Source organism: Massilia sp. CCM 8734 (genome assembly GCF_011682155.1).
In the GTDB taxonomy this organism is placed as follows: Bacteria; Pseudomonadota; Gammaproteobacteria; order Burkholderiales; family Burkholderiaceae_D; genus Telluria_A; species Telluria_A rubra.
Genome location: NZ_WHJI01000004.1, coordinates 111,641 through 168,187, shown reverse-complemented (window position 1 = coordinate 168,187; position 56,547 = coordinate 111,641). Strand labels below are relative to the sequence as shown.

At 64.0% G+C, this 56,547-nt stretch carries 52 protein-coding genes and 2 tRNA genes (2 of these 54 only partly in view); 26 read left to right on the top strand and 28 right to left on the bottom strand.

Annotated features, from left to right (window positions below; translation table 11 throughout):
* Window positions 1-377 carry the 5' end (the start) of a c-type cytochrome gene (locus tag F2P46_RS05875; protein WP_166886124.1) on the bottom strand. It extends 898 nt beyond the left edge of the window, so only the first 377 of its 1,275 coding nucleotides appear in the window; it begins with the start codon at window positions 375-377; its stop codon lies off the left edge, out of view.
* Between the two features lie 15 nt (window positions 378-392).
* The gene (locus tag F2P46_RS05870) at window positions 393-1,106 is read right to left on the bottom strand and encodes a c-type cytochrome (RefSeq protein ID WP_166886122.1); all 714 of its coding nucleotides are present in this window, start codon (window positions 1,104-1,106) and stop codon (window positions 393-395) included.
* Window positions 1,107-1,251: 145 nt separating this feature from the next.
* On the opposite strand from F2P46_RS05870, the gene F2P46_RS05865 reads away from it, so the two are divergent.
* Together F2P46_RS05865 and F2P46_RS05860 are read left to right on the top strand one after the other, a co-directional pair.
* A complete protein-coding gene (locus F2P46_RS05865; RefSeq protein WP_166886120.1) occupies window positions 1,252-2,139 on the top strand; it encodes a LysR family transcriptional regulator in 888 nt (295 codons plus the stop codon).
* 100 nt (window positions 2,140-2,239) lie between these two features.
* Window positions 2,240-2,644, top strand: a complete 405-nt coding sequence (locus F2P46_RS05860; protein WP_166886118.1) for a RidA family protein — start codon at window positions 2,240-2,242, stop codon at window positions 2,642-2,644.
* Between the two features lie 280 nt (window positions 2,645-2,924).
* On the opposite strand, the gene F2P46_RS05855 is transcribed toward F2P46_RS05860, so the two are convergent.
* Window positions 2,925-3,533: a 3'-5' exonuclease gene (locus tag F2P46_RS05855; protein WP_166886116.1), complete on the bottom strand. Its 609-nt coding sequence runs from the start codon at window positions 3,531-3,533 to the stop codon at window positions 2,925-2,927.
* Window positions 3,534-3,544: 11 nt separating this feature from the next.
* On the bottom strand, window positions 3,545-4,027 hold the full coding sequence (locus F2P46_RS05850) for a ProQ/FinO family protein (RefSeq protein WP_166886114.1): 483 nt from the start codon (window positions 4,025-4,027) through the stop codon (window positions 3,545-3,547).
* A 542-nt stretch (window positions 4,028-4,569) separates the two neighbouring features.
* Between F2P46_RS05850 and rpoD the strand changes: the two genes are divergently transcribed.
* Both rpoD and F2P46_RS05840 read left to right on the top strand, forming a co-directional pair.
* Complete coding sequence (rpoD, locus tag F2P46_RS05845; protein WP_166886112.1) at window positions 4,570-7,137, top strand: RNA polymerase sigma factor RpoD; 2,568 nt, start codon at window positions 4,570-4,572, stop codon at window positions 7,135-7,137.
* 205 nt (window positions 7,138-7,342) lie between these two features.
* On the top strand, window positions 7,343-7,792 hold the full coding sequence (locus tag F2P46_RS05840; RefSeq protein WP_166886110.1) for a hypothetical protein: 450 nt from the start codon (window positions 7,343-7,345) through the stop codon (window positions 7,790-7,792).
* 186 nt (window positions 7,793-7,978) lie between these two features.
* Here the strand turns inward: F2P46_RS05840 and F2P46_RS05835 are convergent, their stop codons facing one another.
* Window positions 7,979-9,349 carry a PAS domain S-box protein gene (locus tag F2P46_RS05835; RefSeq protein ID WP_166886108.1) on the bottom strand — a complete coding sequence of 457 codons (1,371 nt, stop codon included), beginning with the start codon at window positions 9,347-9,349 and terminating at the stop codon, window positions 7,979-7,981.
* 240 nt (window positions 9,350-9,589) lie between these two features.
* Window positions 9,590-12,400, bottom strand: coding sequence for a phosphoenolpyruvate carboxylase (gene ppc, locus F2P46_RS05830; RefSeq protein WP_166886106.1), 2,811 nt, complete (start codon window positions 12,398-12,400; stop codon window positions 9,590-9,592).
* A 157-nt stretch (window positions 12,401-12,557) separates the two neighbouring features.
* On the opposite strand from ppc, the gene hemC reads away from it, so the two are divergent.
* The 5 genes from hemC (at window position 12,558) to ppa (ending at window position 17,517) form a co-directional block, all read left to right on the top strand.
* Window positions 12,558-13,592, top strand: a complete 1,035-nt coding sequence (gene hemC / locus F2P46_RS05825) for a hydroxymethylbilane synthase (RefSeq protein ID WP_267875827.1) — start codon at window positions 12,558-12,560, stop codon at window positions 13,590-13,592.
* Window positions 13,585-14,355 carry a uroporphyrinogen-III synthase gene (locus F2P46_RS05820; RefSeq protein ID WP_166886105.1) on the top strand — a complete coding sequence of 257 codons (771 nt, stop codon included), beginning with the start codon at window positions 13,585-13,587 and terminating at the stop codon, window positions 14,353-14,355. The genes hemC and F2P46_RS05820 overlap by 8 nt, the downstream gene beginning before the upstream one ends.
* On the top strand, window positions 14,352-15,533 hold the full coding sequence (locus F2P46_RS05815) for a uroporphyrinogen-III C-methyltransferase (RefSeq protein WP_166886103.1): 1,182 nt from the start codon (window positions 14,352-14,354) through the stop codon (window positions 15,531-15,533). The genes F2P46_RS05820 and F2P46_RS05815 overlap by 4 nt, the downstream gene beginning before the upstream one ends.
* Window position 15,534: 1 nt before the next feature.
* Window positions 15,535-16,731 carry a heme biosynthesis protein HemY gene (locus F2P46_RS05810; protein ID WP_166886101.1) on the top strand — a complete coding sequence of 399 codons (1,197 nt, stop codon included), beginning with the start codon at window positions 15,535-15,537 and terminating at the stop codon, window positions 16,729-16,731.
* 240 nt (window positions 16,732-16,971) lie between these two features.
* Entirely contained in the window at window positions 16,972-17,517 is a 546-nt protein-coding gene (gene ppa / locus F2P46_RS05805) for an inorganic diphosphatase (RefSeq protein ID WP_166886100.1), read from the top strand.
* Between the two features lie 85 nt (window positions 17,518-17,602).
* Here ppa and F2P46_RS05800 read toward each other — a convergent pair whose 3' ends face one another.
* From F2P46_RS05800 to F2P46_RS05755, 10 genes are all read right to left on the bottom strand, one after another.
* Window positions 17,603-19,036, bottom strand: a complete 1,434-nt coding sequence (locus tag F2P46_RS05800; protein ID WP_166886098.1) for a PA domain-containing protein — start codon at window positions 19,034-19,036, stop codon at window positions 17,603-17,605.
* Window positions 19,026-19,406, bottom strand: a complete 381-nt coding sequence (locus F2P46_RS05795; protein WP_166886096.1) for a hypothetical protein — start codon at window positions 19,404-19,406, stop codon at window positions 19,026-19,028. The genes F2P46_RS05800 and F2P46_RS05795 overlap by 11 nt, the downstream gene beginning before the upstream one ends.
* Window positions 19,407-19,428: 22 nt before the next feature.
* Window positions 19,429-20,091 carry a choice-of-anchor J domain-containing protein gene (locus tag F2P46_RS05790; protein WP_166886094.1) on the bottom strand — a complete coding sequence of 221 codons (663 nt, stop codon included), beginning with the start codon at window positions 20,089-20,091 and terminating at the stop codon, window positions 19,429-19,431.
* 261 nt (window positions 20,092-20,352) lie between these two features.
* Window positions 20,353-21,435, bottom strand: coding sequence for a branched-chain amino acid ABC transporter permease (locus F2P46_RS05785; RefSeq protein WP_166886092.1), 1,083 nt, complete (start codon window positions 21,433-21,435; stop codon window positions 20,353-20,355).
* Window positions 21,436-21,444: 9 nt separating this feature from the next.
* Window positions 21,445-22,515 carry a branched-chain amino acid ABC transporter permease gene (locus F2P46_RS05780; RefSeq protein ID WP_166886090.1) on the bottom strand — a complete coding sequence of 357 codons (1,071 nt, stop codon included), beginning with the start codon at window positions 22,513-22,515 and terminating at the stop codon, window positions 21,445-21,447.
* Window positions 22,515-23,240, bottom strand: coding sequence for an ABC transporter ATP-binding protein (locus F2P46_RS05775; RefSeq protein WP_166886088.1), 726 nt, complete (start codon window positions 23,238-23,240; stop codon window positions 22,515-22,517). The genes F2P46_RS05780 and F2P46_RS05775 overlap by 1 nt, the downstream gene beginning before the upstream one ends.
* Window positions 23,233-24,024 carry an ABC transporter ATP-binding protein gene (locus F2P46_RS05770; protein ID WP_229509096.1) on the bottom strand — a complete coding sequence of 264 codons (792 nt, stop codon included), beginning with the start codon at window positions 24,022-24,024 and terminating at the stop codon, window positions 23,233-23,235. Before F2P46_RS05770 ends, F2P46_RS05775 begins: the two co-directional genes overlap by 8 nt.
* Window positions 24,021-25,214, bottom strand: coding sequence for a substrate-binding domain-containing protein (locus F2P46_RS05765; RefSeq protein WP_166886086.1), 1,194 nt, complete (start codon window positions 25,212-25,214; stop codon window positions 24,021-24,023). Before F2P46_RS05765 ends, F2P46_RS05770 begins: the two co-directional genes overlap by 4 nt.
* 54 nt (window positions 25,215-25,268) lie before the next feature.
* On the bottom strand, window positions 25,269-26,204 hold the full coding sequence (locus tag F2P46_RS05760) for an alpha/beta fold hydrolase (RefSeq protein WP_368737880.1): 936 nt from the start codon (window positions 26,202-26,204) through the stop codon (window positions 25,269-25,271).
* A gap of 14 nt (window positions 26,205-26,218) precedes the next feature.
* Window positions 26,219-28,525 carry a TonB-dependent receptor gene (locus F2P46_RS05755; RefSeq protein ID WP_166886083.1) on the bottom strand — a complete coding sequence of 769 codons (2,307 nt, stop codon included), beginning with the start codon at window positions 28,523-28,525 and terminating at the stop codon, window positions 26,219-26,221.
* Window positions 28,526-28,791: 266 nt separating this feature from the next.
* Between F2P46_RS05755 and F2P46_RS05750 the strand changes: the two genes are divergently transcribed.
* Window positions 28,792-29,718, top strand: a complete 927-nt coding sequence (locus tag F2P46_RS05750; protein ID WP_166886081.1) for a LysR family transcriptional regulator — start codon at window positions 28,792-28,794, stop codon at window positions 29,716-29,718.
* 108 nt (window positions 29,719-29,826) lie between these two features.
* Here F2P46_RS05750 and F2P46_RS05745 read toward each other — a convergent pair whose 3' ends face one another.
* The 9 genes from F2P46_RS05745 to F2P46_RS05705 all read right to left on the bottom strand — a co-directional run bounded on the left by F2P46_RS05745 (window position 29,827) and on the right by F2P46_RS05705 (window position 38,789).
* Window positions 29,827-30,117: a type II toxin-antitoxin system RelE/ParE family toxin gene (locus F2P46_RS05745; protein WP_166886079.1), complete on the bottom strand. Its 291-nt coding sequence runs from the start codon at window positions 30,115-30,117 to the stop codon at window positions 29,827-29,829.
* Window positions 30,105-30,395, bottom strand: coding sequence for a CopG family ribbon-helix-helix protein (locus F2P46_RS05740; RefSeq protein WP_208296515.1), 291 nt, complete (start codon window positions 30,393-30,395; stop codon window positions 30,105-30,107). Before F2P46_RS05740 ends, F2P46_RS05745 begins: the two co-directional genes overlap by 13 nt.
* Window positions 30,396-30,508: 113 nt before the next feature.
* Window positions 30,509-31,525, bottom strand: a complete 1,017-nt coding sequence (locus tag F2P46_RS05735) for a hypothetical protein (RefSeq protein ID WP_166886077.1) — start codon at window positions 31,523-31,525, stop codon at window positions 30,509-30,511.
* A 213-nt stretch (window positions 31,526-31,738) separates the two neighbouring features.
* Window positions 31,739-34,606 carry a hypothetical protein gene (locus tag F2P46_RS38190; RefSeq protein ID WP_166886075.1) on the bottom strand — a complete coding sequence of 956 codons (2,868 nt, stop codon included), beginning with the start codon at window positions 34,604-34,606 and terminating at the stop codon, window positions 31,739-31,741.
* Between the two features lie 128 nt (window positions 34,607-34,734).
* Window positions 34,735-34,956, bottom strand: coding sequence for a helix-turn-helix transcriptional regulator (locus F2P46_RS05725; RefSeq protein WP_208296514.1), 222 nt, complete (start codon window positions 34,954-34,956; stop codon window positions 34,735-34,737).
* Window positions 34,953-35,417, bottom strand: coding sequence for a hypothetical protein (locus tag F2P46_RS05720; RefSeq protein WP_166886073.1), 465 nt, complete (start codon window positions 35,415-35,417; stop codon window positions 34,953-34,955). Before F2P46_RS05720 ends, F2P46_RS05725 begins: the two co-directional genes overlap by 4 nt.
* A gap of 118 nt (window positions 35,418-35,535) precedes the next feature.
* On the bottom strand, window positions 35,536-37,194 hold the full coding sequence (locus tag F2P46_RS05715; RefSeq protein ID WP_166886072.1) for a hypothetical protein: 1,659 nt from the start codon (window positions 37,192-37,194) through the stop codon (window positions 35,536-35,538).
* A gap of 75 nt (window positions 37,195-37,269) precedes the next feature.
* Window positions 37,270-37,653 carry a VOC family protein gene (locus F2P46_RS05710; RefSeq protein ID WP_166886070.1) on the bottom strand — a complete coding sequence of 128 codons (384 nt, stop codon included), beginning with the start codon at window positions 37,651-37,653 and terminating at the stop codon, window positions 37,270-37,272.
* The gene (locus tag F2P46_RS05705) at window positions 37,650-38,789 is read right to left on the bottom strand and encodes a GNAT family N-acetyltransferase (RefSeq protein ID WP_166886068.1); all 1,140 of its coding nucleotides are present in this window, start codon (window positions 38,787-38,789) and stop codon (window positions 37,650-37,652) included. Before F2P46_RS05705 ends, F2P46_RS05710 begins: the two co-directional genes overlap by 4 nt.
* Window positions 38,790-38,928: 139 nt before the next feature.
* On the opposite strand from F2P46_RS05705, the gene F2P46_RS05700 reads away from it, so the two are divergent.
* The 3 genes from F2P46_RS05700 to F2P46_RS05690 all read left to right on the top strand — a co-directional run bounded on the left by F2P46_RS05700 (window position 38,929) and on the right by F2P46_RS05690 (window position 42,300).
* Window positions 38,929-40,998 (top strand): NAD(+) synthase, encoded by a 2,070-nt coding sequence (locus tag F2P46_RS05700; RefSeq protein WP_166886066.1) that lies wholly within the window; start codon window positions 38,929-38,931, stop codon window positions 40,996-40,998.
* 89 nt (window positions 40,999-41,087) lie between these two features.
* The gene (locus F2P46_RS05695; RefSeq protein WP_166882158.1) at window positions 41,088-41,426 is read left to right on the top strand and encodes a P-II family nitrogen regulator; all 339 of its coding nucleotides are present in this window, start codon (window positions 41,088-41,090) and stop codon (window positions 41,424-41,426) included.
* 430 nt (window positions 41,427-41,856) lie between these two features.
* Entirely contained in the window at window positions 41,857-42,300 is a 444-nt protein-coding gene (locus F2P46_RS05690) for a hypothetical protein (RefSeq protein ID WP_166886064.1), read from the top strand.
* Between the two features lie 268 nt (window positions 42,301-42,568).
* On the opposite strand, the gene F2P46_RS05685 is transcribed toward F2P46_RS05690, so the two are convergent.
* The 3 genes from F2P46_RS05685 to trxB form a co-directional block, all read right to left on the bottom strand.
* Window positions 42,569-43,177 (bottom strand): trimeric intracellular cation channel family protein, encoded by a 609-nt coding sequence (locus tag F2P46_RS05685; RefSeq protein ID WP_166886062.1) that lies wholly within the window; start codon window positions 43,175-43,177, stop codon window positions 42,569-42,571.
* Window positions 43,178-43,296: 119 nt separating this feature from the next.
* On the bottom strand, window positions 43,297-43,962 hold the full coding sequence (locus F2P46_RS05680) for a Smr/MutS family protein (protein ID WP_166886060.1): 666 nt from the start codon (window positions 43,960-43,962) through the stop codon (window positions 43,297-43,299).
* Between the two features lie 16 nt (window positions 43,963-43,978).
* The gene (gene trxB / locus F2P46_RS05675) at window positions 43,979-44,935 is read right to left on the bottom strand and encodes a thioredoxin-disulfide reductase (RefSeq protein WP_166886058.1); all 957 of its coding nucleotides are present in this window, start codon (window positions 44,933-44,935) and stop codon (window positions 43,979-43,981) included.
* A gap of 217 nt (window positions 44,936-45,152) precedes the next feature.
* Here trxB and F2P46_RS05670 point away from each other — a divergent pair, with 217 nt between their 5' ends.
* From F2P46_RS05670 to F2P46_RS05610, 13 genes are all read left to right on the top strand, one after another.
* On the top strand, window positions 45,153-47,609 hold the full coding sequence (locus F2P46_RS05670) for a DNA translocase FtsK (protein WP_166886056.1): 2,457 nt from the start codon (window positions 45,153-45,155) through the stop codon (window positions 47,607-47,609).
* A 532-nt stretch (window positions 47,610-48,141) separates the two neighbouring features.
* Complete coding sequence (lolA, locus tag F2P46_RS05665) at window positions 48,142-48,774, top strand: outer membrane lipoprotein chaperone LolA (RefSeq protein ID WP_166886054.1); 633 nt, start codon at window positions 48,142-48,144, stop codon at window positions 48,772-48,774.
* Between the two features lie 81 nt (window positions 48,775-48,855).
* Window positions 48,856-49,455, top strand: coding sequence for an energy transducer TonB (locus tag F2P46_RS05660; RefSeq protein WP_166886052.1), 600 nt, complete (start codon window positions 48,856-48,858; stop codon window positions 49,453-49,455).
* 86 nt (window positions 49,456-49,541) lie between these two features.
* Window positions 49,542-49,946 (top strand): DUF6463 family protein, encoded by a 405-nt coding sequence (locus F2P46_RS05655; protein ID WP_208296513.1) that lies wholly within the window; start codon window positions 49,542-49,544, stop codon window positions 49,944-49,946.
* Between the two features lie 101 nt (window positions 49,947-50,047).
* Window positions 50,048-51,349, top strand: a complete 1,302-nt coding sequence (locus tag F2P46_RS05650) for a replication-associated recombination protein A (protein WP_166886050.1) — start codon at window positions 50,048-50,050, stop codon at window positions 51,347-51,349.
* A gap of 170 nt (window positions 51,350-51,519) precedes the next feature.
* Entirely contained in the window at window positions 51,520-51,717 is a 198-nt protein-coding gene (locus F2P46_RS05645) for a hypothetical protein (protein ID WP_166886048.1), read from the top strand.
* 117 nt (window positions 51,718-51,834) lie between these two features.
* Window positions 51,835-52,539: a DUF3053 family protein gene (locus F2P46_RS05640; protein ID WP_166886046.1), complete on the top strand. Its 705-nt coding sequence runs from the start codon at window positions 51,835-51,837 to the stop codon at window positions 52,537-52,539.
* A 443-nt stretch (window positions 52,540-52,982) separates the two neighbouring features.
* Window positions 52,983-54,272 carry a serine--tRNA ligase gene (gene serS, locus F2P46_RS05635; protein ID WP_166886044.1) on the top strand — a complete coding sequence of 430 codons (1,290 nt, stop codon included), beginning with the start codon at window positions 52,983-52,985 and terminating at the stop codon, window positions 54,270-54,272.
* A gap of 65 nt (window positions 54,273-54,337) precedes the next feature.
* Window positions 54,338-54,427: transfer RNA gene (locus tag F2P46_RS05630), tRNA-Ser, on the top strand.
* Between the two features lie 51 nt (window positions 54,428-54,478).
* A tRNA-Ser gene (locus tag F2P46_RS05625) sits at window positions 54,479-54,568 on the top strand.
* A gap of 137 nt (window positions 54,569-54,705) precedes the next feature.
* Window positions 54,706-55,344 carry a hypothetical protein gene (locus F2P46_RS05620; protein ID WP_166886042.1) on the top strand — a complete coding sequence of 213 codons (639 nt, stop codon included), beginning with the start codon at window positions 54,706-54,708 and terminating at the stop codon, window positions 55,342-55,344.
* A 183-nt stretch (window positions 55,345-55,527) separates the two neighbouring features.
* On the top strand, window positions 55,528-55,917 hold the full coding sequence (locus tag F2P46_RS05615) for a lysozyme inhibitor LprI family protein (protein WP_166886041.1): 390 nt from the start codon (window positions 55,528-55,530) through the stop codon (window positions 55,915-55,917).
* A 60-nt stretch (window positions 55,918-55,977) separates the two neighbouring features.
* Window positions 55,978-56,547, top strand: partial view of an RNA ligase (ATP) gene (locus F2P46_RS05610; protein ID WP_166886039.1) — the 5' portion only. It continues 414 nt past the right edge of the window; 570 of the gene's 984 nt are visible here — the first part of the coding sequence; its start codon is at window positions 55,978-55,980; the stop codon falls past the right edge of the window.

Sequence of the window (56,547 nt, the reverse complement as noted above, 5' to 3'; positions counted from 1 at the left end):
TTGGTGTACGGGAAGGCCGGATACAGCAGGCGGCCATCGCGCGACTTGCCGTTGTGCAGCGCGTTCCAGAAGTCGTCGGCGCTCCAGGCGCCGATGCCGGTCTCGCGGTCGGACGTGATATTCGGTGCGACCAGGCTGCCGAAGGGCGTTTCCAGGGCGCGCCCGCCGGCGTATTCGGCCCCGCCGCGCACGGTGTGGCAAGCCATGCAGTCGCCAGCCTTGGCCAGGTAGGCGCCGCGGGCGATATTCTGGGCGGTCGGCGCGAAGTCGGCCGGTGATTTGGACGCGATGAAGTCGTTGCGCGGCCAGGCCACGGCGATGGCGACGCCAAGCACGGCGGTGAGCGCCGCGAGGCTGATGAGTAATTTCTTTTTCATGAATCGATTCCTGGCTTAGTCCGGGGCGCTGCCGCAGGCGATGGGCAGCGGGCGCGCGATGGCGGCGGCGGGGCGGGCCTCGGGCGCGACCTGCTGGGTGCCGAGCCAGGCCGAGACGGCGTTCACGTCTTCCAGGCTGAGGCGTTCGGTGATGACGGCCATGCAGTCGGGCTCGTGGGCGCGGCGGGTCTTGGTGCGCCAGGCGCCGAACTGGGCGTTGATATAGTCGCGCGGCAAGCCGGCCAGGCCGGGAATCGCGGGGCTCACGCCGGTCAGTTTGTCGCCGTGGCAGGCGATGCAGGCCGGCACCTTGATGGCGGCATCGCCTTGCAGGGCCAGCTGGCGGCCGCGCGCGAGCACGGCGGGCGTGGCCTGGGTCGCTTGCGGCGGCGGTGGCGGCAAGTGTTCGGCGGCGAAATGTCCAGCGATCTCGTGCAGGTAAGCGTCGGGCAGGTGATCGACCATGTAGGTCATCAAGGGATACTGGCGCCGGCCTTCGCGGAAGTTGCGCAGTTGGTTGTACAGGTAGCCGGCCGGCTTGCCGGAAATGCGCGGGAAGTAGGCGTCGTTGACATCCTTTTTGGCGTGGCAGGAGGCGCAGGCCAGCAGGCGCTGGGCCATGGTGTCCGGCAGCACGGCCGGGCGCTCGGCCGCCTGCAGCGGGGCCGCGGCGAGCGCCGCGAACGCCAGCGCGCCGAGCACGCGTGCGCGGGTAAGGGTGTTTCGCATGGATGATTCTCTGATAAGGTTACCGGTGACAACATCATAGCGCCTCGGGGCAGGGCACGACAGGTGCAGCGCGGAGCGAAAAAGCGGATCAGGACGGGCGTTGCCGATCCGAAGAGCTGTTTCACGAAAGGCAGGAACCACGTTCATGATCGACAAGCTGGAGATCCATCACTTAAGAATCCTCGACGCTTTGTACAAGTTCGGCAAGCTGTCGGCGGCGGCCGAGCGCCTGGGCGTGTCGCAGCAGGCCATCAGCCTGCAGTTGAAGAAGTTGCGCGTGCTGCTGCACGACCCGCTGTTCGTGCGCACCGGGCACGGCATGGCGGCCACGCCGTATGCCAAAGTGATCGAGCCGCATATTCATCAGGTGTTGGCGGGCATCAGCGCCATTCCGCTGCCCGATGCGCTCGCCCCTGACCGGATCGAACGCACGCTGGCGATCTGCGCCACGGATTACACGCAACAAGTCATCGTCGGCCCCTTGATCCGCGACCTGCGCAGTGCCGCGCCCAAGGTGAAAATCATCGTCAGCGGCATCGAGGTGCATCACCTGACGCAAAAAATGCAGCAGGGCGAGATCGACCTGACCTTCACCTCGGACGGCTACGTGCCGGTTGGGCTGGTTTCCGAGCCGCTGTTCGTGGAGCAGTACCGCTGCGTGGCGGCCGACGCGGCCATGCTCGCTGGCGGCGTCATGGCGCTCGATAGGCTGGTGGGCTACGACTTTATCATCACCTCGCCCGGTATCGGCAGCTTCAAGGGATCGGCCGATGCCTGGTTCGAGCGGCAGGGCTTGCGCCGCAACGTGGTCATGTCGGCGCCCTCGTTTTTCATGGCGCTGGACTATCTGAAGCAGTCGACCATGATCGGTTTTATCCCGACCCGCCTGCTGCCGTGCGATGGTTTGTTCGACATCCCGCTGGAAAAATACCCGCCCGGATATGAAGTCGTGGCGGCCTACCATCCCAGCGCAAACAACGATCCCTTCCTGCGTTGGCTGCTGGGGCGGGTGCGCCTGCTGCTGCCGGCCTGACCATGGGTTCGCTTGTATCGCTTGCAAGCGCGCCTCGATTGATAGGTCGGTGGCGCGCCTGCATACTGCGGCCTCATTTCGTTCACCAGTGAGGTTTTTCATGAGTATTGCGCAGATTAATCCCGCCGCTTTGTATGACGGCGCACCGTTCGGCATGTCGCAGGCGACGGTCGATAGCGGCAGTGGGCTTGTCTTTGTATCGGGGCAGGTCGATTGGGGGACCGATTACCAGGTCAGGCACGACGGCATCGAGGCGCAGGCCGAGAGCGCCATCAAGCATCTGCTGACCGTGCTGGAGGCGGCTGGCTCGTCGTTCGCGAATGTGCTGCAACTGCGGGTATATGTCAGGGGAGAGCTCGGCGAGCACATGGACAAGCTGGCGCCGCTGATGGCCAGGCATGTCGGCGCATCGCGCCCGGCCCTGACCGGTATCGGCGTCGCTTCACTGGCGTCGCCGCAGACCTTGATCGAAATCGAGGCAGTGGCGCGGGTTTGCGGGCGATAAGAGCCTATCTCAGTAGATCGGGGAAGCTGATGGCGACATGCGCGTAGGCGATGCATGGCAAGCGAGGGCAAGGCGCGAGGAGGCCGCATGGCTAGCCATGCAACGACGAGGGTATTCCGAAGGAATACCGAGGCCGCACTCGCTTGCCAGGCGCGCCAGCAGCGACTCCGATCTACTGAGATAGGCTCTAAGTAGCGTCCAGGTTGGACGGCGCGTCGGGAATGTCGACCTTGGGTCCGCCCAGGCTGGCACGAGCGCAGCGGGCGACGTGCGGGATGCGTCAGGTGGCGGCCTTGGCCACCGCCTGCTCCGAGCGCCAGCGCCGGTACACGCGCAGCGCCACATGCGCGTCGTCGGCCGCGTACAGAATCTGCTTGTCGCTCAAACGCGCCAGCGACCAGTTGGTAGTGGTGATCTTCTTGGATTTTTGCAGCTTCTGGCCGAAAAAGCGCGCCACCGCCGTTTTCGCGCCAAGGGTATTGCGTTCGCCCTTGCGCAGCGCGGTCGACAGGTCGAGCACGTTGTGGGCGTCGATGCCGAGTTTGCCTTGCAGGCGCAAAATGTCATCCTTCAAACCGAAACCCACCTTCAGGATGGACTTCGATTCGAGCACGGCCTTGAGCACGCTGATGGCGACCTCGGCCGCCGGCCCGGCGCCGATCTGGAACAGGTAAGCGACCTCGTCGGTTGCCAGTTGCACCAGGTGCGGGCCGGTTGACTGTTCTCCCTTGAGGAAGGTCGGCTTCGATTCGGTGTCGAAACCGAGCACGTCGGTCGAGGAGAGCGCCGCCAGCGCGCCGGCCGCATCCTGCTCGGAGCGGACCATGCGTACGCTGGCCATCGTGATGCCGTCGTAAGGCGGCAACAACGCGTCCGGATCGGTCGTCATCGAGGCCGGGATCAACCGTTGCGCGAGAACTTGGAGGCGAGCTGGAGCAGCTTTTCCTGGCGCAGGCGGTTCGCTTCGTCCGCTTGGGCGGCGTCGCGTTCGGCCTTCTTGCGCTCGGCTTCTTTCTTGAAGCGTTGCTGCAAGGTTTCTTTGGCGTGGGTGCGATGGATGTCGCTCACTTCCGCGCCGGCTACGCCGTCGAGGTCGTAGCGGACCGTGGCTTTTTCCATCGCGCGCAGGTAGCGCAGCGATCCGGTATGGATGCCCAGCGCGGCGCGCATGGTCTTGCGGTCCAGGCCGGGAACACGCGCCAGCAGTTGCTTGTCGATGCCGATCGCCAGGGGCAGGCAGTCGCGAAAGGCGGGGAACTGTTGTTGCAATTGCTTGAGCAGGGAGCGCGCGCTTTGCGCGGGGGCTGGAGCTGAAGCAGGAGCAGGAGCGGGTGCGGTGACGGGAACGTCCGCGGACTCGGCGGCAAGACTAGTTGTATTCATTGACTTCATTGTAAGAGCTGGAACCGGAAGGATAGCATGCGGCCATAGGCGCGTGCGTGGATTTTATTCGCTGTTGGGCATTGGGTTCATGCGCGGAGGGCCGGGAAATCGTGTATCATGCTCCTCTTGCCCTGCGCGCGGGTTGACGAAGCGCAGAAGGTTCAGTCAGCAGGTAGAAGGCGTCCCGGCACCGGCGGTTATCAGTCAAGATTATATCTTTGGCTTATATCTGGTATTCGATATATCAATTATCGCGATATCTCGCCATGGTGCATAATGGTGATTGTCTCTTCTATTGTTCATCTGAAAATAGATTCAAGCCCGTTTTGCCACGGGCTTTTTTTCGTTCCGCCATGCATAGCGCCATTTTGATCATAGCATACGCACCACAGCACCCCCGCACGGGGTACGCCCACCAGGGCCATCGATGCATCCGGTCGTGCTTGCAATTCGGCTACATCGCCCTTAGCTAGGGCCATCCTGATACACGTTCCATCGAGCGCGGTACGCCGAGCTCGGGTGGATTATTGACTGGAGTTTTAATGAAGAACACCGCGAAGACCTTAACCCTGACCGCCACCAAAGCGCCGCGCAAGAGCAGTGCCCAACTGGCCGTACCGAAAACCGCAACCTCCTACTTCCTCGAAACGGAAGCGGCGGCCAAGGTCACGGTGGTCAAGAAGGGTTCGCGCCTGGCCGCGGTGATGGCTGCGGCCGATCCGGTCGAACTGGTCGAGGTGGGTGCGCCTGCCGAGACCATCGAGCACGCGCTCCAGGAATCGGTCGTTGCCGAGACCATGCTGGCGTCCGCGCCGGCCGCCGACGGCGCCGCCGTGCCGGTGGTGGTGCGCAAGCGCTCCAAGCTGGCCGTGCGTCCCGACCTGGTCGCCGGGGTCGATGCCGACCTGGTGCCGGGCATGAAGGTGGCGCCCAAGGCGCGCACCGCGGTCAAGAAGATGGACCCGGAGCCGACCATGATCCAGACCGCCGGCCAGGCGGTCAGCCAGACCACGGACGCGGCCGCGCTGGCCGCGATCGATACCTCCGGCTACCTGCTGCCGTCGGTCAAGGTGCCGGGTCGCCGTGGCCGTAAACCGAGCGAATTCACGCCCGAAAACGATGAAGTCGCCGCGCTCAACGCGGTCGAGCGCGCCGAACTGAAAGCGGTCTCGAAAGCCAAGGAACGCAAGGCCAAGGGCGGCGTGAACGGCATGCTGGCCGCCGATCCGAAAGCTTCGGAAGCGGATATGGAACGGCGCCGCCAGCAGATCAAGAACCTGATCAACATGGGCAAGGAGCGCGGCTACCTGACCTATGCCGAGATCAACGATCAACTGCCGGAAAACATCATCGATCCGGAAGCGGTCGAAGGCATCATCGCCACCTTCAACGACATGGGCATCGCGGTCTACGAGCGCGCGCCGGATGCTGAAATGATGCTGCTGACCGATACGGTCGCCACCGCCACCAGCGACGACGAAGTTGAAGCGGCTGCGGCCACGGCGCTGTCGACGGTCGATTCCGACTTCGGCCGCACCACCGATCCGGTCCGCATGTACATGCGCGAAATGGGCGCGGTCGCGCTGCTCACGCGCGAAGGCGAGATCGAAATCGCCAAGCGCATCGAGGGCGGCCTGAAAGACATGGTCCAGGCCATTTCGGCCTGCCCGACCACGATCGCCGAAATCATCGCGCTGTCGCACAAGATCGCCAACGACGACCTGAAGGTCGACGAAGTGGTGGACGGTTTTGTCGATCACAACGAGAGCTCGGCCCCGGCCGCGCCGGTGGTGCACGCCGCCCCATCGGAAGATGACGAAGAAGAGGAAGAAGAAGTCGAGGAAGAAGACGGCGACGCCAATGGCGGCGCGGCCGGGTTCTCGGCCGAACAGCTGGTCCAGCTGCGCAGGAACGCACTCGACAAGTTCAAGATCATCGAAACCGAATTCGACAAGATGGCCAAGGCCTTCGAGAAGGATGGCTACGGCACCAAGAACTACGTCAAGGCGCAGGAAGTCATTTCGAACGAGCTGCTCGGCATCCGTTTCACCGCCAAGGTCGTCGAAAAGCTGTGCGACACCCTGCGCGGCCAGATGGATGAAGTGCGCCATATCGAAAAAGCCGTGCTGGCGATCTGCGTGGACCGCTGCGGCATGCCGCGCGCCCACTTCATCAAGGTATTCCCCGGCAACGAGACCGACCTGGCCTGGGTCGACCGCGAAGTCGACTGCGCCTATCCGTACAGCGTGGTATTGAGCCGTAACGTGCCTGCGATCAAGGAACTGCAACAGCGCATGATCGACCTGCAAGCGCGCGTGGCCTTGCCGCTGGCAGACCTGCGCAAGATCAACAAGCAGATGGCGGCCGGCGAAAAGCGCGCGCGTCACGCCAAGCGCGAGATGACGGTTGCCAACTTGCGCCTGGTGATTTCGATTGCGAAGAAATACATCAACCGCGGTTTGCAATTCCTCGATCTGATCCAGGAAGGCAACATTGGCCTGTTGAAGGCGGTCGACAAGTTCGAGTATCGTCGCGGCTACAAGTTCTCCACGTATGCGACGTGGTGGATCCGCCAGGCGATCACGCGTTCGATCGCGGACATGGCGCGCACCATCCGGGTGCCGGTGCACATGATCGAAACGATCAACAAGATGAACCGTATTTCGCGCCAGATCATGCAGGAAACCGGCAGCGAGCCGGACCTGGCGACCCTGGCCCTGAAGATGGAAATGCCGGAGAACAAGGTTCGCGAGATCATGAAGATCGCCAAAGAGCCGATTTCGATGGAAACCCCGATGGGCGAGGATGGCGATTCGCAACTGGGCGACTTCATCGAAGACAACGCCACCCTGGCGCCGCTGGACGCCGCATTGCACGCGTCGATGCGCAATGTGATCAAGGAAGTGCTCGATTCGCTGACCCCGCGCGAAGCAAAAGTGTTGCGTATGCGCTACGGTGTCGAGATGTCGAACGACCACACCCTGGAAGAAGTGGGCAAGCAGTTCGACGTCACGCGCGAGCGGATTCGCCAGATCGAAGCGAAAGCGATGAGCAAGCTGCGCCAGCCGTCGCGTTCGGACAAGCTCAAGAGCTTCCTGCACAACCATTAAGAAGCGCTTGTCGCGCCGGCCGCCTGGCCTGCGCGATGGCGAAAAAACCGTGTCCACCCGTCGGGTGCGCACGGTTTTTTTACGTCCGCTCCGTGGCGGCATCGGTTTTCCTGAGGCACCCAGCGTCCCGGTGTGGACTTAATGGCAATAAATGTTTCCCAGCGCGTTATTAAAAATGCTATGCTCGAAGGCTATTACTTCATGATTGATTGAGGAAAAAATGCAGATCACATTCACACGCCGTCCTTCCCGCCGCATCTTGCTGCTCGCGCTCGCGCTGATGGCGTCGCCGGCGGCCGTCCTGGCGGCCAACACCATGGCCACCCCCGACCCCGCGCTGGTGGCGCGCTATCTGGGCGACACCACGGCACGGCACGCGAAACTGGCCGAGTGCAAGAAGAAATACGATCCGGCCGGCTTCATGAGCGATGTGGCGTGCATGAGCGCGGAGAACGCCCACCGTAAAGCGGCGAGCAACAACCTGGCGTCGACCTGCGACGCGACCGATACCTTTGTCTACGCCCCCGCGAAGCTGAAGGGAAAAGCGCGCGAAGACTACTTTATTGCAAATACGCCATCGGAGGCGATCCTGAAGAATTGCAATCTGACCAGGGAAAAATGGCTGAGCGACAGTATGAAAAGAACGCCGAGATAATGGAATCGGAGAAAAACAAGACACCCACCTGGTCACCCGAAAAAAATGCGCATCCGGAAGGCCCGGACGCGCAAACAGGGGGTAGTCAATAAACCAGGCCGACCTTGCCGCACCTGCTTTACCGGTGTCCATTGTACATACGTCGACACGCTTTTCTGTTACATTTCGTGTATTGTTGTATCCGCGCTAATCCTCCAGCGCCGCCGCTGCCTCGCTCTCGAGTGGAATCATCATCGCCAGGGTGGTCCCGCCGCCCGGCCGGCTGTCGATCACCATCTGCCCGCCGAACACATCGACCCGTTCACGGATCCCGCGCAAGCCGAACGAGGCCACCTTGGCGGCGTCGCCCGGCCCCATGCCCACGCCGTTGTCGACGATGGTGATGGTCAGGTATTCGATGCCGATATCGAGCCCGATCTCGACCCGGGTGGCCTTGGCGTGCCGCAAGATGTTGAGCAGGCACTCCTGGATGATGCGGAAAATGACGTCGGTGTGGTGGCTGTCCGGCAGCGGTCCGTCACCCTCGACCACGGTGAGCGAGGTGGCGATGCCGCTGCGCTTTCCGAACTGTTGCACCAGCCACTCGGCGGCCGCCGGCAAGCCCAGTTCCAGGGTGCTCGGATGCAGATCGTTCATGATCGCGCGCACCGACCGGATGGTCAGGTCGATGGTGTCGAGCACATCGCCCACCTTGCGCTTGAGCAGCGGATGGCGCAGGCTGGCGCGCGCGTGCAGCATTTCCACGTCGATCTTGAGCGCCATCAGGTTCTGCCCCAGCTCGTCATGGATGCCCTTGGCGATGCGCTTGCGTTCGTCTTCCTTGATCGTTTCCAGATGGGAGCTCAACTGGCGCAGCTCGCGGAACGATTCGGCCAGCGCATTCTCGGCCATCTGGCGCTCGGCCACTTCGATGCGCAGCCGGGCGTTGCTGCGCTCGAGCTCGGCCGTGCGCATGCGGATGCGCACTTCCAGGCCGATCTGCACCGCCGCCAGTTCCAGCTCGGCCGCCTTGCGCCCGGTGATATCGGTGAGCATCAGCAAGGTGCCGGCGGCCATGCCATCGTCGCCCAGCATCGGCCGCCCGCTCACGATGGCCCAGCCGATGCTGCCGTCCACCCGGCGGTACGACAGGTCGTGGGTGCAGCCGACATGGGCGGCGTCGGCGCTGGTCATCTCGGCGAGGTCGCGGGGTGGATTGTCGCCCAGAAACTCGTGCATCGGACGCCCCAGCAGGGTGCCGGGCGTGGCGCCGAACATCTGGGCCACGCGGGCGTTGGCGAAGGTGGTGCGGGCCGCGCCGTCGAGCGTCCAGACGCCTTCGTGCGCGGTGTCGATGAAGTGCCGGTAGCGGCTCTGGGCATGGTTGCGCGCGATGGCCAGCGCGCGGATGCGCAGGCTGGCCACCAGCGCGGCGCCGGACAGCGCAATGACGAGGGAGAACAGCCAGCGCGGCAGCGCGTGGGCGTCGCTCACGGCGATCAAGCCCACCAGTGACGCCAGCACCAGCACGATGGCGGCGACGGTCAGGCAAAGCGACTCCACGCTCCACGTTTTCATGCGCACCCCCTCGTGTTTCAGACAGGTTGTTGGTCAGTTCATTCTATGCCAACTTGTTGAGACCGGTGCAATTTGTACAGGACGACGAATCGCCCGTATGCCGCGTGCATGTAGTGTTGGAGAATTGATTCAATCCCGCCGTGCGCCGCGGCGCAGGGTGGGCGCGGACAAAAAACGACCATCCGGCGCCAGGCTGGCGGCGGATGGTCGAGGGGACAGGCGGGCGGCGCGCGCCGGGTCTTAACCCGTGTTGCGCAGGCCGGCGGCCACGCCGTTGATCGACAGGTGGATGCCGCGATGGACCCGCTCGTCGACCTTGCCCGGTTCGCCCGACAGCGCGCGGTGGCGGTGGATCAGCTCGACCTGCAAGTGGTTCAGCGGATCGAGGTAGGCGAAGCGGTTCTGGATCGAGCGCGCCAGCAGCGGATTGCCGGCCAGGCGTTCATGCGCGCCGGTGATCATCTCCAGGCAGCGCAAGGTGGTGCCGTGTTCGGCCGCGATGCGCTTGAAGATGCGTTCGCGCAGTTCGACGTCGGCCACCAGCCCGGCGTAGCGCGAGGCGATCGCCAGGTCGGTCTTGGCCAGCACCATGTCCATGTTCGAGAGCAGGGTGGCAAAAAACGGCCACTCCTTGAACATGGCTTGCAGGGTCGCGATTTTTTCGTCGCGATCGCCTTCCTCGACCCATTGCGTGATGGCCGAGCCGAAGCCGTACCAGCCCGGCAGCAGCAGGCGGCACTGGCCCCACGAGAACCCCCACGGAATGGCGCGCAGGTCTTCGATGCGCTTGGTCGACTTGCGCGAGGCCGGACGCGAACCGAGATTGAGTTCGGCGATTTCGGCGATCGGCGTGGCCGAGAAAAAGTAGTCGGTAAACCCCGGCGTTTCGTAGACCAGGTTGCGGTAAGCCTTGTAGGCGCGCCCGGACAGCTCGGCCATGATGGCTTCGAAGCGGCCCAGTTGCTGCGCCTTGGCGCCTTCGGCCGCATGCGGCATCAGGCTTGCCTCCAGGGTGGCGGCGACCAGCAGTTCCAGGTTGCGGCGGCCGATTTCGGCGTTCGAGAACTTGGAGGCGATGATTTCGCCCTGTTCGGTCAGGCGGATCTGGCCATTGACGGTGCCCGGCGGCTGCGCCAGGATCGCTTCATACGATGGTCCGCCGCCACGGCCGACCGTGCCGCCCCGGCCATGGAACAGGCGCAGCTTGACGCCGGCGTCCGCGAACACCTTGACCAGGTGGATTTCGGCCTTGTACAGCTCCCAGTTGGAGGTCAGGAAGCCGCCATCCTTGTTCGAGTCCGAGTAGCCAAGCATGACTTCCTGGAGCTGGCCCTGGTGCGCGATCAGTTCCTTGACCAGCGGCAGCGCCATCCACTCGTTCATGATGCCGGCCGCGCGCTGCAGGTCGGGAATGGTCTCGAACAGCGGAATGACCATGGCGTCGAGCTGTTTGTCGCGCGCGCGCAGCAGGCCCGTTTCCTTCTGCAGCAGCAGCACTTCGAGCAGGTCGGACACGGTCTCGGTGTGCGAAATGATGTAGTTGCGGATCGCGCGCTTGCCGTAGCGCTGGCGGATATCTTTCGCCGCGCGCAGGATCGCCAGTTCGGACGCGGTTTCCTCGCTCAGTTCCGCGTACGGCGAATACAGCAGGCGCGGTTGCGCCAGTTCGGCCAGCAGCAGTTGCACCTTTTGTTCTTCGCTCAGTTTGGTGTAGTCGGCTTCGACGCCGGCCCCGGCGAACAGCTCGGCCAGCACTCTTTCGTGCACGTCCGAGGTCTGGCGCATGTCGAGCGAGGCCAGATGGAAGCCGAAGATGGCGGCGGCGCGCTGCACCGTGGCCAGGCGCGGCTTGACCAGCAGTTGGCCGTGATTGGCGCGCAGCGAATCGGCCAGCACGTCCAGGTCGGCGCAGAAGCCGGCGGCATCGAGGTAGGGCGCGGCGTGCCCGACTTCGCGGCGCATGATATTGGTCGCGCCCAGCGCACGGGCGGTGGCCGCCAGGCGCGCGTAGATGCCGATCAGGGCGCGCCGGTATGGTTCGTCGCTGCGGTGCGGCGACTGGTCGGGCGAGGCGTCGGCCAGCGCTTGCAGGGCGTCGCTGGCGCCGACCATCAGGGTCGAAATCGACAGCTCGGCGCCGAGCGCGTGCACTTCGTCGAGATAGAAGTCGAGGATGGTGGTGGCCTGGCGCACCAGCGCGTGCTGCATGGTGCCGGCGTTGACGTTCGGGTTGCCATCGCGGTCGCCGCCGATCCAGCTGCCCATCTGGACGTAGGAGTTCTCGGTCAGGGCCTGGGCGCCGTCCGGATAGTGGGCGGCGATTTCTTCTTCGATGTCGTCGTACAGGCCAGGCAGCTCGCGCAGGAAGGTGATGCGGTAGTAGGACAGGGCGTTGTCGATTTCATCGGCCACGGTCAGCTTGGAGTAGCGCAGCATGCGCGTCTGCCAGAGCGTGGCGATGCGCGCGTGCAGCAGCGCCATGTTGGCCACCCTTTCGCGCGGCGTGAGCGGCAGGTCGCGTTCTGCCAGCAGGCGCGCGATGTCATGCTCGGCGTCGAGAATGCTCTTGCGCTGCACTTCGGTCGGGTGGGCCGTGAGGACCGGGGCGATCAGGGCGTCGCTGAAAAAGGTGCGCACCGTGTCGCTGGCCACGCCGGCGGCTTTCAGCTTGGACAGCGCGAAGCTCACGCTGCCCTGTTGCGGCGCCGAGCCGGCCAAGAGGTGGGCGCGGCGGCGGCGGATGTGGTGCTGGTCCTCGGCGATGTTGGCCAGGTGCGAAAAATACGAAAACGCGCGCACCACCGAAATGGTTTGCTCGCGCGTGAGCTTGTGCAGCAGGGCGGTCAGGTCCTGGCCGGCCTGGGCGTCGTCTTCGCGCCGGAAGCGCACGGCGGTCTGGCGGATGGTCTCGACGACATCGAAGACCGCTTCGCCTTCCTGGTCGCGCAGCACGTCACCGAGCAGGCGGCCAAGCAGGCGAATATCTTCTTTCAGCGGAGCGTCCTTGTCGAGGAGGGGAGGGTTTTCTTGTGCAGCGGATGAATTTACCATGTTGGACCACAGAGTTAAAGTTGGTGCAAAGGCTTCTGGCCAGGTTCTGCAAAGGGGACGCATGATAAAATTTGTGATCTTATGCATGTGCCGATGACTGCCATAACCGGTTTGAGGTTTTACGACAGTGAAAGAATCCGTTTTGAAAGCAACTGAATTGACTGGTACGCCTTCGCGTCCGCAGCAGCCCTCCAAGCTCATTATCGCTTCGCGCGAAAGCCGGCTCGCCATGTGGCAGGCCGAGCATGTTCGCGCGCAATTATCTTTATTATATCCGCAGTGCAGCATCGAGATTCTCGGAATGACGACCCGCGGCGATCAGATCCTTGACCGTACTTTATCAAAGGTCGGCGGCAAGGGTCTGTTCGTCAAGGAACTCGAGGTGGCCATGGCCGAGGGACGCGCCGACCTGGCCGTGCATTCGCTCAAGGACGTGCCGATGGACTTGCCGGAAGGGTTTGAACTGGCCGCCGTGCTGGAGCGGGAAGACCCGCGCGACGCCTTCGTGTCGAACGACTTCGCCAGCCTGGACGAACTGCCGCCGGGTGCGGTGGTGGGCACCAGCAGCCTGCGCCGGCAGTCGCTGATCGCGGCGCGCTACCCGCACCTGGTGATCAAACCGCTGCGCGGCAATCTCGATACGCGCCTGGGCAAGCTTGATCGCGGCGATTATGCCGCCATCATCCTGGCCGCCGCCGGGCTCAAGCGCCTGGGGCTGCCGCAGCGCATCCGTTCGCTGATGGACCCGGCGCACTCGCTGCCGGCGGCCGGACAGGGCGCGATGGCGATTGAAATCGTCTCCGGGCGCACCAATGGCATCGACCTGCGCGCGGTGCTCGCGCCCCTGAACCACGTGCCGACGGCGCAGCGGGTGGCGGCCGAGCGCAAGGTGTCGAAGGTGTTCGGCGGCAGTTGCCAGATTCCGCTGGCGGCCTTCGCCATCATCGACGGCGACGTGATGCACCTGCGCGCCATGGTGGCCACGCCGGACGGCAAGCGCAGCGCGCACGCCGAACTGCGCGGCCCGGCCGACGATCCGGAACTGCTCGGCCAGCAAGTGTCGGACTTGCTCGACACCCAGGACGCGCGCGCCATCCTGGCCGAGTGCAAGGCTGATGCCGCCATGGCGGACGCCGCCGCCGGCGCCGCCGCCGCGCCCGCCATCCCCAGCGCGCCTGCGGCCGATGCCTGATCCCGTCATCATCACCCGTCCGCTGGCGCAAGCCGGCGCGCTGGCCGAGCAGGTGAGGGCGCTCGGGCGCGAGGCGGTGCTACTGCCGCTGCTCGACATTTCGGCGCTCGAGGACCAGGGCCCGCTCAAGGCGGCGCTGGCCGGCATGCACGACTGCGCCATGGTGGCCTTTGTGTCGCCCAACGCGATCGATGCGGCGTTCGCCCACATTACCGTGTGGCCGACCTGGGTGACGCTGGCGGTGCTGGGCGAGGGCAGCCGCGCGGCGCTGGAGCGCCACGGCATCAACAGCAACACGGCCACCATCGTCAGCCCCCGCGACCCGACCCGGAGCGACTCCGAAAACCTGCTCGAGACGCTCGACCTGGCGGCCCTGGCCGGCCAGAAAGTGCTGATCGTGCGCGGCGAAAGCGGACGCGAGCTGATGGCCGACGGGCTGCGCGCGGCCGGCGTGATCGTCGCCACCGTGCCGGCCTACCGGCGCAGCGTGCCGGTGCTGACGGAGGCGCTGGCGCAGCAGTTGCGCACGCTTTTGCAGGGCGACAACGATTGGATCATCACCAGTTCCGAAGCCCTGCGCGCTCTGGTGGCGCTGGTGGCGCAGCTGGACGACCCGGCCCTTGTGGAAAAAATGCAACAACAGCACCTGATCGTGCCGCACGCCCGTATTGCCGAGACGGCAAGCGGGCTGGGCCTGACCAGCTTGACGCTGTGCGGATCAGGCGACGAACGTTTGCTTGCCGCGTTACAATCACGAGCATGAACGAATTGCCTACATTACCTGAACACAACGCAGCGCCCGGCGCTGTACCCCAGCCAGCTCCCGCGGACCAGTACAGTGCGCCGCCTGCGCGCGCCCGCGCCTCCAGTGGCGAGAGCATGAGCGACATCTTGCAGCGTCCGATGACGGTGGTGGTGATCCTGCTGGCGCTGCTGCTGGCCGCGCACGCCTGGTCGACCCGCAGCAATTTGCTCAAGCTGCGCATGGAAATGGCCAACCGCCTGCAAAAGGGCGATGTCGTCAATACCGAAACGAGCGTGCTGGCGCGTACCGTGCAGGACCAGACCAAGGACTTGCAGGCCAAGGTGAGCCTGCTCGAAAACCGCCAGGTCGAAGCCCAGAGCCAGCAACTGGCGCTGGAACAGCTGTACCAGGATTTGTCGAAGAACCGCGACGAATGGGCGCTGGCCGAAATCGAACAGGTGCTCTCGACCGCCAGCCAGCAGTTGCAACTGGCCGGCAATGTGCAGGGCGCGCTGATCGCGCTGCAAAACGCCGACCGTTCGCTGTCGCGCTCGGACAAGCCGCAATTCATCACCATCCGGCGCGCGATCGCCGGCGACATCGACAAGCTCAAGGCCTTGCCGGCGCTGGACCTGACCGGCGTGGCGCTGCGCCTCGACAACGTGATTACGCAAGTCAATACGCTGCCGATGCTGGCCGACGAAAAACCGGCGCTGCCGGCCAAGCCGGTGCGGGCCGACAAGGTGGCCGCCGCGCCGCTGGCAGTCAAAGCGGGCTTGGCCGGCGTTGCGGCCCCGGTCGTGGTCAAGGAATCGATGCTCGACAAGGTGCAGGACGTGTGGCAGAGCTGGACTGGCGAAATGTGGGATGAAATGCGCCAGCTGATCCGCGTGCGCCGCGTCGACACGCCCGCAGCGCTGATGCTCTCGCCGTCGGAAACCTACTTTGTGCGCGAAAACGTCAAGCTGCGCCTGCTGAACGCGCGCATGGCGCTGCTGGCGCGCAATGAAGTGGCCTTCCGCAACGACCTGGTGGCGGCGCAGGATGCGCTGGCCAAGTATTTCGACACGCGCGCCGGCACCACCCAGACCGCGCAAGCGCTGCTGCGCCAGGTCCAGGCCAGCAATCTGGCGATCGAGATGCCATCCCTGTCCGACAGCCTGAACGCCGTGCGCAACTACAAGGCGAAGCCATAACATGCGCCTTCTTCTCTGGTTAGTCGCGCTGATGGCAGCGGCCATCGGCATTGCCGTGACGGCACGCTTTAATCCGGGCAACGTGGTGTTTTTCTACCCGCCGCACCGGATCGACATGTCGCTCAATTTCTTCGTGGTGGTCGTGGCGCTGCTGTTTTTGGTCGTGTACGCGCTGCTGCGCGCGGCCCGCGCCACCTTCGGCATGCCGGCCCGCGTTGCCGCCTACCGCAAGAGCAAACGCGAACGCGATGGCAACAAGGGCTTGCGCGACGCGCTCAAGGCCCTGTTCGAAGGACGCTTCGGGCATGCCGAAAAAGCCGCCATGCGCGCCGCCGAACTGCCCGAAAACGCCGGCATCGCCGCCCTGATCGGCGCCCGCGCGGCGCACCGCATGCGCCAGGGCGCGCGGCGCGACAACTGGCTGGCCGGGGTGGCGCACGACAATGCGCTGAAAACCGCGCGCCTGATGACCATGACCGAACTGCTGGTGGACGACCACCAGCCGCAGGCGGCGCTCGACGCCGTGGCCGAACTCAACGCCAGCGGCACGCGCCACATCCACGCGCTGCAATGGTCGATGAAGGCGCACCAGCAAGCGAAAAACTGGCCGGAAGTGCTGCGCCTGGTGCGTTCGCTCGACAAGCACAAGGCGCTGCATCCGGCCTTGTCGGCGCGGCTGCGCGAGCTGGCCTACGACGCCTTGCTGTCCGACAGTTCGCACGACGCCGAATCGATCCTGCGCGTGTGGGCGAGCGTGCCGACGGCCGACCGGGTCAAGCCGTACGTGGCGGCGCGGGCGGCGGCGGCCTTGAATGCGCGCGGCTTGCACGACGAAGCGCGCGCCAGCGCCGAAGAAGCGCTGCGCGCCGACTGGGACGACCGCGTAGTGCGGGCCTACCGCGAGTCCGCAGCGCAGGCCGGTTCGCCCGCCTTGCTGGCCCAGATCGAGCATTGCGAAACGTGGATGAAACAGCGTCCGACCGACGCCGAGCTGGCGCTGACGCTCGGTTCGCTGTGCCTGAAACAGAAACTGTGGGGCAAGGCGCAGCGTTACCTGGAACAGGCCTTGTCGGACGCGACCGAGCCACGCATGGTGCGCGAGGCGCACCTGAAGCTGGCGCAGATGCACGAAGCGCTGGGGCAGCGCGAAGAGGCGAATGCGCATTTCAGGCAGTGTGCGCTGGCGAGTATTTTGTAGGCAGTTTAGTCGATACCGCTAAGCTGAAACCCGTCGCCCCCGTGCAGACGGGGGCCCAAGCTTGCTCCGTAGTCGATGACTGAGCGGCGAACTTAGGCCCCCGTGTGCACGGGGGCGACGGTTTTGAAGCTGCTGGATGCTTCGTTCGATGTATGCCCCCACTTGCTGCAATGCACAAGCCCACGTGAAATTTCGTTATAATGTCGGCCACTGACCCCCTCCGCAATCTAAGGATATCCCATGAGTTTGAATAAAGTCTCCTCCGGCCGCGACGTGCCGAACGATTTCAACGTGATCATCGAAATCCCGATGAATGCCGATCCGATCAAGTACGAAGTGGACAAGGAATCGGGCGCGATTTTCGTCGACCGCTTCATGGGCACCGCCATGCACTACCCATGCAACTACGGCTACGTTCCGAACACCATCGCCGACGATGGCGACCCGTGCGACGTGCTGGTCATCACCCCATTCCCGCTCATTCCTGGCGTCGTGGTCCGTTGCCGCGCCATCGGCGTGCTGAAAATGACCGACGAAGCCGGCGGCGACGCTAAAGTGCTGGCCGTTCCGGTCGATAAGATCCTGCCGATCTACAAGCACTGGCAGAAACCGGAAGACATGAATGAGCTGCGCCTGCAGCAGATCCAGCACTTCTTCGAGCACTACAAAGATCTGGAGCCAGGCAAGTGGGTCAAGATCGAAGGCTGGGGCGGTCCTGACGATGCCAAGGCGGAAATCATGAACGGTATCGCCGCGTACGATAAAGACAAAGCCGACAAGGCGTAAGCCCGCCACCGCCAGTGGCAGCGGCGGTATCAGGCAGTAGACGACGCGCTCCTCAGGGAGCGCGTCGTGCGTTTACAGCGCCGTGTTACCAACCGATATCTTGTAACAAGGGATAGGTCAGGTCATGCGGCGGAACCACATCGTGCAGCAGGTCGGCGTTGATGGCCGGCTCCATCAGCTGGTTCGGCTTGGTATCGACCGAGTAGTGCGACACCGACGAGCCCGGCGAGTATTCTTCGGGACTGTACATGCGCACGCGCCGCACCCAGTCGGTGCCCGACAGTTTGTCGGGATCGACGCCCAGGCTGGCGATCACGCCGGACGAGGTGCGCGAACGCCGGTACATGGCCGACTTGAGCTGCTCGCCGGTGGCTTTGTCGATGCGTACCGCCGGAATGCGCACGGCCGGGTCGCTGCCGCCGAGCGGGCTGACCGGGTCGCCCGTGTTTTCCATCACCACCATGCCGCGCGCCCCCGCGTTCTGCAAGATGCGCGCCTTGGTCACGAAGGAACAGGCGCCCCGGTCGACCAGGGCGATATTGCCCCTGACGGCCAGCGCGTTGGCCGGACTGAGCGGGGTGCAGGCCAGGCCGCTGCCGTTGGCCTGGTCGATCAGCGGCATCAGCTCGCCCGTCACGGCGTTTTGCCCGAGTTGCGGGCCGAACGAGGCATCGCCCACCGGGTGCTTGCCGCTGGCCTTGCCCGCCGCCATGCCGCTGATGAGCAGTTGGGGTTCGGGCGCGAGGATCTGCGCGGCCGCTTTGTGGACGCGCTCGCCGTTCCAGGACAGGGTGGGGCCGCCGATGGCCGACAGGCGCCGTTCGTCATTCTTCATGTTGATCCAGGTTTTGTTGTTGCGGATGTCGGTCAGGAAGTGATCCCAGACCGATGGCGTGCCGAGGAAAAACTCGCCGGTGCTCTCGTCGGTGAAGTTCTGGAATCCCAGTCCATGCCCCATTTCGTGCAGCAACACGGCGACCAGGTCGATCTGCTCGCCCACCTTGCGGTCCAGCCCGAGGTAAAAGCCGGAACCGGGCAGGCAGTCGGGGAACAGCCCGAGGCGGGAATTGAAGCGCGCGCGAATGTGCGCCTGGCCCGGCGAGGCCAGGTCCTGGCCCGCCAGCTTGCTCGCCAGCGCCCCCGGATACCAGGTGTTGGCCATGGGCGCCTTGGGGAAGTCGGAAAACACTTCGGTCGCGCCGGCCGAGCCGAGCACCGCGCCCTCGGCGTTGCATTCGAGCGGCTCGAACGAGGCGGCCACCCTGATCGGCACCGGGCTGTTGAGTGTGCGCCCCCAGATGTCGGCCGCGTGCTGGAAGGCGATCAAGCGTTGCGCGCCGAGCGTGCGCCCGCTGTTGCCGCCGACCGGCTGGACCGGGGTGGGATCGTTGAAGCCGACGTTGGGCGCGTTGCCGTTGACGATGGTGATGGTGCTTGCGGCATGCGCGCCGCCCAAGGTGCAGCAGGCGAGGGCGAGGATGGCGGCGGCCTGCCGCAGGGGGGTGCGCTTATTGCTCATTCTGGCGCTCCCCGGCCGGCGTGGCGGCATCGTGATGGGCGGCATGCACGGCGTCGCTTTCGCCTTCCACGCAGCGCTGGACCAGCTTGCCGTCCGGCGCGCGCGAGGCGACCGAATACACCACGCCGCGCTGGCCGAGCGGCGCGCTGCGGGTGCCGTCGGCGCGCACGCTGACCTGCGGTTGCGGGAGCGCGACCTGCGGCTGCGGCAGCTTGCCGCGCATGGCGCGCAGTTCGGCGGCGGTGGCCGGACGCAGTTGTCCGGTTTGCTTGTCGCGCACCACGGCCATGCCGGCGGATTGCTCTGCCGCCACGGCAGCCGTCGAGAGGACAGCCAGCGCGCAGCAGGTGATCAGGGTTTTACTCAACATATCGGGATTCTCCTGGGTGAGGTCACATTAGCTGCCTGCGGCGAAGCAATACCAGACTGCCCAAGCCGGCCAGCAGCATCAGGTAGGCGCCCGGTTCAGGCACCGTAGTGACTAAGACAGCGTCGATGCCAATATAGTTCGCCGCCGAGGCGTCTCCGATGTAACGAAATGCGAATCGACCCTGGCCGTTGTAGTCGACGCTGGAAATGACCTGCTGCCAGGCAGTGGGGTAGTCCGAGATGCCGCCCAGCACGCCGAGCACGGTGTCGAAACCGGCGGTGCCGCTGCCGCTGCCGGGGGCAAAGCGCACTTCGAGCGTGTCGCCGAAGCCGGAGGCGCTGGCAGAGCGCGTAAAAAACGACAGCTCGCTGGGGCCGAGCAGGGTCACGACCGGCGTGATCAGCCAGTTGTCGATGCTGCCCATGCCGTTCTGCGCGCTCAGGAAATTGGCGGCGGCATATGACGACGCCGGGCCGGACGGGGCGGGGAAGACGCCCGCGTTGCCCTGCGACCAGGCCAGGCCAGGCGGCACGCTGTTGTTGATCAGTTGCCAGTTGTTGAGGGTGCCGATGTCGTTGAAGTTTTCGTTGAGGACGACGATCGGATCGGCGGCGTGCGCGACGGCGGGCAGCGCGGCGGCCACGGCGATGGCCGCCATGGCAATCAGTTGTTGATGGGGTTTCATGTCGTTCTTTCAGCAGTTGCCAGAAGGATGGCACTTCCACTCGCGCTGGCAGGCGCGAGGCCACGGTTGACTCATCATAGGAGTGGAGGTGGCGCCAGCATTGATGTGCGCTTAAAGAACAGGGGGCGTTTTCGGGGTATTCCGGGGAACTTATAGGAACAGGCGCGACGAAGCTTGATGGCGCGCGTTAGAAGGACGAAAAAGAGGGACGAAAAAAAGCGTCCCTGCCAGCACAGGGACGCCAAGGAGCGAGCGGGACGATCAGTTGGTGGCGGTTCGCGCGGCAATCTTTCGCAAGCGCAGTTTACCGACGATGCCGATCGGGAAAAAGTAGATCGACAGCACGAACAGCACGCCCAGCCACAGCATCCAGCGGTCCGGATGCAGGGCCTGGGCCAGCAGCGGCACGCCGTCGAGCGCGGCCGAGCCTTGCGCCATCAGCGACTTGAGGTAGTTCTGGGCGAGGATGAACAGGGTGGCGCCCACCACCGCGCCGTACATGGTGCCCATGCCGCCGATGACGACGATCAGCAGGATGTCGGTCATGACCTCGAAGCCGAGCATGGTTTTGGGGCCGACGTAGCGCAGCCACAGTGCCATCAGCGCGCCGGCCAGCGCCGCCACCAGGGCCGCCAGCACATTCGCCCAGATCCGGTACAGCACCGTGCGGTAGCCGAGCGCCTCGGCGCGGAACTCGTTCTCGCGAATCGCTTGCAGCACCCGTCCGAACGGCGAATTGACCACGCGCAGCAGGAACAGGAACAGCAGCAGGCAGCCGCCGAACACGATGTAGTAAGTGATCAGCTTGCCGTCGATGGCGCGCCCGAACAGCTCGGCCTCGAACAGGCGGAAGCCCGGCGTGAGCCATTCCGGCACGCTGAAGGTCTTGCCGTCTTCGCCGCCGGTCAGGTCGGACAGTTGCGAGGCCAGCACGGCAAACGAGGCCGCCACCGCGAGCGTGATCATGGCGTAGAAAATGGCGCGCACGCGCAGCGCGAACAGGCCCACCACCAGGGCCAGCGCCAGGGTCAGCAAGAGAGCCAGCGCGACCCCGCCCAGCAGCGCGCCCCAGCCCGGCTCGCCGTGCGACAGTCCCAGCCCGACGCCGTAGGCGCCGATGCCGAAGAACATGGTGTGGGCGAAGGACACGATCCCGGTGTAACCGAGCAGCAAGTCGTAGGAGGCCACCAGCACGATGTAGACGCAGATGGTGGCGGCGGTGTTGAGGGGGCGCGCGCCGCTGGTGATGAAGGGGGCCAGCGCCAGTCCCAGCAGGATCAGCAGCAGGGTGGCGGACAAGGCCCGGCTGCGCGGCAAGTCGCCTGATAGCAATTGATTGAGCATGGTGTGTCCTCAGCGGCGCAGGTTGGAATACAGGCCGGCCGGGCGCCACAGCAGGATGGCGATCATCAGGGCGATGTTCGACACCAGCGCGAATTTGGGCAGCAGGAAGCCGGCATAGTTGGCCACCAGCGCCATCAGGAGCGCGCCGATGAAGCAGCCGCCGACCGAGCCGAGCCCGCCGATGATGACGACGATAAAGATCATCACCATCATTTCGCCGCCCATGGCCGCGTTCAGGGTTTCCTTGTACAAGCCCCAGAGCACGCCGCCCAGGCCGGCCAGCGCCGAGCCGGCGGCGAACACGGCCACGAACAGGCGGCGGATGCGGTAGCCCATGGCTTCGACCATCTCGCGGTTTTCGACGCCGGCGCGGATCAAGAGGCCGATCTTGGTGCGGTTGAGCACCAGGAACATGGCGACGAACACCACCAGTCCGATCGCGACCGCCACCAGCCGGTATTTTTCGACCGCCGCGTCGCCCAGCAGCACCGCGCCGCGCAGGCTGGCCGGCAGCGGCAGGGGAATCTGCTCGGCGCCCCAGATCACGCTGATCAGTTGCTCGGCCACGATCATGCCGCCCATGGTGATCAAGATCTGCTTGAGATGCTGGCCGTACACGGGCGCGATGATGATGCGCTCGAAGGCCCAGCCGAGCAGCGCGGTGGCGAGCATGGCGAGCGCGATCGCCAGCCCGAGCACGCCCAGGTTGAGCGCCAGCGAATCGACCTCGAGCCAGCCGCGCATGGGAATGAGGACCATGGTGGCGGCGTAGGCGCCGACCGAGACAAAGGCGCCATGGCCGAAGTTGAGCACGTCCATCAGCCCGAACACGAGCGTCAGGCCGCTGGCCATGATGAAGATCATCATGCCCATCGCCAGGCCGGCGATGGTCAGGGTGACCCAGGTGGGAAAGCTGCCCACCAGCGGCAGCGTCAAGAGGATCAGCGCCGGCACCAGCAGCAGCGGCGCCAGGTCGCGCCGGGCTGCGGGCAAGGGCGTATCGAGCGGCGCGGCCGGCAGCGCCGTGGCCGCGCTCACTGGAGGCGATTGGGTGGTCACGTGGGTGGTCTCCGTATTCATTATTGATGTGCGCTCAGTGACAGCCCGAGCAGGCGTTGCTGCAGCTTGTCGTCCTCGACCAGGGCGCGCATGGCGCCGGCGTGGACCACCTTGCCGTCGTCCATCACCGAGACCGTGTCGCCGAGGTGCTTGACGACGCTGAAGTTTTGCTCGACCAGCAAGATGGTGGTGTCGGTCTGCTTCAGTTCGGCGAAGGCGGCGATCAGGCTCTGGATGATGGCCGGGGCCAGGCCCTTGGTCGGTTCGTCGATCAGCAGCAGCTTGCGCGGTTCGACCATGGCGCGCGCGATCGCCACCATTTGTTTTTGCCCGCCAGACAAATTGCCGGCCGGGTAGTGCCAGAATTTGCGCAAGGCGGGAAAGAAGCCGAAGATCCATTCCACGCGCGCTTCCTGGAGCGGCCCGTTGCGCGCGGCCAGGTACAGGTTTTCGCGCACGGTCAGGTCGGAAAATACGGCCATCGATTCGGGCACGTAGGCAATGCCGAGCTGGGCGATGTCGGGCGTGGCCAGGGCCGCGATGTCGCGCCCCTCGAAGCGCACCGTGCCGGCGGACGCTTTCCATAGCCCCATGATGGTGCGCAGGGTGGTGGTCTTGCCGGCCCCGTTGCGACCCAGCAGCACCGACAGGCCGCCGCGCGGCACCGTCAGGTCGACCCCTTGCAGGATGTGGTACTCGCCGATGTGGGTGTGGACGGCGCTCAGTTGAAGGATCGGATCACGCATGCTCGGGCGTCCCCTCGGGCGTCCCCAGATAGGCTTCCTGGACGATGGCCGAGGCCATCACCTCGGCCGGATTGCCGTCGGCCACCAGGGCGCCGTTGTGCAGGACGATGATGCGGTCGGCCAGCGAACGCACCACGTCCATCTTGTGTTCGACCAGCAAAATGGTCTTGTTGCGTTCGGCCTTGACCTGGTGGATCAGGTCGAGCACGACCGGCACTTCGTCCACGCTCATGCCGGCGGTCGGCTCGTCGAACATCATCACGCCCGGCTCCAGCGCCAGCAGGATCGCCACTTCCAGCTTGCGCTTGTCGCCGTGCGACAGGGCGGCCACGCACGTGTCGCGCCGCGCGGCCATGGCGACGCGTTCGAGGTAATAGTCAGCGCGCACGATCAGGTCCTGGTGGCTGGACCAGCGCGTCAGCATCGAGCGCACGCCCAGGCCGGCGCCAGAGCGGCTTTGCACCGCCAGGCGCACGTTTTCGGCCACCGTCAGGTGCGGGAACAGGTTGGTCAGCTGGAAGGCGCGCCCGATACCGAGCGCCGTGCGCTTGGCCGCGCCGAAGCGGGTGATGTCGGCGCCGTCGAGCAGGACCGTGCCCGAGGTGGCCGGCAACTGGCCCGACATCAGGTTGAAGTAGGTGGTCTTGCCGGCGCCGTTGGGGCCGACGATCACGGTCAGGGTGCCGGGATAGAAATCGGCGCTGACCCGGTCGACCGCCACGTGCCCGCCGAAGCGGATGCTCAGTTCGCGCGTCGACAGCGACGGCATGGCCGCCGGCGTCATCGCTTGTTCCTCACCGGGAGCGGCAGCTCGCTGGCCGGGATTTCGCGCACAAGTTCCAGCAAGTCCCACTCGTTCTTCTGGTCTTTCTTGATCTTGAAGTGGTACATCGACTGCAAGGCCTGGTGGTCTTCCTTGCGGAAGGTCATCTTGCCCTTGGGCGTGTCGAAGTCCATGCCTTCCATGGCCGCGATCAGCTTTTCGGTGTCGCCCGAGTTCGCTTTGGTCAAGGCCGTGACGACCGCGCTGGCCGCCGCAAAGCCGCCGGCGGTAAACATGTCGGGCGGGCCCTTGTGGCGCTTGCTGTGCTCGGCCACGAACCAGTCGTTCATCTTGTTCTTCGGAAAGCCGTGGTAGTAGTAGATGGTGCCCTGGGTGCCGGCGAAGTTCTTCCAGGTTTTCATCACCGGCAGGATGTTCCCGCCCGGCGAGAGGATGATGCCGTAGCGCTCGGGCTTCATGTCGGCCAGCTTGTTCATCGGATTCGGGCCGGCCCAGACAATTTGCAGCAGGCGCGGCTCGGGCTTGTTTTTCAGGGCGTCGAAGAGGCGCTGGGCCGGCGCCGTGAAGTCGCTGGTGGCTTGCGGCGCGTATTCCTCGTGCACCACCTGGGCCTTGCTGCCGGTGGCGGCCAGCGCTTCGCGGCCGGCCTTGACCGCATCCTTGCCGAAGGCGTAATCCTGGGCCAGGAAGGCCACGCTGCCGGCCTTGAGCGTGCTGGCGGCGGCCAGCGCATCCTGCATCGAACTGCGCGCGGTGCGGAAGATGTAGCGGTTGAATTTTTCGCCGGTGATGGCGTCGGCCACGGCCGGCTCGATGATCAGGATCTTCTTGTACTCCTGCGCCACCGGCAGCATGGCGATGGCCGAGCCGGACGAGGTGGTGCCGACCGCAATGTCGGCCTTGTCGTCGCCGTAGGCTTCGGCCAGCAGGGTGCGTCCCAGGTCGGGTTTGCTCTGGTCATCCTTGACGATCACCTTCAGCTTGCGGCCGTTGATTTCCATCTTGCCGCCGGTGAGGTATTCGAGGCCCATCATGAAGCCGGTTTCGGTTTCCTTGGCGTAGGATTCGAGGATCCCGGTCTTGCCCGCGATGAGGGCGATTTTCAGGTCGGCCGCGGCCAGCGCGGACGTTGCCAGGGTGCTCGCGAGGGTGGCCAGGACGGCCGCTGCCAGGGTGTTCAGTTTGTACATCGTGTCTCCTCTTGGGATGGCTGTTTTATAGGTATATGGTGGGGCTGATGCGGTTCAGTCGACCTGCGCCAGGAAGCGTTCGATCGCCTGCCGTGCCGGCGCTTCGGTCAGCATCGGCGCGTGGCCCACGCCGGGCACTTCGGCGTACTGCATGCGTGGCGCGGCGCGCTGCATGTAGCTGGCCTGTTCCGGCTCGACCAGGTCGGACAGGCTGCCGCGCACCAGCAAGGTGGGGCGGTTGCGCGCCAGGCGCCGGAACGCCAGGCGCGAGGTCCACGACGACGGCTTGAGCTTGCCGTTTTGCAGGGGCAGGGCGATGTTCGGGTCGTAGCGCAGCACCAGGTGCCCGGCATCGTTTTCGGAAAAAGCGCGGCGCGCCCACTTGTTCCATTCGCCCATGTCGTTCGATGGAAAGGCCGGCTGGTTGATGTCGCGCATGTACTCGGCCGCCTGTTCCCAATTGAGCATGGTGGCGCCCTTGCCGGCGTAGGTGGCGATGCGCGACAAGCCTTTTTGCGAGATCACCGGGCCGACGTCGTTGAGGATGGCGGCGGCGATCAGTTTCAGGCGCCGTAGCGCCAGGGTCATGGTGATGATGCCGCCCATCGAGGTGCCGACGAACACGGCGCGCTCGATGCCCAGGTCGTGCGCCAACTTGATCACGTCGCCGGCGTAGACGACCGGGTTGTAGTGGGCCGGGTCGGGGTCGCGCGCGGACTGGCCGCGCCCGCGCACGTCGAGCGCCAGCACGCGCCGTCCCAGGCTGGCGATCCACGGCGCCAGCTCGTCGAAGTCGCCCGAGTTGCGCGTGAGCCCGTGGATGCAGATCACGGGCAGGCGCGCGCGGCCGCCGTGGCCGGGGTAGTCGCGCGCGTACAGGGTCAGGCCGTCGTCGCTGAGGTAGCTGACGTCGTTGAATTGCCGGGCCGCCTGCGCTTCGTTGGCGGCCGGGGGAAAGTGGGCGGCGTGGACGCCATCGTGTTCATGCACCGAAACTCCCATGTTCAGAACCGGTATTCGAGGGTGGCCGAGACGGTGCGCGGGGCGCCGTAAAAGGCCGTCAGCACGCCCTCCTTGCCGAGGTTGGGGAAAACGTAGCCGCCGGTGCGATAGCGCTTGTCGCCCAGGTTCTTGCCGTGCAGGCCGGCGCGGATCTTGTTGTCGCTGCTGGTCCACGTCAGGCTCAGGTCGTACAGGGTGTAGGCCGGCTGGTCGAGCACCGAGACGTATTCGAACTGGCTGGTGTCGTCCTTGTAGGCGGCGCTGGCGCTGATGCTGGCGCTGCCGCCGCGCCCCATCAGCGGCAGGGCGATGTCGTAGGTGGCGCGCAGGTTGGCCGAGTTCTTCGGCGTGTTCTGGAAGTAGCGCTCGCCCGCCACGTTGACCAAGGCCGGCACGCCGCCGACCAGTTGCGAGGTCAGGAACTGGGTGTATTCGGCGTTGATGTGACTGTACATGCCGGTCACGCTCACGGCATCGCTCAATTTCGCGCTGGCCTCGATTTCGGCGCCGCGGATCTTGGCCTTGCCGGCGTTGGTGGTCACCCCGGCGAAACTGTCGGGGCGGCCGTCGTTGTTGGTGTCGACCTCCACCGAGCCGGGAATCTGGACATCCTTGTATTTGCTGTCGAACAGGGCGATATTGGTCAGGATGCGGTTGTTGTTATACGAGGACTTGAGGCCCAGCTCCAGGGTGTCGATGGTTTCCGGCAGGTAGCCGGCGCGCGCGGTGGCGTCGCTGATCTTGGTGCCGACCACGTTCATGCGCGGGTCGAAGCCGCCGCCCTTGAAGCCGCGCGCCCAGCTGGCGTAGATGTTCTGGTTGGCGGCAGCCTTGTAGGCCATGCCGACTTTCGGGGTGAACTTCTTGTCTTCGCGTTTCAGTTCGCCATGGGTGAAGTCGGTGTCGGTGCGGAACAGCACGGCGTTCGGCTTGCCCAGCGCCGGCGAGCCGTTCAGGCCCAGGTAGATCTGGCGCAGGATGGTTGCGTCGCGCTTGTCGACCGTGTAGCGCCCGCCCAGCGAGAAGCTCAGCGCATCGGTGTATTTATAGTTGGCGTCGGCGAAGGCGGCCCAGGCCTTGGTGTCGATATCGCCCAGCGTGTAGGTGGAGCTGGGGAAGGCGCCGGCCAAGACGGTGTCGAAGACGTTGTAGGCGTTGGCGTCGATGTAGTACACGCCGGCCACGCCCTGGACCTTGTCGCCGGTGTAGGTGAACTGGAATTCCTGGCTGAACTGCTTGTTCTTGTACAGCGCGGGCACTTCGAAGTCGACCATCGACAGCGAGTCGAAGTCGATCGGCGCGTACGACTTGTCGCGGCGCGAGGCGGTAACCGATTTGACGCTCAGTTGCGGGTTGATGGTGTACTCCAGCAGCGCCGACCAGCCGTGCGCGCTAACCTCCTGCTCGTGCCCGAGCGCGCGGTCCAGGTTGGCGCGCGTGTCGTACACGTTCTCCAGGATGGGCGCGCCGCTGGTGCGTCCGACCGTCACGCGGTGGCCGTTGCGCGGGCTCGAATCGTCTTGCGTGGCGTCGCCCGACAAGCGGATGAACAGGTCGGGGGTGGGCGTAAATTCGGCCGACAGGCGGCCGGCGGTCATGTCCTTGTCGTAGTTGTGGGCGCCGGTGAGCAAGTTGCGCCCGTAACCGTCGCGCTTGAAGCGGGCCACCGAGCCACCCACGCGCACCGTTTCCGACAAGGGCGTGCTGGCCGTGAGCACCGCTTCGCGCTGGCTGTAGTCGCCCAGGGTGACGCGCCCGCGAATGTCGGTTTTGGAGCCGAGTTTGCGCGTCACGTACTTGACCGCGCCGCCGATGGTGTTGCGGCCATACAAGGTGCCTTGCGGTCCGCGCAGCACTTCGATGCGCTCGACGTCGTAGATGTCGGTCACGGCCGCTTGCGGGCGGGCCAGGTAGATATCGTCGAGGTAGATGCCGACGCCGGCTTCGAAGCCGGCCAGCGGATCTTGCTGGCCGACGCCGCGGATAAAGGCGGTCAGGGTCGAATTGGTGGCGCGCGAGGCCTTGAGGGTGGTGTTCGGAATCGACAGGGCGAGGGCGGTGATGTCGGGCGTGCCCTGCTTGGAGAGCTGGTCGCCGCCGAACGCGGTGACCGAGACCGGCACGTCCTGCAGGTTTTCGGGGCGGCGCCGCGCGCTGACGGTGACCACGCCGGCGTCCTGGATGGGACCGGCGGCGGGAGCGCCCGACTCGGTTTGCGCGTGCGCCGGGGCGAGCGCGCCGCCGGACAGGGCCAGCACGGCGCAGGCAATGCGATGTAAGGGAAAGTGTCGAATGGTGGTCAAACGCATGGTGTTGTCTCCTGAGATTTTTTTGGACAATGCGGTAAGCCGGAAGCGAAGCCTTGCAGTGTGCCCCCATTCGAATTTGCGCGAAAGATAACGAAACGCCCAAGCACTGTGCAAAAATGCACAGTGGTGGTATTTACAACTTATCGTTTTCTCACCAACAGGTTCCGGCGCGACTTTGCGTTTTATCAATACACAAAAATCAAAAGATTGCGTGTGCGGTGTGCACTGGTGCACAATATTCGTTGTGAATATCCGACATCGATTCCATGAATACCTTGCCTGAATGGACAGACCTGCGATTCTTCCTGGAGCTGGCGCGCGCCGGTACCTTGTCGGGTGCGTCGCGCCGGCTGGCGGTCGAACATACGACCGTGGCGCGCCGCATCGACCGGCTCGAAATCCAGCTTGGCACCACCTTGTTCGACCGCAGCCGCGAGGGCTACGAGCTGACCGAAATGGGCCAGGCCCTGCTGCCGCACGCCGAAGCGATGGAGAGCGCGGCGCTGGCGGCCACCGAGCAGTTGGGCGGCACCGAAGTGGCGGCGCACGGCGTGGTGCGGCTCGGCGTGCCGGAAGTGTTCGGGGTGCGGGTGGTGGCGCCGCTGCTGGTCGGGCTGCTGCAGACCCACCCCGACCTGAGCATCGACCTGCTGGTGCTGCCGCGCTTTGCCAACCTGGCCAACCGCGAGGCGGACCTGGGCGTGATGCTCGATCCGCCCAGCACCGGGCGCTACATGATCACCCGGCTGGCGTCGTTCCGTTTCTATTTGTACGCATCGCCCGAGTATCTGGCGCGCCATCCGCCGATCCGCGAGCACGCCGACCTGGCGCGCCACGACTTTGTCGATTATGTGCAGGACCGGCTGGCCAGCCGCGAACTGAGTTATCTCAACGAATTGGGGTTCACGCCGAGGCGCCGGCTGTGCTGCACCGGGATGACCGCGCAGGTGGAGGCGGCGGCGCTGGGGATGGGGCTGATCATGGCGCCGCCGTATGCGGTGCCGGACGACGGCAGGCTGGTGCCGGTGCTCGACCAGTTTTTCGCCGAACGCTCGTTCTGGCTGGCCGCGCCGACCGACTTGTACCGCTTGCAGCGGGTCAGGGCGGTGTGGAATTTATTGCGGGAGTATTCGGACCGGCAGCCGTCCTTGTTTGTGCATGGGCGGGAGGAGCCGGCGCGTTCGGCGCGGTAGGCCGGTTCTATCAGCCCATGCGAGTGCGAGCGTGGCGGCGTACGGTCGATTGGCGGAGGTCTATCGCGCGCTGCAAGCAGTCGCAGGGCAAATCCGCTGTCTGTCCTGTCAGTCCCCAGCTTCCTTTTGATGTCGTACCGCGAGGATCATTACCAATCCTGGCTCAATCCGGTAGCGCACGACATATCCGCTATCGCCGAAGTCGATTTCCCATTCACGATATGTCTCAATAGTATCGTGGGCAGGCCTGCCCACCTGAGATTGATGCCCCAGCACCTTGACGCCTTGCCTTATCGCTTTGACTGCGCGCCTTGCCGCGGCAACATTCTTGGCGGCCAAGAAGTTGTACACCCGCTGCATGTCGCGTAAGGCGAGCGGCGACCATATCAGATGTGGCATTCGGGCGGCTCAATCTCGTTGCCGTCCTCAAGACTCTTCAGCCACGCGTCGGCTTCGTCGGCCGTGACATGTAGACCGGTGGCCTTATACTCTTCCCACGCGGTTACCATGTCCTGGCGAAAGGAGTCACGCTTCTCCTCACGAACCACATACTGGGCTACGGCTTCGCGCAGCATCCAATGAGGGGTTCTGCGCCGCGACTCTGCGAGGCGTTCGAGGCGGGCGCGCGTGTCCGGATCAAGTTTGACCGACATGGGCCGGGCAATAGTGGCAGCCATGATGATGCTCCTTCGCGTTAGCAACAGGTATTACCTTATCATACTCCACGCTGAAATTTCGGTCGCAATTGACGCGGGGCGCGGTTTTTGCCGCGTTCGGTTGGATTGAGTCCTCACGACATATTTTTCACTATTTTTTCCATTTCTGAACGTAAAAATATGGAATTCCATTTTCCGTTTTCGAGAAAGGCAGCACCTCTCAACCCTGCGGCCAGCAAAACACCGTCGCCCGTCGATAATCTTCCTGCGCAAACCAATATCTTGCTTGGCAGATCGGTTACTTGGGTCAAAGCGCCATTGTGGATGGTCCAGAAGCCGTAATCGTTGGTACACCATACGCGATCCTCGTACCAGACCATGTCTCGGAATCCCAGGGAAATGCCACCGTCGTGGATCTTTGTCCACTGGTTTTCTCTTCCGGCGAAGATTAGTCCTTCATAGCACGAGATATACACATTGCCGTCGGCGCCGCAACATATGGCCTGGATCCAAGAGTTCGAAGGAAAATCAACCTGCATCCATCTTTTTCCATCATATCGCCATACGTCGCCCATTCCTCCACCGGCGTATATATCTGTCTCGCTGAATCCATCAATGTCATCAAAACCATCGCGTCCAATTTCAGGATGTGATGGGAATGCATCCGTATGTGAGAGCCACTCGCCATCTGCTAATCTTTTGCCAACCGAGCGCGCGCCCCCGCATATGTATGCATATCCGCCAATCTGTTTAAGTTTCCGAATACCACCGCCATTCGGGTTTCCTGCTTTTCGTTCAATGAGAGAGTTATCATAAGAATCTTCGTCGCTGCCGACGGCATGTACCTTGCCATAAAGCTCAGCTGCTAAGAATTGACTCTTGGGAAGAAGGGCGGATCCAATGACAATGAAACTCCACCCCTCATAATCGGTAACGCCCCACTGATCGCCCGGTTCATCGTCTCGATAGTGCGTTAGCATCCTTTTTGGACGATATGCTGGATCATATTCGTTCTCTTCTTCAATCTCTACCTGGACATCGGTGTAATAGCTATCCACGACGAATCCAAATATCATTCTATTGCGAACTGCGCAGCCGATTATGTAAAAACCTTGGAATGTGTCGATATATTCATCAATTCCCATTGTCATGAAATTTCCTTGCCTCGTGTCTTATTCAGGAGTTTGCTCATTTGCGCTACTATATCAGTGAAATTTCGAGTTGATTTTAAGGCGGGCATTGCCGCCCCGACAGCCTGGTTCCAGAGTTTGGCAAGACTCACATGCCTTATCCCCGCCGTTCCTGCCACTGGCAGAAACGACGGGTTTTTACCACTTACCAAAACGCACCGCTGGCCTCAGGCCTCAGGCCTCCGGGCTGTCGTCGATCAACAGCGGTGGCATCAGGATGTGTTCCGCTTGGTCGGCCGGCTGGGTCAGCTTGGGAAACGCGATGTCGGTGCCGTCATCGAGCACCGTCAGCATGGTCGGCACCCGATAGGTCCACGCCGCGCCTTCCGCCGCCCCTTCCATCGGCGTGGTGGCGTTGAGCAGTTGCACTTCGCGGTTCAGGTCGGCCAGCACGCGGTCGGCCGGCACCACGGCGATGTCGGCCACGATCCCGGTCTGCAGGTACAGCGCGGCCGCGTCCTCATACCCCCTGCGCACCGGCAAGATCACCGACGCGAACCCGGCGTTGAGGAAGGCCGTGAACACGCTGTCGCCCTGTTGCTCGAAGCGCGCGGCGGCCCACTGCTGCGCACCCTCGCTCCAGAAGTACGGGAAGAAGCTGTAGGTCACCTGATCCCACTCGAAGGCGTACTCGAAGAAGCGCACTTCGCGCGCGGCCTGCTCCAGTCGCTCCGGCGCGATGGCCGGCGCGCTACCGGTCACGATGGGAGAGGCCGGTGCCGCCTGGCCGCTGCCGCTGCGCACGATCTCCAGCACCGCGCGTTTGAGTTCGGTGCGTTCGATGGTGCGCATCTGTTCTTCGCTGAGCGCGGCGTACGGGCCGTTTTCTTCAGTGCGCGCCGCGAGCAGGGCGCGGTGCTGTTTCAGGTCGCTCTCGTATTGGTCCATGATGATCTGGTGGCATTCCATCTGCCATTTTTCGACCGCCACTTTGGTGCGCGCCCAGACCAGGTAGAAGTTGACCGTGAACTGGTCGAGCTGGCCCCAGCCGCTGGCGTTGCAGCTGACCGCGCCGCTGTTGGTGCCGATGGCCTGGGCCGCAATCGGCGTGGCGCCGGTCGGGCTGCTCGAAAACAGCCTGGTGCCGACGCTGGCGCTGATGCCGGACTGATTATCGACCCCGTACCACGTCATCGACACGCCGGCCGCCGCCGCCGCATAGCCCTGTTCCAGCGCGCGCGGCGAGTTGAACGTGCCGCTCAGGGTCGTCGTTCCACCGCCGCCCGGATAAGTCAGGCTGGCGTATTCGGTGATGGCGGCCGTCGGTGGCGGCGGCAAGGTCACGTTGAAGCGTTCGGCGATGGCCAGCCAGGTGGCGTCGGTGATCTCGGCGGGGCGCATGATCGGCTTGACCGGGGCCGGACCGGCATGCCCGCCAAAGCCCGGTTGCTGGGCCAGCAGGTGGCGGAACATGGCCGCCGGCGCCGGTACCATCACCTCGTACATGGCGCGCGCGCCGTAGGTGAACACCTGTGCCTGATACACCTTGTCGACCCAGCGATACTGGGCGCGGACGGTGGCCGCCGGCGCGCTGTGGCGCACCACGTCGCTTTCGTACACTTCGGCGCTGCGGGTGCGCAAGCGCTGGCGTCCGACCCGCTCGCGCACCAGGGCGACGGCGCGCTCGACGATCTCGCGCGACTGGCGCAGGTCGGCGCCGCGCGACTGGTCGCCGCCGTTCGAGTTGTTCATGAAGGTCGAGGCCTGCGCGTTGACGGTGCCGTAGTTGGAGGTCAGGTTGATGCTGGCGTTGCGGTCCTGCTGCTTGCGCGCGGTCTGGAAGGCGTTCTGGCCCATTTCGAAACGCTCGAATCCGGTTTCTTCCTGCGAGACCTCGGCGTCGGCGTCGTTGTAGTTGCCGTCGCTTTCGTCGGCGCGGCTCAGGCGCGAGTGGAAGTGCTCGTGCTCTTCACCTTGCAGGATGTTATGGATGTTGGCCAGCTCGCCTTTTTCGTAGCCCACCAGCACCTGGCGCACCACGCGCAGGTCGGCTACGCCCACCGGACGAATGCCGAACTTCATGCTCGCGGGGGGAGCCGGCTTGGACACCGGCGCGCCGGGAATGAGCCTGGCCAGGTCGGGATTGTCGGCCAAAACGGCTGCGGCGGCCGGGCCGGTGGCGGGCATGGCGGCGGCCGTGGCAACGCCATCCGCAATGCGATGGCGCACCTCGTCGAGCAGGTCGAAGGTGCTCTGGTTGGTGGTGGGCACCCGGGCGTCGGCCAGCTCCTGCATCAGCTTGGCGTTGTCGGCGCGGAATTGCTCGTCGATATCGGCCGCGGGCTGGGTGCGGAATACTTTTTGCAAGTCCGACGGCCCGCCGCTGCCGGGCATGCCGGGCGTACCGGGCGCGTGCGTGCCGCCGGCGGTCATCTGGTCGAGCGCGGCGACGAGGCGCCGTTCCAGCTGGACCAGGGTGTCGATCTGCTTGAGCAGGTCGGCGAGGATCTTGTCCTGTTCGCCGGCGGCGTCGTCGCCGGCCGCGCTTTGCTGGGCGCTTTGCTGTTCGCGGCGCAGGCGCATCTGTTCTTCGAACGCGGCCGGCAGGGCGAGCGTGGGATTGAGCGCGGCCTGCACCGATTCCGGCGCCTGGGCGGCCTGGTCGCCGCCCAGGAGTTTTTGCAGCAGGGTGACCTGGCCCAGCAACTGCCGGGCGCGCTGCAACTGCGCGCTGCTGGCTTTGCCGGAGGCGATCCCTTGCAGGTAATATTGCCAGAGGGCGGTTTGCAAGGCGGGGACGTCGCCCACCACGTTTTGGGCGATCGGGAACAGGGTCTCGGCGACCAGGGTCGACTGGCCCTGGCGTGCGGCCTCCAGGTCGGCCGCGATGGCTTCCGGCGTGCGCTTGACCAGCTCGGCCCAGTGCTTGGCCAGGATGTCCAGCTCAGCGGTGAAATCCAGCTCGGCGGCAGTGGCGATCCACGTGGCGATCTGCGATTGGTCCGGCAGTTCGAGCAGTCCCGCTGGCGCCGGCGTCGGATTGGGGGCCCTGGTCGTGGCGAAGCGAAACAGTTCCTCGGCATTGGCGGTAGCTTGCGTCATGATATCTCCAGATGATGAAGGTGAAGGGTCATCATCGTCCGGGACGGCGCGCCGGAGTTCCGCCTGCGTCAGTGTTAAAACCGACTTGGCTCAACTCGCGGACTGTTTGGAATGTCGCGATGCAAGTGTTATGGGTTTTCCGGTTCCAGCTGGAACAAGGTTTCGACCGGTACATTAAAAGTGGCTGCCAGTTTCAATGCGAGCACCACCGATGGCACCATGTTGCCGGTTTCGATGGCGTTGATGCTCTTGCGGCTGACGTTGATGCGCTCGGCCAGTCCAGCCTGGGTGAGCTCGTGCATGGCGCGCTGGACCTTGAGCGTGTTGCGCAGTACGGGGACGTCGCTCATGCTTCGGCGCGTCCCAGGTACAGGAACGCGCCAAGGAAAGCGAGGGCGCCGGTGAGCATGCTCAGGCAGGCCATGAGGATGAGTTGCGGTTGCCGGGCCTGGCTCTCAAGCAACAAGGCCAGGGGCAGTTGAAGCAGCAGCACGCAGCCGAAGGCGATGCGCAGGGCGCGAGCCAGGCTTTGCCGCCTGAATTCGTCCTGGAACATGGCTCGCCAGAGCGACTTGCGCGCGGCAGCGTCGCCAGCGCGGCTTTGCTGATGGCGAACCCATGCGCAGAACAGGATGATGGCCAGCGGCGTCGTTGGCGCGGCGCGCTGCAGGCGCTCGCCCCACGCGCCGAGCGCGCCCAACGCCGACGCCAGTACGAGCGCGGCCACGACCAGCAAGGCGGCAAACGTGACAGTGAGCACGGCGCGGCCTTGTTGCGCGCAGTCGTCAATGGTTGGGCTGTTGGCATTCATGTTGGCTCCGGATTATGGTTGGATTGAATAAAATGTACCATGATTCGGACATAAAGTAACCTATGTGTTACTTTATTCGTTGCTTTATGCGTGATTCAGCCGGGATGGATTGGCTGTGTTATCGCAATGCTGACGATCCCTCGCCAGGCGTGCCGAGCGCTGCGGCTGCCTCCACCCTGGTGACAGCGGCGACCGGCCCAACCGGCTTGCCCTTGGGCGGCTGCACCTCAGGCCTGCCGTTTTGTGCCGCAAACGGACCGGTATTGACGTTGTAGGCCGCGATGGCGGCGGCGATTGCCGGGTCGCGCGCGGCCAGCTGGGCCTGGTCCGGCGTTGGCACAGGAGGCGGCTGCGCTGTGACGTCCCGCTCCGTATCCTGGGGCGCGGTGGTGGACTGCGCCGTCGTGGTCGGCCGCAGGGCGTCCGCCGGCCGCGCAAACCGGTCCGGCGCAAGCTGGGCTGCGAGGGCTGGATCGGGCTGGTCCGTGCGCAGCTGGGCCGGGGTCCTGTCGGCGTTGAGCTGGCCCGTCCTGCTGGCGTCGCGCCGGGCGATGTCGTCGGCCAGCGCGGCGCGCACGGCGTCGCTGGCGCCGGCGATTTTCTCGTCGAGCTCGCGTGCCGCCGCGCGCTCCGCTTGCAACTGTTGTGCAAGGACGCTCGCCTGTTGGGCGACGCCGGCAGCGTTGTTTTCCGTAGCGTCGGGTTCGGAGAGGGTGGACGCCGCCGCCGTGGTCGCCGTGGGCGCCGCCTGGAACGTGTCTTGCGTACTCAACGGTAACGCAACCGGGGGTGCTGCCGGGGCGCTTGGCAACGCTGGCGACACAGACACGGGCGCTGCGCCCTGGCGTGCATCGGCCTGGACAACGCTGCCGGCGATTGCCTGCAGGTCGGGTGCGTCCGCCGGCGCGGCCACGCGCGCTCCCTGAGGCGGCGCCTCTGCTTGCGGCGAGGCAATCAGGTTCGGCTGCACGGGGACACCGTTCTCGTCGACAAAGTCGGCCAGGGCAACAGGCGCGTCCTCGTCATTGCGCAAGGTCTCGTTCACCAGGTTCTGGAGGAACATATTGTCCGTATAGCTGGCCGGCTGCGCAGTCAGATAACCTGGCGCGGCGGCAATTTCTGGCGGGGCAGCGCCGGGCAGCGGCAAGGCCGCGCCGAACACGCTGTCGTCATCAAGGAAAGAGAGGTTGGCGACCTGCGCCTGGATTTGCGTGCCGACCACGCCCACGAAGGCATCGGCGGCGCGTTCCAGCAGCGCCGAGGTGGCGACCGGGTCGCGCCGAAAGGCCTCTTCCAGCACCGCGTCGTCCAGCGTCAGCTTGCCGGCGGCGCTGCTGGTCGCCCCCGTAAAGGCCAGGCCGATGGCGGCCAGGCTGGCTTCGGCATCGTCCGGCGCACCGCCAAGTTGCTGGAAAAATTGCGATTGCAGCGATTGGCCATCCAGGGTGTCGGTTGGCAGCCCGTTGCTGTCAACCGCGCTGGTCTGGAGTTCGTCGAAAGCGCCGGCCACGGCCGCCGCCGCGACGGCGGCATCGGCAAAGGCCTTCGAGGCATCGGCGTTGGCAAGGACCGAGGTTTGCAGTTCCAGCGTCTTTTTCTGGAACAGGGAGGCCAGCGACAGGAAGCGTCCCGAGCTCGACAGGTCCACCGTGGTCGGCGCGACGCCAAGGAAACTCAGGTTCTGGGCCTGCTCGGTGGCGACGGTACGGCTTGTCGCGATGGGGGTGACAAGGCCGGCGCCGCTTGCCGCGGGCGCCGTGATCTGGGAGATGTCCATGCTGAACCTTCCGTGTCCGAAATAGCTACACGGTCGATTATGGCCCCTATTTGCCGGTTGCACCGCTACATTGATTTACTCGTGACAGCAGACGCACAGCTTGTTGCCATCCAGATCACGGAAATAGGCGCCGTAGTAGCTGGCGTGATACTCGGGACGCAGGCCGGGCGCGCCGTCGCAGACGGCGCCGTGGGCGAGGGCGGTGGCGTGGGCGCTGTCGACCGCCGCGCGCGAGGGCGCCAGCAGGGCCGTCATCTGGCCGTTGCCGGCGTCGTGCCGGCCGGCGAACGGGGCGCCGATCAGGAACAGCGGGCGAGGGTGGCCGGGCTGCATCCAGCCGGCCCAGGGCCTGGCCGGATCGCTGAACTTGAGCGCCAGGCCCAGTTGCGCCATCAGCGCCGTATAGAAGTCGAGCGCGCGCGTAAAGTTGCCGACGCCAATGAACACGTGCGAGATCATGCGGGGTCCTTGAAAGGGTTGCGGTCGTTCAGTTCATCGATGTATTCGTCGATGCCGCCGCTTTCGCGCTCCAGGAAGCGCTCGATCGCGTCCGAAAACGCCGGGTGCGCCAGCCAATGCGCCGACCAGGTGCGGGTCGGCAGGAAGCCGCGCGCCATTTTGTGTTCGCCCTGGGCGCCGCCTTCGAATACGCCGATGTTTTGCTCGATGCAGAATTCGAGCGGCTGGTAGTAAGCCGTTTCGAAGTGCAGGCAGGGCACGTGTTCGAGTTCGCCCCAGTAGCGGCCGAACAGGGTGTCGGCGCTGTGGATCACCAGCGAGGCGGCGATCGGCCGGTCTTCGCGTTCGGCGATCACCAGCAAAATATTGTCCGGCATGCTGCGCCCGATGCGCTGGAAAAAATCCAGGTTCAGATAGGGCGAGGAGCGGTGCGCCGCGTAGGTGCGCTGGTAGCAGCGGTTGAACAGGCGCCAATCTGCGTCCGTGGCATCGGCCCCGCGCACGCGGCGCATCGTCACGCCGGCTTCGCGCACCTTGCGCCGTTCGGCGCGGATGTTCTTGCGCTTCTTTTGCTCCAGCGTGGCCAGGAACGCGTCGAAGTCCGCGTAGCCGGCGTTGAGCCAGTGGAACTGCACGCCGCTGCGCAGCATGAAGCCGGCCGCCTCCAATTGCTTTACCTGGTCCTCCGGCGGGTACAGGATGTGGGTCGAGGAGACCTCGGACGCGTTTTGCGTTGCCACCAGCGCGGCCAGCAGCGCGCCACGGGCGTTGGCGTCGCGCGCCAGCAGGCGCGGCCCGGTCACTGGCGTGAACGGAATTGCCGACAGCAGCTTCGGATAGTAATCGACGCCGTTGCGCTGGTAGGCGTCGGCCCAGGCCCAGTCGAACACGTATTCGCCATACGAGTGCATCTTGACGTACAGCGGCATGGCGGCGACCAGCTCGGCGCCGTCGTACAGCGCCAGGAACTGGGGCTGCCAGCCGGTGTCGGCGCACGCGCTGCCCGACTCGTGCAAGGCGTCGAGAAAGGCGAACGAGAGAAAAGGATTGGCGGCGGCCTGGGATGACGCCAGGGCGTCCCAGGCGCTCTGGCCGATCTCGGAAAGAGAGGATACGATATGCGTGCGATAATTCATTCTTGTCGAATCGGCTATTCCATTATTTTGGCGGGCGACGCCGGCTGTGGTTCGGGTCGGTCCATTGCATTCTACGCAAAAAGACACGAAGCGTTCGGATGCCCTGCCGCGCGCGCCGCCACCCTACGAAAGACACTGCATGCAGAACGACTTCTTCAACCTCTATTCGCACGGTTTCGCCCGGGTCGCGGTGGCCACGCCGCGCTGCAAGATCGCCGATCCCGTCTTCAACGCGGCCCAGACCATCGCGCTGGCCGAAGCGGCGGCGCAGCAGGGTGCGGCGCTGGTGGCGTTTCCCGAGCTGGGATTGTCGGCCTACAGCTGCGACGACCTGTTTCATCAGGCGGCGCTGCTCGACGCCTGCGAAGCGAGCCTGCGCACGGTCGTCGATGCGAGCGCGCAGCTGCCGCTGGCGCTGGTGGTCGGGCTGCCGCTACGGGTCGGGCATCAGCTGTTCAACTGCGGCGTTGTGGTCGCGGGCGGGAAGATCCTCGGCGCGGTCCCGAAAAGCTATCTGCCGAACTATGGCGAGTTTTACGAGGCGCGCCAGTTCAGCCCCGCCGACAGCGCGCCGTGCGCCCAGATCGAGCTGCTGGGTCAAAGCGTGCCGTTCGGCGCCGGCCTGCTGTTCGAGGTCGATGGCATCGCGCTGCTGCGCTTTCATGTGGAGATCTGCGAAGATGTGTGGGTGCCGATTCCGCCATCGTCGTTCGCCGCGCTGGCCGGGGCCACGGTGCTGGTCAACCTGTCGGCGTCGAACGTGTTGGTGGGTAAAAGCGGCTACCGGCACCAGCTGGTGTCGCAGCAGTCGGCGCGCTGCCTGGCGGCCTACCTGTACACCTCGGCGGGCAACGGCGAATCGTCGACCGACATGGCGTGGGATGGCCAGACCCTGATCTACGAAAAAGGCGACTTGCTGGCCGAGGCCGAGCGCTTCCAGGACGACTCGCACATCATTTACGGCGATGTGGACCTCGAGCGCCTCTCGCGCGAGCGCATGCACACCACCACGTTCGCGCAGCAGGTGCGGCACCATGCGCAGCAGGTGGCGGCGTTTCGGGTGGTGCGTTTTGCGCTGCCGGGCGCGCCGGGCGGCGGCAAGGCGCTGGCCTTGAACCGGGCGGTCGAGCGCTTCCCGTATGTGCCGTCCGACCCGCACAAGCGCGACGAGCGCTGCACCGAGGTGTATCACATCCAGGTGCAGGCGCTGGTGCAGCGCTTGTCGCAGAGCGGCATGCAGAAGGTGGTCATCGGTGTCTCGGGCGGGCTCGATTCGACCCACGCGCTGCTGGTCTGCGCCAAGGCGATGGACCACCTGAAGCTGCCGCGCGCGAATATCCTCGCCTACACCATGCCGGGTTTTGCCACCAGCGAGCGCACCCTGCGCCAGGCGCGCGCGCTGATGCAGGCGGTCGGCTGCGAAGCGCACGAGATCGACATTCGTCCGAGCTGCATCCAGATGCTCAAGGACCTCGGCCATCCGTACGCGGCAGGGCAGGAGACCTACGACATCACGTTCGAAAACGTGCAGGCCGGCGAGCGCACCAGCCATCTGTTCCGGCTGGCGAACTTCCATCACGGGATCGTGATCGGCACGGGCGACCTGAGCGAGCTGGCGCTGGGCTGGTGTACTTACGGCGTGGGCGACCATATGTCGCACTACAACGTGAACGCCAGCGTGCCCAAGACCTTGATCAGCCATTTGGTGCGCTGGGTGGCCGAGTCGGGCGTGATCGGGCGCGGCGGCTCGGACGTGCTGCTGCAGGTGCTGGCGACCGAAATCAGCCCCGAACTGGTGCCGGGCAAGGCGGGGGAAGACAAGCCGGCGCAGAGCACGGAAAGTTCGATCGGGCCGTACGAGCTGCAGGATTTTAATCTGTACTACATCCTGCGCTACGGCTTTGCGCCGTCGAAAGTGGCGTTCCTGGCGTGGTCGGCCTGGAACGACCGCGAGCAGGGCGACTGGCCCGATGCGCTGCACGCCAGCCGCAATCAATACGCGCTGGCAGACATCAAAAAGCACCTGGGCACGTTTGTATACCGCTTCTTCAAGATCAGCCAGTTCAAGCGCTCGTGCGTGCCCAACGGGCCGAAGGTCGGCAATGGCGGATCGCTCTCGCCGCGCGGCGACTGGCGCGCCCCGAGCGACGCCGAGGCGGTCGTGTGGCAAGCCGACCTGGCCAGGATTCCGGATGAAGTCGGGAAATAGCACAGTCGGTCGTTTACAATAGCGGCAACAGCGGGGACCTCGAACCCCGGTAATTCCATCGCGTGAAGAGCATCTATTTAGGAGTAGCCATGAAACAAATTACTTGTGTGATCAAACCGTTCAAGCTGGACGAAGTGCGCGAAGCGCTGGCCGACGTGAATGTAACGGGACTGACGGTCACCGAAGTCAAGGGTTTCGGCCGCCAGAAGGGCCACACCGAGCTGTACCGTGGCGCCGAGTACGTGGTCGATTTCCTGCCGAAGGTCAAGATTGAAGTGGTGGTGGACGACGCCATGGCCGACCAGGTGGTGGACGCCATCATCAAGGCGGCGCGTACCGGCAAGATCGGCGACGGCAAGATTTTCGTGCAGGATGTGGAGCAGGTGATCCGTATCCGCACCGGCGAAACGGGTCCGGAAGCAGTTTAAGTCTGCTCAGCAATTAATCCCCTAACCGGGGACAAGCCAGGCTTGCACGCCGACAGGAACACTCGAAGCGCTGTATCAGCGCAGGCCCCGGCTCTGGAAAGCGATGTTTGCCGACAATCCGCTACGGTCCGACCTCCATGACGCGGATCGGCGATGTGCTTTCCCCCTTGCGTGATCGCTTACTGACAGTCTACCGAATCAGGCCTGCGGGGTGGAGGTGATGCAGGTCAGCCAGTTGCTCGACACCGGCACGAGCCACCTCTTGGTGCTGCGCATGCAAGACGCATTGACCTCGGCGCCAGTGCGAGTGTATGCTGCAACTATTGCATCTTGTGCATCGAATGCATCGAATGCATCGAATGCACGGAGCGACCTGTATCATTAAATAAGGCTAAGCATGACAATTTTCTCAAGTCCCTCTGGGATCAGAGTGCAAACTTCAATCGAGAGGAACCCAATTCCGGGGTCCGAAAGCCGCATTAGCTATGTCGGAGTAGATGGTGCCGCTGCCCTCTACCATGGGTACCTCGACTATAAGCTCAATGAAAATGCCCTGGAAATTCACACCATGACCGCTTTGCCGCACGGATCGGGCTTGGGGTCCCTATTGCTCTATGTTGCTGCGCTGGAGGCGGTGATGAACTGCCTCGGCCGTATCGAGGCATTCAATGTCGCCGCAACCGCCAGAGGCTTCTATCTTGGAGCCGGCATGCATCCCAGCCGCGCCTCACGTGAGAATATTCAAAAGATGGACCTCCAGAGGAATGAATTTGATATCAAGTTCCACCTTGCGCGCAACGCGGGAACGTGGGATGGGATGGCGCGCCACGTGAAGGACAATGCATTCAAATCGATTGAAAGCCGCTGGACTTGAGGCGCGCCTCCTGCGGACCAAGGACCGTCTGGCAGCGCGTGCGCGTCGTCAAACTGGTGCCGGCCGGTCAATCGCAGTCCTCTTTCGTCGACACCCGCTAAGTCAGTGCGCATAAATTCTGGTCATGTCCAGCTTCCGGCAGCGGGCGCCTTGCAAGGCATCCGCCTCTGTTCGCTAAAAATCACAATCACTTTTCGCGCAGCGCTTGAAAGAGTGATAACAGGCGCCAGCCGCACTGACCCGGCAGGAACTATTTGGAAGGGAAGTTCTACGAGCGCCCCATGCGCATGTCGAATTTCCACGTCAGCAGGCGCAGCCCGCTGATCACCGTGGCGCTCGACCACAAGGCCAGGTCGGGATCGGCCCCGAATTTTTTCATTATCAGATACATCCAACTGCCGATAAACGCGCAAATGGCGTAAGGTTTCCCATCGCGGAACACCATCGGCACCTCGTTACACACAATATCGCGCAGCACGCCGCCGAAAATTCCGGTAATCACGCCCATCATCGAAGCGATGAAAATCGGCATGTGCGCTTCCAGCGCCGAGGCCACCCCGGCAATCGAGAACAATCCCAGCCCCACCGCGTCGGCCACCACGATCAGCCGTTCCGAGACGATCTGGCGCAAGGTGCGGATCAGGGGCGCGGCCATCAGTGCCAGGACGAAAATGAGAATCGCGTATTCCTGGTGCGTGACCCAGAACAGCGGGCGCCGGTCGAGCAGGATGTCGCGCAGGGTGCCGCCGCCGAACGCGGTGATGAAGGCCACGGTGAATACGCCGACCAGATCCATGCGCTTGCGCCGCGCTTCAATGAAGCCGGAGAAAGCGCCGACCAGGATCGCCATGATTTCGATGAGCGTAATGAGGGTCATGCGGTGCACTGTACTGTGGCGAATATTGCTAGCCTAACATGCGCCCGGCATGATGGACAGTGTAAGCGGTGCGCCCGGGAAAATAGCGGGCGCGAGGGTGGGTCCGATTCAGGCCCGGTTCAGGTGCCGATGGCCGATTTGAGCAACACAATCAGGGCGCCGTGGCTGCGCCCGTCCACATTCGCCGCGCAGAAGGCAATCACTTCATCCTTCTGTTCCAGCCAGCTGTGCACCATGGAGCGCAGCACCGGTTCGCCGCCGGCCGAGCCGAGGCCCTTGCCGTGGATCACGCACACGCAGCGCAGCTTGCGCCGGCCGGCATTGTGCAGGAACTCGCCGATGGCGTCGCGCGCGGCATCGCGGCGCAGGCCGTGCAGGTCGAGCTCGTCCTGTACAGGCCAGTAACCCTTGCGCAGCTTGCGCACCACGTCAGTGCCGATCCCGGCGCGCGAAAAACTCAGGCTGGGATCGTCTTCGAGCAGGTGGTCGACCTCGAACTGGTCCGAGAGCGACTCGCGCAGCACCGCCGCATCATCCTCGGCCTGGCTGCCGAACACCTTGGCCGGCTTGACCTTGAGGTTGATGCCGGGCGGGGCGTTGGGCACGAAGCGGTTCGACTCGGGCAGCTTCTTGACGCCGCCGATGGCGCTGTTGAACAGGTTGGCTTCTTGCGCGGCCACCCGTTCGCGTTCTTCGCGCTCGGCTTTTTCGCGCGCGCGCGCTTCGTCCTTGCCCTTGAGCTGCTCGCGCAGGGATTTCAGATCGGAAAAGTCTTTCATCGGCATTGTTTTCGTTACCTAATTAATCGTTCAGGCTTTCCAGGTAGCGCTGGGCATCGAGCGCCGCCATGCAGCCGGTGCCGGAGCTGGTGATCGCCTGGCGGTAGATGTGATCCTGCACGTCGCCGGCGGCAAACACGCCCGGGATGTTGGTCGCGGTGGCCATGCCTTCGAGACCGGTGCGGGTCTTGATGTAGCCGTTGTGCATGTCGAGCTGGCCTTCGAAGATCGACGTGTTCGGCTTGTGGCCGATCGCCACGAACAGGCCGTGCACCGACAGGGGCGTGATCGCGCCATCGACGGTCGACTTGATGTTCACGCCGGTCACGCCGCTGTCGTTGCCGACCACTTCTTCCAGGGTGTGGTTGTACTTGATCACGATCTTGCCTTCGGCCGCCTTGGCGTTCAGGCGGTCGATCAGGATCGGTTCGGCGCGGAACTTGTCGCGGCGGTGGATGATCGTGACCTTGTTGGCGATGTTCGACAGGTACAGCGCTTCTTCGACCGCGGTGTTGCCGCCGCCCACGACCGCAACTTCCTGGTTGCGGTAGAAGAAACCGTCGCAGGTGGCGCAGGCCGACACGCCCTTGCCCATGAACGCGGTTTCGGACTCCAGGCCCAGGTACTGGGCCGAGGCGCCGGTGGCGATGATCAACGCGTCGCAGGTGTACTCATGGCTGTCGCCGATCAAACGCATCGGCTTTTCATTCAACTTTGTCGTGTGAATGTGGTCAAACACGATTTCGGTATTAAAGCGCTCCGCGTGTTGCAGCAGGCGCTGCATGAGGTCCGGGCCTTGCACGCCCATCGGGTCGCCCGGCCAGTTTTCGACGTCGGTGGTGGTCATCAGCTGCCCGCCTTGTTCCACGCCGGTAACGAGCATCGGCTGCAGGTTGGCGCGCGCGGCGTAAACGGCCGCGCTGTAGCCGGCTGGGCCGGAGCCGAGAATCAGAACTTTGGCGTGTTTGGTAGTGGTCATGGGGCGGGCTTTAATCGAAATGTGTATGAAGAGAAACTGGGGTCGATTGCGGTCAGATCAAGTGGCGCAGAAATTCAATTGCGCACCCTCGATTATAGTCCATGATGCGCCCTAGCATGAATCATGGGCCCGATGCCCTCTGGATGGCTTAGAATGAGCGCATCGTCAACATCGTCATCTACGTCGCATCATTGCGGCAGCACTGTAAGTAACAAGAATGCCTAAGACAAGCCAATCTCCCAACGCCAGTTACACCCGAAAGCCCGTCACCCGGCAGCCCTTGCCGAACCGCGTGGTGCGCCTGTTGTCCGAGGCGCGCTGGATCGCGCTGGCCGTGGTGTTCCTGTATTTCGTCATGATCCTGCTCACCTATAACAAGGGTGATCCGGGCTGGTCGCACGAGGTGCAGGTATCGCAGGTGAGCAACCTGGGCGGGCGCGCGGGCGCCTACCTGGCCGATCTGCTGCTGTTCATTTTCGGCTTCTCGGCCTGGTGGTGGTGCATCTGTTTCCTGCGCATCCTCTGGAAGGGCTATCGCTCGCTGAATCAAAAGTTTGTGCTGGAAACAGAAGAAGATCCCGAACACCAGCAGGAAGCGACCATCCGCTGGATCGGCTTCGCGGTCTTGTTTGCCGGCAGCCTGGGGCTGGAATTTTTGCGCATGTGGTCGCTGTCGGTGCAATTGCCGCGCGCGCCGGGCGGGGTGCTGGGCCAGTTGATCGGGCACGCGGCCCATTCGGCGTTCGGATTCACCGGCGCGACCTTGCTGCTGCTGTTGCTGTTCGGACTGGGCTTCAGCCTGTTCTTCCACGTCTCGTGGATGGGCGTGGCCGAGCGCATCGGCGGCGCGATCGAAAACGCCATCGACTGGTTCCGCCTGCGCTACCAGGACCGCGAAGACCGCAAGCAGGGCGAAGTGGCGGCCGTCAAGCGCGATGAAGTGGTGGTGCATGAGCGCGCCAAGCATGGGGTGGCGCCGCCGGTCCGGATCGAGCCGCAGGTGATGGAAGTGGTCCAGTCCGAACGCGCGCTGAAAGAAAAGCAGCTCGACAGGCCGGTGGAGCCGTTGGCGCCAATAGCGCCATTAGCGCCGCGGCCGCTCGCCGGCAAGGTCGAGAGCCGGCCCGATCTCAAGATCGAGAAGCCGGCCGAACGGCAGGCGCCGCTGTTCCGCGACATCCCGGGCGACTCCTCGCTGCCGCCGCTGTCCCTGCTCGACGACGCGCCGGAAGTGCAGGAAACCGTGTCGGTGGAAACGCTGGAATTCACCAGCCGCCTGATCGAAAAGAAACTGTCCGACTTCGGCGTCGATGCCAAGGTGGTGGCGGCGTATCCGGGTCCGGTGGTGACGCGCTACGAAATCGAACCGGCCACGGGCGTGAAGGGCAGCCAGATTGTCGGCCTGGCGCGCGACCTGGCGCGCTCGCTGTCGCTGACCTCGATCAGGGTGGTGGAAACCATTCCCGGCAAGAATTTCATGGCGCTGGAGTTGCCTAATCCGAAGCGCCAGATCGTGCGCCTGACCGAAATCGTCGGCTCCAAGATCTATAACGACAGCACCTCGCAGCTGACCGTGGCCCTGGGCAAGGATATTGCCGGCAAGGCTGTCATTGCCGACCTGGCCAAGATGCCGCACTTGCTGGTGGCCGGCACCACCGGTTCGGGTAAATCGGTGGGGATCAATGCGACCATTCTGTCGCTGCTGTACAAGTCCGACCCGGCCGACGTGCGCATGATCCTGATCGATCCGAAGATGCTGGAAATGTCGGTGTACGAAGGCATTCCGCACTTGCTGGCGCCCGTGGTGACCGACATGCGCCAGGCAGGCCATGCGCTGAACTGGGCGGTGAACGAGATGGAGCGCCGCTACAAGCTCATGAGTAAGCTGGGCGTGCGTAACCTGGCCGGCTACAATGCCAAGATCGCCGAGGCGGCCAAGCGCGAGGAACATATTCCGAATCCGTTCAGCATCACGCCCGATTCGCCGGAACCGCTGGAAAAACTGCCGACCATCGTCATCATCATCGACGAGCTGGCCGACCTGATGATGGTCGTCGGCAAAAAGGTCGAGGAATTGATTGCCCGTATCGCGCAAAAGGCCCGTGCGGCCGGCTTGCACCTGATCCTGGCGACGCAGCGGCCGTCGGTGGACGTGATTACCGGCCTGATCAAGGCAAATATTCCGACCCGGATTGCGTTCCAGGTCTCGTCCAAGATCGACTCGCGCACCATTCTCGACCAGATGGGCGCGGAAGCGCTGCTGGGCATGGGCGACATGCTGTACATGCCGCCAGGCACCGGTTTGCCGGTGCGGGTGCACGGCGCGTTTGTGTCCGACGAGGAAGTGCACCGGGTGGTGGCCCACCTCAAGCTGTCGGGCGCGCCGAACTATATTGAAGGCATTCTCGAAGGCGGCACGCTCGAAGGCGAGGGCGGCGCGGAAGGTGGCGCGTCGGGCGAGGCCGGCGGCGAGGCCGATCCGATGTACGACCAGGCGGTGCAGGTGGTGCTCAAGAACCGGCGCGCCTCGATCTCGCTGGTGCAGCGTCACTTGCGCATTGGCTACAACCGCGCGGCACGCTTGCTGGAGCAGATGGAAAACAGCGGGGTGGTGTCGCCGATGCAGTCGAATGGCAACCGCGATATCCTGGTGCCGGCGGCCAGCGCGGAGTGACGGATTGCCCGTCGCGCATGCGGGGCACGTTTGGCCATTGGCCATTGGCCTGCGCTCCGTCGCCCCCGCGAAGGCGGGGGTCCAAGTTTGTTCGCTTCGTTGCTGACGCAAGCATTAACTTGGACCCCCGCCTGCGAGGCTGTCTCAAAACGCTAAAATCACCGATAGGCGGTAGACTCTTATCCGTCATTCCCGGCCTGGGCGGCCCCCTTGGCGGGAATCCCATTCCGTGGCATAGCAGCGAACTTGGATTCCCGCCTGCGCGGGAATGACGGTGCTGGAGGTGGTAGTCGTTGAACGCGTCCCTTTTGAGGCAGCCTCCTGCGCGGGAATGACGGTGCTGGAGGCGGTGGTAGTCGTTGAACGCTTCCCTTTTGAGACAGCCCGCCTTCGCGGGGGCGACGCGTCGGTGGCACGGGACGACGCGTCGGCTGTGAAAGCGACGGCCGCTGTCCACCAACACATCCGCTCAACCGTTACAAGAACAAGGGCGCCCGATACTGAGCGCGCCCGTCATTACATAAGGATACGAATGCGATTTCCATTCAACAAAACCAGCGCCATCCTGGCCCTGAGCCTGGCTTGCGCCGGCATGGCCCACGCCACCGCCCTCGACCAATTCAAATCCTTTGTCGCCGGCACCAAAGCCGCGCGCGGCGAGTTCACCCAGCGCCAGGTCAAGAAGGCCGACTCCGGCAAAGTGGCGGCGCCATCGTCCGGCACCTTCGTGTTCGCCCGTCCCGGCAAGTTCATCTGGACTTACGTCAAACCCTACGAGCAACTGTTGCAGGCGGACGGCGAGCAACTGTATATCTACGACAAAGACCTGAACCAGGTCACCACCAAAAAACTCGGCGACGCGCTCGGTTCGTCGCCAGCCGCCATCTTGTTCGGCAGTAACGACCTGGAAAAGAACTTCACCCTCTCGGAAGCCGGCACGCGCGACGGCCTGGAGTGGCTCAACGCCGCGCCCAAGGGCAAGGATTCGCAATTCGAACAGATCAGCATCGGCCTGCGCAACGGTACGCCCGAAGCGATGGAACTGCGCGACGCCTTCGGCCAGACGTCGGTGCTCGCATTCAAGAAATTCGAGAAAAACCCGCCCTTGACGGCAACCCAGTTCAAATTCGTCATTCCCAAAGGCGCCGACGTCGTCAATAATTGATCCCTCTTCCCTCGTGGAGCTCACGTGAATTCAAGAGCAATCGGTACTGTACTGGCTGTGACTTTTTTTACTGGCGCCACAATGGCTCCCGCCCTGGCGCAGATCCGCGTGCCGTCGCCCCAGGCCGACCGCTTGCCTTCGGCCTGCACCCGGCTCGACTGGCCGCCCGAGGCCAAACGCTACGAGCTGGAGGGCACAACCGTGCTCGACTACCGGATCAAGGAGTGGCGCATCGCCGATGTCAAGGTGCGCAAAGGCAGCGGCTGGCCGATCCTGGACGCCGCCGCAGTGCGTAGCCTGCAAGCGTGCAAGCTGAAAACCGATGCCGCGCAGCCACGCGAGAGCGCCGTGCGGACGGTCGATTACGTCTGGGCCGGCGCCGCCGGACTGTCGGCGCGGCCGCAGCTGCATCCCGACAGTTGCGCACCCTCCGCACAGGTGCGCGGCTTCGTGCCGCTCGACCGCACACCGACCGCCGCCGATGGCGTGCTGGTGCGCTTCCTGACCAATGGCCGCGGCGAGCCGTTCAATATCCGGCTCGAAGGGCGCATCACCGACAACGCGCTGGCCGAGCACATCAGGCAGTACGTGCAGGGCTGCCGTTTTGTCGCCGCCAACGTTCCCGGACCCAAGACCGACGCGGTGTACGGGCGCGTGCTGCTGGCAGCGCCAGGCAAATAAACCGGCATGCATATCTGGCAATATTGATTTCTTCGATATATGATCGCTTGCCGGCCCACTCCGGGCCGGATTATCGGGAGAGCATCATGAAGCACTGGATCAGCCGTTGGTTGATAGGCGTTGCACTACTGCATACGGCGTTTGCGTTTGTCGTCATGGGACCGCCTATGCTGGAAATGCTGCGTGGCGGCCTGTTTAACACCGTCAAGAACATGACCTTGGCAGCGACCACCTGGTTCTTCCTGTTCGGCCTCTTGCTGGCGCTGATGGCGGTGCCGCTGCACGCGCTCGAGAAAGCCGGCGTGGCGCTGCCCAAGTCGTTCGGCTGGGGCTTGCTCGGACTGGCCGCGCTGGGGGTGCTGCTGATGCCGGACTCGGGTTTCTGGCTGGTTTTCCCGCCCGCGTTCGCCATTTTACGGCGCAAGACCGAGGTGGACATGGCTGGCGGCGCCATGCAAAACATCGTCACCGGGCCGGGCGTGCCAAGATAATCGCATCGGACGGGAACTGTCGCGCAGCGCGCGGGTCTTATCTTGAACGCCGATTCGCGCCATGCGCTAGACTAGGCGCTTCCTATTGATGAAGACTTCGCATGGACGATTTGTTCAAGACCGAACCCGCAGCGCCCCTCGCCGAAGCGCTGCGTCCGGCAACGATTGACGAGGTCATCGGCCAAAGCCATTTGCTGGGCGAGGGCAAGCCCTTGCGCCTGGTATTTAAGTCGGGCAAGCCGCATTCGATGATCCTGTGGGGGCCGCCCGGGGTCGGCAAGACCACCCTGGCGCGCCTGACGGCCAATGCCTTCGGCTGCGAATTCATCGCCTTGTCGGCCGTGCTGTCGGGCGTGAAGGATATCCGCGCCGCCATCGAACAGGCCGAGCACCACCTGGCGACCGGCAAGCACACGATTCTGTTCATCGACGAAATCCACCGCTTCAACAAGTCGCAGCAGGATGCCTTGCTGCCTTTTGTCGAGTCCGGCCTGGTGACCTTGATCGGCGCGACCACCGAAAACCCCTCGTTCGAGGTCAATTCGGCGCTGCTCTCGCGCGCCCAGGTGTACGTGCTCAAGGCCCTGACCGACGCCGAGCTGTTGCAGTTGCTTAAGCGTGCCCAGGACAAGGTGCTGGGCCACCTGACGTTCGACGAGGTCGCCATCGCCACCCTGGTCGGTTACGCCGATGGCGACGCGCGCCGCTTCCTCAACCTGCTCGAACAAACCAAGACCTCGGCCGCCACCTCGGGCCTGACGCACATCACCGGCGAATTCGTCGACAATGCGCTGACCCTCAATTCGCGCCGCTTCGATAAGGGCGGCGACAATTTCTACGACCAGATTTCGGCGCTGCACAAATCGGTGCGCGGCTCGCATCCGGACGCGGCGCTGTACTGGCTGTGCCGCATGCTCGACGGCGGCGCCGATCCGCAATACCTGCTGCGCCGCATCGTGCGCATGGCGTGGGAAGACATCGGCATCGCCGACCCGCGTGCGATCCAGATCGCCAACGACGCCGCCGCCACCTACGAACGGCTCGGCTCGCCAGAAGGCGAACTGGCGCTCGGGCAGGCCGTCATCTACCTGGCCATCGCGGCCAAGAGCAATGCCGGCTACAACGCCTACAACCGGGCGGTGGCGTTCGTCAAAAAGGACAAGTCGCGCGAAGTGCCGGTCCACCTGCGCAATGCGCCTACCAAGCTGATGAAGGAGCTCGGCTACGGCCACGAGTATCGCTACGCGCATGACGAACCGAACGCCTACGCGGCCGGCGAAACCTACCTGCCCGACGGCATGGTCGAGCCGCGCTGGTACGAGCCGGTACCGCGCGGAATCGAGGCCAAGATCGCCGAAAAACTGGCCTGGCTGCGCGGACTGGACGCCGACGCCGGCGACTAAACTGCACACCGCCCGCAACGGCGGGCGTTCTTGCGTGCCGAATACAGCTCGTCGCGGGCTTGCGCATCCTGTCCCGGCATTCCGGCGCTTCATCGCAAGGCGCTGGAAGGGTGGCGGGCGAGTGGGTAAAGTAACACCATACCAACTCGCCCCACCCACTGGAGAAGATCATGAAAGTCCGTAAAAACCTCGAAGCCGTTTTCCTCGCAGCGACCGTCATGGTCACGTTTGCCGCTTACGCCACCGCCGATGTGCCGGTGCGCGCCATGGCCGCGCCGGCCCATGCCGCCGCCGCCGACAGCAATATGACGGTCGTCGTGGTCAGCGCCAAGCGCCTGAGCGCCGCCGAAAAAGCCGTGCAACAGTAAGCAGCGGCAGTAAGCAGTAAGCGTAAGCACGCGGCCGGCGTCAACTTATTGCTGCCATATTTGCATTTTTGCACTATGATAAAAGTCTTATCATAGGAGTCATTAATGCAAACAGTCATGAAATTTTCACAACGTTCCCTGTTGTGGATGCTGGGCGGCCTGCTTGCCCTCGGCATCGCCGGGTGCAGTTCCGAGCCCAAGGAGCGCGCGGCGTTCATCACCTTCCTGCAAACCCGTATTGTCGACAAGCCCGGCGTGCATGTGCCCAGGCTGACCCCGGAAGAAGAAAAATCGTTTGGCGCCTACAGCAAGCATTTTGCCGTGATCAGCGATTACAACAGGACGATCGATAGCAAGGTCGAGCAGCCCTTGCGCAACGTCACCGGCATGCGCATGCCGCGCACCATTGCCGACCTGCCGGCGTGGCGCGAGAATATGGTCACCTTGCGCAAGACCAGCGTGCAAGTGCGCAACACGATCGATACCGAGCAGGCCGCCGCCGGCGTCAAGCGGGTCGCGCTCAAGCAGCCCGACGACCTGCGCATGGTCTTCGACAAGGCCTATGGCCGTATCGTCTCGGATCCGGGTAATGGCGTCAAGGACATGCTGACGGCGCTCGAAAGCATGATCGACAGCGCGGAAAAACTGACGGCTTTCATGGATGCCCATAAAGCACAGATCAGGCTCAACGGCGCCATGGCCGAGGTCGACGATCAAAAAGTGCTGGATGAAATGAATGTGCTCATGAAGGACATGAACGCCGGCAGCGAGAAGGTGGCACAGGCGCAACGCAAGCTCAACGCATTGGTCTCCGGCCACTAAGAGCCTATCTCGGTAGGCCGGAGTCGCCGTTGGCGCGCCCGGCAGACGGGGGCGGCGTTGTTCGTCGTTGCATGGCTTGCCATGCGGCCTCCTCGCGCCTTGCCCGCGTCTGCCATGCATCGCCCCCGGCTTCCCGGCCTATCGACATAGGCTCTAAGGCCGGGAGAGCCGCCGCGATGCAGGCCCGGCAAGGTGCCATTGTTCAGGGAATCGGTTAAACTGTTCATTGAACAACCGGCCAGTGCGCGTTGTGCAGGCACGGGCCTGCCGCCCGGCTGCCTCATCAAGTGCATCTCCTTGATTTGAGCGTTGTGAAACCGGCTTCCTCACGAAGCTTTTATTTTGCTTGAACCGTGCGCGGGACCATCCGCACGCGCGGTTCTCAGGGAGAAGCGATTCCGGCGACGGGTCCTTCCGCCCTCCACATACCGGCACTTCCGACAATGATAGACATTCAACTTCTCCGTAAAGATATCGACAACGTCGCCGCCCGCCTGGCGACGCGCAAGTTCCAGCTCGACGTGGCCGGCTTCACCGCCCTCGAAGCCGAACGCAAGGCGATTCAAACGCGTACCGAAGAGCTGCAAAGCAAGCGCAACTCGCTGGCGAAGCAGATCGGCATGCTCAAGGGCAAAGGCGAAGACACGTCGGCCGTGATGGCCGAAGCCGCCGGCCTGGGCGATCAGCTCAAGGCCGACGAAAGCGCGCTGATCGACGTGCAAGCGAGGCTGGCCGTGTTCATGGAAGCGGTGCCGAACCTGCCGCACGCCTCCGTGCCCGCAGGGGACGATGAAAGCGGCAACGTCGAAGTGCGCAAGGTCGGCACCCCGCCGGTATTCGACTTCGAGGTGCGCGACCACGTCGACGTCGGCAGCGCGCTCGGGCTCGACCTGGTGACGGCCGTCAAATTGACCGGCTCGCGCTTCTCGGTGATGAAGGGCGGCATCGCGCGCCTGCACCGCGCGCTGGCCCAGTACATGCTCGACACCCACACCGGCGAGCATGGCTACACCGAATGCTATACCCCGTACCTGGTCAACGCCGATTCGCTGCGCGGCACCGGCCAGTTGCCCAAATTCGAAGCCGACCTGTTCTCGGTCAAAAAGGGCGGCGCGGAAGGCGAGGGCGAGACCTTCTACCTGATCCCCACCTCGGAAGTATCGCTGACCAACACCGTGCGCGACGAAATCGTTGCCATCGAAACCTTGCCGATCAAGATGACGGCGCACACGCCGTGCTTCCGCTCGGAAGCGGGCAGTGCCGGGCGCGACACGCGCGGCATGATCCGCCAGCACCAGTTCGACAAAGTGGAATTGGTGCAGGTGGTCCATCCCGACACCTCGTACGACGTGCTCGAAGAGATGGTCGGGCACGCCGAGGCCATCCTGAAAGGGCTGGGCCTGCCGTACCGCGTGATGTCGCTGTGTACCGGCGACATGGGTTTCGGCGCGACCAAGACCTACGACCTGGAAGTGTGGCTGCCGGCGCAGAACACCTACCGCGAGATTTCCTCGCTGTCGAACTGCGAAGCGTTCCAGGCGCGCCGCATGCAGGCACGTTTCCGCAACGCGGCCGGCAAGCCGGAACTGCTGCACACGCTCAACGGTTCCGGCCTGGCCGTGGGGCGCACCCTGGTGGCGGTGCTGGAAAATTACCAGCAGGCCGATGGCAGCGTGGTCGTGCCGGAAGTGCTGCGTCCGTACATGGGCGGCCTCGCCGCGTTGAAGCCCTGAAAATAGCGCTTCCCTTTTTTTGGGAGGGGGGCTATAATTTTGCCTTCTCGCAGCAATGTGAGAAAGGAGAGGTGGCAGAGTGGTCGAATGTACTTGACTCGAAATCAAGCGATGGGGCGACCCATCCGTGGGTTCGAATCCCACCCTCTCCGCCAGGAATAAAGAAGGAATCCCCTACTGCCAGGGGATTTTTTTTGAAGTAAGCAGGAGAGGTGGCAGAGTGGTCGAATGTACTTGACTCGAAATCAAGCGATGGGGCGACCCATCCGTGGGTTCGAATCCCACCCTCTCCGCCAGTATCAGGAAAAACAGCTCCCCAAGGGGAGCTTTTTTTTCGTCCGTGCAACCCCGTTTGCGCTCCCGATCCGTTTCATGATGCAGCCGATGACACATTGTCCAGTCGGGTCCTCCATCTCAAGAAACGGATCTCCACATGAAGCACGCCAACAAGCAATCCATCTCGCTGCAGCGTATCGACATCGCCTCGCCTTGCACGGCCTCATGGGACGACATGCAAGGCGATGAACGCGTGCGTCACTGCAACGACTGCAACAAGAACGTTTTTAATCTCTCGGCCATGCCCGAGGCCGACGCCACCCGGCTGCTGGCGGACAACCATCACGGCGATCTGTGCGTCCGGTTTTACCAGCGCCAGGACGGCACGGTGATGACCAGCGATTGCGGCGACAGCCAGCGCGCCATGGTGCGCCAGGCGTGGCGGGGCCTGGCGGACATGGCCGGCGCCGCCGCGCTGGCCCTGTCCGCCGCCGGCGCCGCCTTCGCCGCCACCCCAGCCCCCGCTACGGCGGCCGCCGTAGCGCCTGCCGCCAAGCCGCCGGCGATGCGGGTGACCATGGGCGCGCCGCCGGCAACCCGCCCGCCACGCAAGCCGGAGGCGTCCGCAAGCGAGGCGATCGGGCAAGAAGACGCTGCCGGGCCACATCGCGAGCTCACCGGCAGGGTGGCGGTGGCGCATGATCGGGCTGAGCCGGCAGGCAAGGGCGCGCAGCGCAACCATGGCGTCCATTGGGAAGGTGCTCCCCCCGTGGAACCGGTCCAGCCGGCGAAGTAAGGTTTGCGCCGCCCTGTGAGTTTTCATGGACGGGGCATTACGCTTGTCTCAGGAAGCCCGATCAGGGCTGGTCGGATCACTACTATGCTCCTTTGATAACATTCCCGGAGCCGACCTGCGATGAAAACGATGCTGCTCTTGCTAGCGCTGCTGAGCGCCACGCCGGCCCGTGCGGAAGCGCCGATGAATCAATGGCTGGTGGCCGCGGTCGCGAAAGAAATGGGAAGAACCCCCTCCCAGATCAGGAAAAGCGTCACTGAAAACAATTGCGCAGGGCGGTTCAGCGCGACGGAAGAGTGCCTGTCGGTGAAACTGGCCGCGCGCGAAATCCAGATGCGCACGCAATATGCGCGTGCGCAAAAGCGCCTGCCCGAGGCGCGCGATCGCGACAAGCTGTCCAGGGCGCAGCAGGCGTGGATTATCTTTCGGGGCGCCAGTTGCGAATACGAAGCGACGACCACGGCAGAGGCCCGTTCCTACAGCGTGCAAGAACGTGCGTGCCAGTCGTCGATGACCGAAGCGCGCATCAAGACCTTGCGCGCATATGCGGAATGTGGGAATGACAACTGCTGATCCGGCAGCGTTGTATACTTGCGCAAGTGAATCATTAAATGAAACAGTCAGGAGTAATACATGCGTAAATTAGCCACCGTTCGCAAGGTCATCGATATCGCGCCAATTCCGGGCGCCGATGCGATCGAATGCGTCACGGTCGACGGCTGGAAGGTCGTATCGAAGAAGGGCGAATTCCAGATCGGCGGCAACGCCCTGTATCTCGAAGTCGATTCCTGGGTGCCGGAAGCGCTCGCGCCTTTCCTGTGCAAGGACAAGCGCGAGTTCAATGGCGTTTCCGGCGCGCGCTTGCGCACCGTAAAACTGCGCGGACAGATCAGCCAGGGCCTGCTGCTGCCCGTGCCGGAAGGCGCCGCCGAGGGCGACGACCTCACCGAGATGCTCGGCATTCAAAAGTATGAGCCGCCGATTCCGGCCGATCTGCAGGGGATCGTGAAAGGGCCGTTCCCGTCGTTCGTGCGCAAGACTAATCAGGAGCGCATCCAGAATCTCGTGGCCGAACTCGAAGAATGGGTGGAGGCCGGCCTGGAGTGGGAAGTGAGCGAAAAGCTCGACGGCTCCAGCCTGACCGCGTATCTCTTCCAGGGCGAATTTGGGGTTTGCAGCCGCAATCTCGATTTGCTCGAAACC

Coding starts and splice junctions, on each gene's coding strand:
- F2P46_RS05745 (WP_166886079.1), bottom strand. CDS start 30,117: ATGCCACATCTGATATGGTCGCCGCTCGCCTTACGCGACATGCAGCGG.
- lolA (WP_166886054.1), top strand. CDS start 48,142: ATGCGATTTCCATTCAACAAAACCAGCGCCATCCTGGCCCTGAGCCTG.
- F2P46_RS05770 (WP_229509096.1), bottom strand. CDS start 24,024: ATGACGCCGGCGGCCATGCCGTCGCTGTCGACGCGCGAACTGAGCATC.
- F2P46_RS05705 (WP_166886068.1), bottom strand. CDS start 38,789: ATGAATTATCGCACGCATATCGTATCCTCTCTTTCCGAGATCGGCCAG.
- F2P46_RS05850 (WP_166886114.1), bottom strand. CDS start 4,027: ATGAATACAACTAGTCTTGCCGCCGAGTCCGCGGACGTTCCCGTCACC.
- F2P46_RS05775 (WP_166886088.1), bottom strand. CDS start 23,240: ATGCGTGATCCGATCCTTCAACTGAGCGCCGTCCACACCCACATCGGC.
- F2P46_RS05780 (WP_166886090.1), bottom strand. CDS start 22,515: ATGAATACGGAGACCACCCACGTGACCACCCAATCGCCTCCAGTGAGC.
- F2P46_RS05815 (WP_166886103.1), top strand. CDS start 14,352: ATGAACGAATTGCCTACATTACCTGAACACAACGCAGCGCCCGGCGCT.
- F2P46_RS05810 (WP_166886101.1), top strand. CDS start 15,535: ATGCGCCTTCTTCTCTGGTTAGTCGCGCTGATGGCAGCGGCCATCGGC.
- serS (WP_166886044.1), top strand. CDS start 52,983: ATGATAGACATTCAACTTCTCCGTAAAGATATCGACAACGTCGCCGCC.
- F2P46_RS05710 (WP_166886070.1), bottom strand. CDS start 37,653: ATGATCTCGCACGTGTTCATTGGCGTCGGCAACTTTACGCGCGCGCTC.
- F2P46_RS05820 (WP_166886105.1), top strand. CDS start 13,585: ATGCCTGATCCCGTCATCATCACCCGTCCGCTGGCGCAAGCCGGCGCG.
- F2P46_RS05695 (WP_166882158.1), top strand. CDS start 41,088: ATGAAACAAATTACTTGTGTGATCAAACCGTTCAAGCTGGACGAAGTG.
- F2P46_RS05645 (WP_166886048.1), top strand. CDS start 51,520: ATGAAAGTCCGTAAAAACCTCGAAGCCGTTTTCCTCGCAGCGACCGTC.
- F2P46_RS05860 (WP_166886118.1), top strand. CDS start 2,240: ATGAGTATTGCGCAGATTAATCCCGCCGCTTTGTATGACGGCGCACCG.
- ppc (WP_166886106.1), bottom strand. CDS start 12,400: ATGGTAAATTCATCCGCTGCACAAGAAAACCCTCCCCTCCTCGACAAG.
- F2P46_RS05785 (WP_166886092.1), bottom strand. CDS start 21,435: ATGCTCAATCAATTGCTATCAGGCGACTTGCCGCGCAGCCGGGCCTTG.
- F2P46_RS38190 (WP_166886075.1), bottom strand. CDS start 34,606: ATGACGCAAGCTACCGCCAATGCCGAGGAACTGTTTCGCTTCGCCACG.
- F2P46_RS05685 (WP_166886062.1), bottom strand. CDS start 43,177: ATGACCCTCATTACGCTCATCGAAATCATGGCGATCCTGGTCGGCGCT.
- F2P46_RS05715 (WP_166886072.1), bottom strand. CDS start 37,194: ATGGACATCTCCCAGATCACGGCGCCCGCGGCAAGCGGCGCCGGCCTT.
- rpoD (WP_166886112.1), top strand. CDS start 4,570: ATGAAGAACACCGCGAAGACCTTAACCCTGACCGCCACCAAAGCGCCG.
- F2P46_RS05870 (WP_166886122.1), bottom strand. CDS start 1,106: ATGCGAAACACCCTTACCCGCGCACGCGTGCTCGGCGCGCTGGCGTTC.
- F2P46_RS05620 (WP_166886042.1), top strand. CDS start 54,706: ATGAAGCACGCCAACAAGCAATCCATCTCGCTGCAGCGTATCGACATC.
- F2P46_RS05800 (WP_166886098.1), bottom strand. CDS start 19,036: ATGAGCAATAAGCGCACCCCCCTGCGGCAGGCCGCCGCCATCCTCGCC.
- F2P46_RS05750 (WP_166886081.1), top strand. CDS start 28,792: ATGAATACCTTGCCTGAATGGACAGACCTGCGATTCTTCCTGGAGCTG.
- F2P46_RS05615 (WP_166886041.1), top strand. CDS start 55,528: ATGAATCAATGGCTGGTGGCCGCGGTCGCGAAAGAAATGGGAAGAACC.
- F2P46_RS05660 (WP_166886052.1), top strand. CDS start 48,856: ATGGCTCCCGCCCTGGCGCAGATCCGCGTGCCGTCGCCCCAGGCCGAC.
- F2P46_RS05650 (WP_166886050.1), top strand. CDS start 50,048: ATGGACGATTTGTTCAAGACCGAACCCGCAGCGCCCCTCGCCGAAGCG.
- ppa (WP_166886100.1), top strand. CDS start 16,972: ATGAGTTTGAATAAAGTCTCCTCCGGCCGCGACGTGCCGAACGATTTC.
- F2P46_RS05740 (WP_208296515.1), bottom strand. CDS start 30,395: ATGGCTGCCACTATTGCCCGGCCCATGTCGGTCAAACTTGATCCGGAC.
- F2P46_RS05855 (WP_166886116.1), bottom strand. CDS start 3,533: ATGACGACCGATCCGGACGCGTTGTTGCCGCCTTACGACGGCATCACG.
- F2P46_RS05735 (WP_166886077.1), bottom strand. CDS start 31,525: ATGACAATGGGAATTGATGAATATATCGACACATTCCAAGGTTTTTAC.
- F2P46_RS05640 (WP_166886046.1), top strand. CDS start 51,835: ATGAAATTTTCACAACGTTCCCTGTTGTGGATGCTGGGCGGCCTGCTT.
- F2P46_RS05720 (WP_166886073.1), bottom strand. CDS start 35,417: ATGAATGCCAACAGCCCAACCATTGACGACTGCGCGCAACAAGGCCGC.
- F2P46_RS05725 (WP_208296514.1), bottom strand. CDS start 34,956: ATGAGCGACGTCCCCGTACTGCGCAACACGCTCAAGGTCCAGCGCGCC.
- F2P46_RS05795 (WP_166886096.1), bottom strand. CDS start 19,406: ATGTTGAGTAAAACCCTGATCACCTGCTGCGCGCTGGCTGTCCTCTCG.
- F2P46_RS05655 (WP_208296513.1), top strand. CDS start 49,542: ATGAAGCACTGGATCAGCCGTTGGTTGATAGGCGTTGCACTACTGCAT.
- trxB (WP_166886058.1), bottom strand. CDS start 44,935: ATGACCACTACCAAACACGCCAAAGTTCTGATTCTCGGCTCCGGCCCA.
- F2P46_RS05790 (WP_166886094.1), bottom strand. CDS start 20,091: ATGAAACCCCATCAACAACTGATTGCCATGGCGGCCATCGCCGTGGCC.
- F2P46_RS05835 (WP_166886108.1), bottom strand. CDS start 9,349: ATGAAAACGTGGAGCGTGGAGTCGCTTTGCCTGACCGTCGCCGCCATC.
- F2P46_RS05670 (WP_166886056.1), top strand. CDS start 45,153: ATGCCTAAGACAAGCCAATCTCCCAACGCCAGTTACACCCGAAAGCCC.
- F2P46_RS05765 (WP_166886086.1), bottom strand. CDS start 25,214: ATGTACAAACTGAACACCCTGGCAGCGGCCGTCCTGGCCACCCTCGCG.
- F2P46_RS05700 (WP_166886066.1), top strand. CDS start 38,929: ATGCAGAACGACTTCTTCAACCTCTATTCGCACGGTTTCGCCCGGGTC.
- F2P46_RS05680 (WP_166886060.1), bottom strand. CDS start 43,962: ATGCCGATGAAAGACTTTTCCGATCTGAAATCCCTGCGCGAGCAGCTC.
- F2P46_RS05755 (WP_166886083.1), bottom strand. CDS start 28,525: ATGCGTTTGACCACCATTCGACACTTTCCCTTACATCGCATTGCCTGC.
- F2P46_RS05865 (WP_166886120.1), top strand. CDS start 1,252: ATGATCGACAAGCTGGAGATCCATCACTTAAGAATCCTCGACGCTTTG.